The organism is Streptomyces sp. NPDC006372, from assembly GCF_040612515.1.
Lineage (GTDB): Bacteria > Actinomycetota > Actinomycetes > Streptomycetales > Streptomycetaceae > Streptomyces.
Window position 1 is genome coordinate 165,269 of the sequence record NZ_JBEXQJ010000004.1, and the last position, 53,432, is coordinate 218,700.

At 70.2% G+C, this 53,432-nt stretch carries 62 protein-coding genes, 1 tRNA gene and 1 pseudogene (2 of these 64 running past the window's edge); 32 read left to right on the forward strand and 32 right to left on the reverse strand.

Going from position 1 to position 53,432, the window contains the following annotated elements; translation table 11 throughout:
• On the reverse strand, nt 1-328 hold the beginning of the coding sequence (locus ABZ016_RS10175; protein WP_356916098.1) for an amidohydrolase. The gene continues 917 nt to the left of window position 1, outside the view; the window shows 328 of its 1,245 coding nt (coding positions 1-328); the start codon lies at nt 326-328; its stop codon lies off the left edge, out of view.
• A gap of 126 nt (nt 329-454) precedes the next feature.
• On the opposite strand from ABZ016_RS10175, the gene ABZ016_RS10180 reads away from it, so the two are divergent.
• Nucleotides 455-1,585, forward strand: coding sequence for a DUF5937 family protein (locus ABZ016_RS10180; protein ID WP_356916099.1), 1,131 nt, complete (start codon nt 455-457; stop codon nt 1,583-1,585).
• A gap of 164 nt (nt 1,586-1,749) precedes the next feature.
• Nucleotides 1,750-2,247, forward strand: a complete 498-nt coding sequence (locus ABZ016_RS10185) for an ATP-binding protein (protein WP_356916100.1) — start codon at nt 1,750-1,752, stop codon at nt 2,245-2,247.
• Here the strand turns inward: ABZ016_RS10185 and ABZ016_RS10190 are convergent.
• Nucleotides 2,207-2,980 (reverse strand): polysaccharide deacetylase family protein, encoded by a 774-nt coding sequence (locus ABZ016_RS10190; protein WP_356916101.1) that lies wholly within the window; start codon nt 2,978-2,980, stop codon nt 2,207-2,209. The genes ABZ016_RS10185 and ABZ016_RS10190 overlap by 41 nt on opposite strands.
• Before the next feature lie 330 nt (nt 2,981-3,310).
• Here ABZ016_RS10190 and ABZ016_RS10195 point away from each other — a divergent pair, with 330 nt between their 5' ends.
• Both ABZ016_RS10195 and ABZ016_RS10200 read left to right on the forward strand, forming a co-directional pair.
• Entirely contained in the window at nt 3,311-3,628 is a 318-nt protein-coding gene (locus ABZ016_RS10195) for an ArsR family transcriptional regulator (protein ID WP_356916102.1), read from the forward strand.
• A gap of 147 nt (nt 3,629-3,775) precedes the next feature.
• Nucleotides 3,776-5,014, forward strand: a complete 1,239-nt coding sequence (locus ABZ016_RS10200) for a sugar ABC transporter substrate-binding protein (RefSeq protein WP_356916103.1) — start codon at nt 3,776-3,778, stop codon at nt 5,012-5,014.
• A 5-nt stretch (nt 5,015-5,019) separates the two neighbouring features.
• Here the strand turns inward: ABZ016_RS10200 and ABZ016_RS10205 are convergent, their stop codons facing one another.
• A complete protein-coding gene (locus ABZ016_RS10205; RefSeq protein ID WP_356916104.1) occupies nt 5,020-5,628 on the reverse strand; it encodes a TetR/AcrR family transcriptional regulator in 609 nt (202 codons plus the stop codon).
• 46 nt (nt 5,629-5,674) lie between these two features.
• Between ABZ016_RS10205 and ABZ016_RS10210 the strand changes: the two genes are divergently transcribed.
• Nucleotides 5,675-6,133, forward strand: a complete 459-nt coding sequence (locus ABZ016_RS10210) for an SRPBCC family protein (protein WP_356916105.1) — start codon at nt 5,675-5,677, stop codon at nt 6,131-6,133.
• On the opposite strand, the gene ABZ016_RS10215 is transcribed toward ABZ016_RS10210, so the two are convergent.
• The 3 genes from ABZ016_RS10215 to ABZ016_RS10225 form a co-directional block, all read right to left on the reverse strand.
• On the reverse strand, nt 6,130-6,720 hold the full coding sequence (locus tag ABZ016_RS10215; RefSeq protein ID WP_356916106.1) for an SUKH-4 family immunity protein: 591 nt from the start codon (nt 6,718-6,720) through the stop codon (nt 6,130-6,132). The two genes, ABZ016_RS10210 and ABZ016_RS10215, sit on opposite strands and share 4 nt — an antisense overlap.
• A gap of 64 nt (nt 6,721-6,784) precedes the next feature.
• Nucleotides 6,785-8,032, reverse strand: coding sequence for a beta-propeller fold lactonase family protein (locus ABZ016_RS10220; protein WP_356916334.1), 1,248 nt, complete (start codon nt 8,030-8,032; stop codon nt 6,785-6,787).
• Between the two features lie 149 nt (nt 8,033-8,181).
• Nucleotides 8,182-9,354 carry an epoxide hydrolase family protein gene (locus tag ABZ016_RS10225; protein ID WP_356916107.1) on the reverse strand — a complete coding sequence of 391 codons (1,173 nt, stop codon included), beginning with the start codon at nt 9,352-9,354 and terminating at the stop codon, nt 8,182-8,184.
• An 82-nt stretch (nt 9,355-9,436) separates the two neighbouring features.
• Between ABZ016_RS10225 and ABZ016_RS10230 the strand changes: the two genes are divergently transcribed.
• From ABZ016_RS10230 to ABZ016_RS10240, 3 genes are all read left to right on the forward strand, one after another.
• The gene (locus tag ABZ016_RS10230; protein WP_356916108.1) at nt 9,437-10,012 is read left to right on the forward strand and encodes a CGNR zinc finger domain-containing protein; all 576 of its coding nucleotides are present in this window, start codon (nt 9,437-9,439) and stop codon (nt 10,010-10,012) included.
• A gap of 99 nt (nt 10,013-10,111) precedes the next feature.
• The gene (locus tag ABZ016_RS10235; RefSeq protein ID WP_356916109.1) at nt 10,112-10,393 is read left to right on the forward strand and encodes a hypothetical protein; all 282 of its coding nucleotides are present in this window, start codon (nt 10,112-10,114) and stop codon (nt 10,391-10,393) included.
• Nucleotides 10,390-10,788, forward strand: coding sequence for a PIN domain-containing protein (locus tag ABZ016_RS10240; RefSeq protein WP_356916110.1), 399 nt, complete (start codon nt 10,390-10,392; stop codon nt 10,786-10,788). The genes ABZ016_RS10235 and ABZ016_RS10240 overlap by 4 nt, the downstream gene beginning before the upstream one ends.
• Nucleotides 10,789-10,818: 30 nt before the next feature.
• Here the strand turns inward: ABZ016_RS10240 and ABZ016_RS10245 are convergent, their stop codons facing one another.
• Entirely contained in the window at nt 10,819-11,388 is a 570-nt protein-coding gene (locus tag ABZ016_RS10245; protein WP_356916111.1) for a TetR/AcrR family transcriptional regulator, read from the reverse strand.
• Nucleotides 11,389-11,482: 94 nt separating this feature from the next.
• The gene (locus ABZ016_RS10250) at nt 11,483-12,589 is read right to left on the reverse strand and encodes a 4Fe-4S binding protein (protein ID WP_356916112.1); all 1,107 of its coding nucleotides are present in this window, start codon (nt 12,587-12,589) and stop codon (nt 11,483-11,485) included.
• A gap of 180 nt (nt 12,590-12,769) precedes the next feature.
• Between ABZ016_RS10250 and ABZ016_RS10255 the strand changes: the two genes are divergently transcribed.
• The 9 genes from ABZ016_RS10255 to ABZ016_RS10295 all read left to right on the forward strand — a co-directional run bounded on the left by ABZ016_RS10255 (nt 12,770) and on the right by ABZ016_RS10295 (nt 20,724).
• Nucleotides 12,770-13,471: an SDR family oxidoreductase gene (locus tag ABZ016_RS10255; protein WP_356916113.1), complete on the forward strand. Its 702-nt coding sequence runs from the start codon at nt 12,770-12,772 to the stop codon at nt 13,469-13,471.
• Between the two features lie 25 nt (nt 13,472-13,496).
• Nucleotides 13,497-14,375 (forward strand): alpha/beta hydrolase, encoded by an 879-nt coding sequence (locus tag ABZ016_RS10260; protein WP_356916114.1) that lies wholly within the window; start codon nt 13,497-13,499, stop codon nt 14,373-14,375.
• Nucleotides 14,376-14,476: 101 nt separating this feature from the next.
• Nucleotides 14,477-15,337: a class II fructose-bisphosphate aldolase gene (locus tag ABZ016_RS10265; protein WP_356916115.1), complete on the forward strand. Its 861-nt coding sequence runs from the start codon at nt 14,477-14,479 to the stop codon at nt 15,335-15,337.
• Nucleotides 15,338-15,340: 3 nt separating this feature from the next.
• Nucleotides 15,341-16,144, forward strand: coding sequence for an HAD-IA family hydrolase (locus tag ABZ016_RS10270; RefSeq protein ID WP_356916116.1), 804 nt, complete (start codon nt 15,341-15,343; stop codon nt 16,142-16,144).
• A 52-nt stretch (nt 16,145-16,196) separates the two neighbouring features.
• Entirely contained in the window at nt 16,197-16,874 is a 678-nt protein-coding gene (gene dhaL, locus ABZ016_RS10275; protein ID WP_356916117.1) for a dihydroxyacetone kinase subunit DhaL, read from the forward strand.
• On the forward strand, nt 16,871-17,866 hold the full coding sequence (gene dhaK, locus ABZ016_RS10280; RefSeq protein ID WP_356916118.1) for a dihydroxyacetone kinase subunit DhaK: 996 nt from the start codon (nt 16,871-16,873) through the stop codon (nt 17,864-17,866). The genes dhaL and dhaK overlap by 4 nt, the downstream gene beginning before the upstream one ends.
• 61 nt (nt 17,867-17,927) lie before the next feature.
• The gene (locus ABZ016_RS10285; protein ID WP_356916119.1) at nt 17,928-18,512 is read left to right on the forward strand and encodes a TetR/AcrR family transcriptional regulator; all 585 of its coding nucleotides are present in this window, start codon (nt 17,928-17,930) and stop codon (nt 18,510-18,512) included.
• A gap of 80 nt (nt 18,513-18,592) precedes the next feature.
• Nucleotides 18,593-19,963: an MFS transporter gene (locus ABZ016_RS10290; protein ID WP_356916120.1), complete on the forward strand. Its 1,371-nt coding sequence runs from the start codon at nt 18,593-18,595 to the stop codon at nt 19,961-19,963.
• 2 nt (nt 19,964-19,965) lie between these two features.
• On the forward strand, nt 19,966-20,724 hold the full coding sequence (locus tag ABZ016_RS10295; RefSeq protein ID WP_356916121.1) for an SDR family oxidoreductase: 759 nt from the start codon (nt 19,966-19,968) through the stop codon (nt 20,722-20,724).
• Between the two features lie 203 nt (nt 20,725-20,927).
• Here the strand turns inward: ABZ016_RS10295 and ABZ016_RS10300 are convergent, their stop codons facing one another.
• From ABZ016_RS10300 to ABZ016_RS10315, 4 genes are all read right to left on the reverse strand, one after another.
• Entirely contained in the window at nt 20,928-21,281 is a 354-nt protein-coding gene (locus tag ABZ016_RS10300) for a MerR family transcriptional regulator (protein ID WP_356916122.1), read from the reverse strand.
• Nucleotides 21,282-21,858: 577 nt separating this feature from the next.
• Nucleotides 21,859-22,053, reverse strand: a complete 195-nt coding sequence (locus ABZ016_RS10305; protein WP_356916335.1) for a hypothetical protein — start codon at nt 22,051-22,053, stop codon at nt 21,859-21,861.
• Nucleotides 22,054-22,190: 137 nt separating this feature from the next.
• Nucleotides 22,191-23,684: a DEAD/DEAH box helicase gene (locus tag ABZ016_RS10310; RefSeq protein WP_356916123.1), complete on the reverse strand. Its 1,494-nt coding sequence runs from the start codon at nt 23,682-23,684 to the stop codon at nt 22,191-22,193.
• A gap of 244 nt (nt 23,685-23,928) precedes the next feature.
• The gene (locus ABZ016_RS10315) at nt 23,929-24,132 is read right to left on the reverse strand and encodes a cold-shock protein (RefSeq protein WP_028799214.1); all 204 of its coding nucleotides are present in this window, start codon (nt 24,130-24,132) and stop codon (nt 23,929-23,931) included.
• Between the two features lie 189 nt (nt 24,133-24,321).
• On the opposite strand from ABZ016_RS10315, the gene ABZ016_RS10320 reads away from it, so the two are divergent.
• Nucleotides 24,322-24,501, forward strand: coding sequence for a hypothetical protein (locus ABZ016_RS10320; RefSeq protein ID WP_356916124.1), 180 nt, complete (start codon nt 24,322-24,324; stop codon nt 24,499-24,501).
• Between the two features lie 32 nt (nt 24,502-24,533).
• Here the strand turns inward: ABZ016_RS10320 and ABZ016_RS10325 are convergent, their stop codons facing one another.
• A complete protein-coding gene (locus tag ABZ016_RS10325) occupies nt 24,534-25,001 on the reverse strand; it encodes a DUF5990 family protein (RefSeq protein ID WP_356916125.1) in 468 nt (155 codons plus the stop codon).
• 384 nt (nt 25,002-25,385) lie between these two features.
• On the opposite strand from ABZ016_RS10325, the gene ABZ016_RS10330 reads away from it, so the two are divergent.
• Both ABZ016_RS10330 and ABZ016_RS10335 read left to right on the forward strand, forming a co-directional pair.
• Nucleotides 25,386-25,979, forward strand: coding sequence for a hypothetical protein (locus tag ABZ016_RS10330; protein ID WP_356916126.1), 594 nt, complete (start codon nt 25,386-25,388; stop codon nt 25,977-25,979).
• Nucleotides 25,980-26,048: 69 nt separating this feature from the next.
• Complete coding sequence (locus ABZ016_RS10335) at nt 26,049-26,837, forward strand: calcium-binding protein (protein WP_356916127.1); 789 nt, start codon at nt 26,049-26,051, stop codon at nt 26,835-26,837.
• A gap of 118 nt (nt 26,838-26,955) precedes the next feature.
• Here ABZ016_RS10335 and ABZ016_RS10340 read toward each other — a convergent pair whose 3' ends face one another.
• A complete protein-coding gene (locus tag ABZ016_RS10340; RefSeq protein WP_356916128.1) occupies nt 26,956-28,473 on the reverse strand; it encodes an FAD-dependent monooxygenase in 1,518 nt (505 codons plus the stop codon).
• 146 nt (nt 28,474-28,619) lie between these two features.
• Between ABZ016_RS10340 and ABZ016_RS10345 the strand changes: the two genes are divergently transcribed.
• Together ABZ016_RS10345 and ABZ016_RS10350 are read left to right on the forward strand one after the other, a co-directional pair.
• Nucleotides 28,620-29,273: a TetR/AcrR family transcriptional regulator C-terminal domain-containing protein gene (locus ABZ016_RS10345; protein ID WP_356916129.1), complete on the forward strand. Its 654-nt coding sequence runs from the start codon at nt 28,620-28,622 to the stop codon at nt 29,271-29,273.
• Nucleotides 29,274-29,478: 205 nt separating this feature from the next.
• Nucleotides 29,479-30,171 carry a hypothetical protein gene (locus ABZ016_RS10350; RefSeq protein WP_356916130.1) on the forward strand — a complete coding sequence of 231 codons (693 nt, stop codon included), beginning with the start codon at nt 29,479-29,481 and terminating at the stop codon, nt 30,169-30,171.
• A gap of 311 nt (nt 30,172-30,482) precedes the next feature.
• Here the strand turns inward: ABZ016_RS10350 and ABZ016_RS10355 are convergent, their stop codons facing one another.
• Genes ABZ016_RS10355 through ABZ016_RS10375 form a run of 5 tightly spaced genes read right to left on the reverse strand, consistent with a single transcriptional unit; the run spans nt 30,483 to nt 32,877 of the window.
• A complete protein-coding gene (locus ABZ016_RS10355) occupies nt 30,483-30,977 on the reverse strand; it encodes a DUF5994 family protein (RefSeq protein ID WP_356916131.1) in 495 nt (164 codons plus the stop codon).
• Nucleotides 30,978-31,030: 53 nt separating this feature from the next.
• Nucleotides 31,031-31,438, reverse strand: coding sequence for a DUF5994 family protein (locus ABZ016_RS10360; protein ID WP_356916132.1), 408 nt, complete (start codon nt 31,436-31,438; stop codon nt 31,031-31,033).
• A complete protein-coding gene (locus tag ABZ016_RS10365) occupies nt 31,435-32,115 on the reverse strand; it encodes a DUF5994 family protein (RefSeq protein WP_356916133.1) in 681 nt (226 codons plus the stop codon). The genes ABZ016_RS10360 and ABZ016_RS10365 overlap by 4 nt, the downstream gene beginning before the upstream one ends.
• Nucleotides 32,116-32,174: 59 nt before the next feature.
• On the reverse strand, nt 32,175-32,567 hold the full coding sequence (locus ABZ016_RS10370) for a hypothetical protein (RefSeq protein ID WP_356916134.1): 393 nt from the start codon (nt 32,565-32,567) through the stop codon (nt 32,175-32,177).
• A 7-nt stretch (nt 32,568-32,574) separates the two neighbouring features.
• Complete coding sequence (locus ABZ016_RS10375) at nt 32,575-32,877, reverse strand: hypothetical protein (protein ID WP_356916336.1); 303 nt, start codon at nt 32,875-32,877, stop codon at nt 32,575-32,577.
• A 532-nt stretch (nt 32,878-33,409) separates the two neighbouring features.
• Between ABZ016_RS10375 and ABZ016_RS10380 the strand changes: the two genes are divergently transcribed.
• Nucleotides 33,410-34,084 carry a hypothetical protein gene (locus ABZ016_RS10380; RefSeq protein WP_356916135.1) on the forward strand — a complete coding sequence of 225 codons (675 nt, stop codon included), beginning with the start codon at nt 33,410-33,412 and terminating at the stop codon, nt 34,082-34,084.
• A gap of 35 nt (nt 34,085-34,119) precedes the next feature.
• Here the strand turns inward: ABZ016_RS10380 and ABZ016_RS10385 are convergent, their stop codons facing one another.
• Nucleotides 34,120-35,838, reverse strand: a complete 1,719-nt coding sequence (locus ABZ016_RS10385) for a SpoIIE family protein phosphatase (RefSeq protein ID WP_356916136.1) — start codon at nt 35,836-35,838, stop codon at nt 34,120-34,122.
• Nucleotides 35,839-36,331: 493 nt separating this feature from the next.
• Between ABZ016_RS10385 and ABZ016_RS10390 the strand changes: the two genes are divergently transcribed.
• The 4 genes from ABZ016_RS10390 to ABZ016_RS10405 all read left to right on the forward strand — a co-directional run bounded on the left by ABZ016_RS10390 (nt 36,332) and on the right by ABZ016_RS10405 (nt 37,897).
• Nucleotides 36,332-36,544, forward strand: coding sequence for a hypothetical protein (locus ABZ016_RS10390; protein WP_356916137.1), 213 nt, complete (start codon nt 36,332-36,334; stop codon nt 36,542-36,544).
• Between the two features lie 447 nt (nt 36,545-36,991).
• Nucleotides 36,992-37,213 (forward strand): type II toxin-antitoxin system VapB family antitoxin, encoded by a 222-nt coding sequence (locus ABZ016_RS10395; protein ID WP_356916138.1) that lies wholly within the window; start codon nt 36,992-36,994, stop codon nt 37,211-37,213.
• The gene (locus ABZ016_RS10400) at nt 37,210-37,620 is read left to right on the forward strand and encodes a PIN domain-containing protein (RefSeq protein WP_356916139.1); all 411 of its coding nucleotides are present in this window, start codon (nt 37,210-37,212) and stop codon (nt 37,618-37,620) included. Before ABZ016_RS10395 ends, ABZ016_RS10400 begins: the two co-directional genes overlap by 4 nt.
• Before the next feature lie 136 nt (nt 37,621-37,756).
• The gene (locus ABZ016_RS10405) at nt 37,757-37,897 is read left to right on the forward strand and encodes a hypothetical protein (protein WP_356916140.1); all 141 of its coding nucleotides are present in this window, start codon (nt 37,757-37,759) and stop codon (nt 37,895-37,897) included.
• A 200-nt stretch (nt 37,898-38,097) separates the two neighbouring features.
• Here ABZ016_RS10405 and ABZ016_RS10410 read toward each other — a convergent pair whose 3' ends face one another.
• Nucleotides 38,098-38,415 carry a hypothetical protein gene (locus ABZ016_RS10410; protein WP_356916141.1) on the reverse strand — a complete coding sequence of 106 codons (318 nt, stop codon included), beginning with the start codon at nt 38,413-38,415 and terminating at the stop codon, nt 38,098-38,100.
• A 129-nt stretch (nt 38,416-38,544) separates the two neighbouring features.
• Between ABZ016_RS10410 and ABZ016_RS10415 the strand changes: the two are divergent.
• Nucleotides 38,545-38,774 (forward strand): annotated as a pseudogene (locus tag ABZ016_RS10415) (transposase); the annotation flags it as partial.
• 92 nt (nt 38,775-38,866) lie between these two features.
• Here the strand turns inward: ABZ016_RS10415 and ABZ016_RS10420 are convergent.
• Nucleotides 38,867-39,052 (reverse strand): hypothetical protein, encoded by a 186-nt coding sequence (locus ABZ016_RS10420; protein WP_356916142.1) that lies wholly within the window; start codon nt 39,050-39,052, stop codon nt 38,867-38,869.
• 116 nt (nt 39,053-39,168) lie between these two features.
• Nucleotides 39,169-39,242 (reverse strand) — tRNA-Gly (locus ABZ016_RS10425).
• A 518-nt stretch (nt 39,243-39,760) separates the two neighbouring features.
• On the opposite strand from ABZ016_RS10425, the gene dcd reads away from it, so the two are divergent.
• Together dcd and ABZ016_RS10435 are read left to right on the forward strand one after the other, a co-directional pair.
• Nucleotides 39,761-40,336: a dCTP deaminase gene (dcd, locus tag ABZ016_RS10430; protein ID WP_193500959.1), complete on the forward strand. Its 576-nt coding sequence runs from the start codon at nt 39,761-39,763 to the stop codon at nt 40,334-40,336.
• A gap of 10 nt (nt 40,337-40,346) precedes the next feature.
• Nucleotides 40,347-40,844: a phosphoribosyltransferase gene (locus ABZ016_RS10435; protein ID WP_356916143.1), complete on the forward strand. Its 498-nt coding sequence runs from the start codon at nt 40,347-40,349 to the stop codon at nt 40,842-40,844.
• A gap of 82 nt (nt 40,845-40,926) precedes the next feature.
• On the opposite strand, the gene ABZ016_RS10440 is transcribed toward ABZ016_RS10435, so the two are convergent.
• From ABZ016_RS10440 to ABZ016_RS10465, 6 genes are all read right to left on the reverse strand, one after another.
• Nucleotides 40,927-41,937, reverse strand: a complete 1,011-nt coding sequence (locus ABZ016_RS10440) for a Yip1 family protein (RefSeq protein ID WP_356916144.1) — start codon at nt 41,935-41,937, stop codon at nt 40,927-40,929.
• An 83-nt stretch (nt 41,938-42,020) separates the two neighbouring features.
• The gene (locus ABZ016_RS10445; RefSeq protein WP_356916145.1) at nt 42,021-43,454 is read right to left on the reverse strand and encodes an FG-GAP-like repeat-containing protein; all 1,434 of its coding nucleotides are present in this window, start codon (nt 43,452-43,454) and stop codon (nt 42,021-42,023) included.
• A 16-nt stretch (nt 43,455-43,470) separates the two neighbouring features.
• Entirely contained in the window at nt 43,471-44,919 is a 1,449-nt protein-coding gene (locus tag ABZ016_RS10450; protein WP_356916146.1) for an FG-GAP and VCBS repeat-containing protein, read from the reverse strand.
• Nucleotides 44,920-44,951: 32 nt separating this feature from the next.
• A complete protein-coding gene (locus tag ABZ016_RS10455; protein WP_356916147.1) occupies nt 44,952-46,376 on the reverse strand; it encodes an FG-GAP-like repeat-containing protein in 1,425 nt (474 codons plus the stop codon).
• A 35-nt stretch (nt 46,377-46,411) separates the two neighbouring features.
• Nucleotides 46,412-47,818, reverse strand: coding sequence for an FG-GAP-like repeat-containing protein (locus tag ABZ016_RS10460; protein ID WP_356916148.1), 1,407 nt, complete (start codon nt 47,816-47,818; stop codon nt 46,412-46,414).
• Nucleotides 47,819-48,044: 226 nt separating this feature from the next.
• On the reverse strand, nt 48,045-49,586 hold the full coding sequence (locus ABZ016_RS10465) for a VCBS repeat-containing protein (protein WP_356916149.1): 1,542 nt from the start codon (nt 49,584-49,586) through the stop codon (nt 48,045-48,047).
• Nucleotides 49,587-50,034: 448 nt separating this feature from the next.
• Between ABZ016_RS10465 and ABZ016_RS10470 the strand changes: the two genes are divergently transcribed.
• The gene (locus ABZ016_RS10470; RefSeq protein ID WP_356916150.1) at nt 50,035-50,595 is read left to right on the forward strand and encodes a DUF2243 domain-containing protein; all 561 of its coding nucleotides are present in this window, start codon (nt 50,035-50,037) and stop codon (nt 50,593-50,595) included.
• Nucleotides 50,595-51,428, forward strand: coding sequence for a cytochrome c oxidase assembly protein (locus ABZ016_RS10475; RefSeq protein WP_356916151.1), 834 nt, complete (start codon nt 50,595-50,597; stop codon nt 51,426-51,428). Before ABZ016_RS10470 ends, ABZ016_RS10475 begins: the two co-directional genes overlap by 1 nt.
• Nucleotides 51,429-51,476: 48 nt before the next feature.
• Here ABZ016_RS10475 and ABZ016_RS10480 read toward each other — a convergent pair whose 3' ends face one another.
• From ABZ016_RS10480 to ABZ016_RS10490, 3 genes are all read right to left on the reverse strand, one after another.
• On the reverse strand, nt 51,477-52,055 hold the full coding sequence (locus ABZ016_RS10480) for a dihydrofolate reductase family protein (protein WP_356916152.1): 579 nt from the start codon (nt 52,053-52,055) through the stop codon (nt 51,477-51,479).
• Between the two features lie 127 nt (nt 52,056-52,182).
• The gene (locus ABZ016_RS10485) at nt 52,183-52,860 is read right to left on the reverse strand and encodes an HNH endonuclease family protein (protein WP_356916153.1); all 678 of its coding nucleotides are present in this window, start codon (nt 52,858-52,860) and stop codon (nt 52,183-52,185) included.
• A gap of 141 nt (nt 52,861-53,001) precedes the next feature.
• Nucleotides 53,002-53,432, reverse strand: the 3' portion of a protein-coding gene (locus ABZ016_RS10490) for a GntR family transcriptional regulator (RefSeq protein ID WP_356916154.1). The gene runs 352 nt beyond the window's last position; 431 of the gene's 783 nt are visible here — the last part of the coding sequence; its start codon lies off the right edge, out of view; the stop codon is at nt 53,002-53,004.

Consider the following 53,432-nt stretch of genomic DNA (forward strand, 5'->3'; position numbering starts at 1 on the left):
CGACGGCGGCGGTCAGCCCGCCGGCCGCGATGAGGTTGTGCCCGCACGCGTGGCCGATGCCGGGCAGCGCGTCGTACTCCAGCAGCACCGCGACCGTCGGGCCGTCGACCGGCCCCCGGTGGGTGGCCGTGAAGGCCGTCGGCAGTCCGGCCACGCCCTTGCTCACCTCGAAGCCCGCGGCGGCGAGCCGGCCGGCCAACTGCTCGGCGGCGTAGTGCTCCTCGAACCGGGTCTCCGGTGTCGTGTGCAGGTCGAGGCTGAGCTGCTCCAGCAGGGGCCGGAGCTCCTGCACGGCGGCGCGGAGGCCGGCGGGGACGGGCTGTTTCATGGCGACTCCGGGGGGAGGAAGGGGGGCTCGGTCGGGTTGCCGGAACCGTAGAGCTCGCCGGAGGCCGTACCTACAATGGTTGTCGCGGTCGCGGTAAGCGACCTTCCCGGCCTGCCGGAGGTGGCCATGAGCGTCGTCGTCTCGCTCGCCGGAGCCTCCCCCTCCCGGGTGTCAGCGGGTGCCTCGCCGCTCGCCGAGCTGGGTGCGGCGCTGCATGCCTACACGGAGGCCGAACACCATCCGCGCGCACTTCGCTGGGTCCGTGGGCTCGACGCGGACGACCCCGGCGGCGACGGGGCCACGCGGGACGGGGCGCCCGCCTCGGCTCTCACCCCCTCGCTGAGACGGCGCATCAGGGACTGGGCGCCGCTGTGGGCCTCCTACCGGGCCCGGTACCTGTTCCCGCTGGGCGCCTCGGGGGACCGGACCCTCGACGCCGAGCTCGCCGACCTGGCGGAGCTGCCGCTGCCGCTCTTCGCCGAACTCACCGGGTACGCCATCCGGGGCGGCAACTCCGGCGCGCCGCTGGACCGGGTGCTGGACGACCGCGGGCAGCGCGAGGGCCTGCTGACGGCGGCCGAGCAGCGCTCCACCGCCCGCGCCGAACTCGCCCGCAGGCTCCTCGACGCCCCGGAGCCCCTGCGCGCCGATCTCCTCGACCTGCTGACCCGGGCGGCCCGTGCTCTGGAACCCGACCTCGCCCGGGCCGCCCGTGTGATCGCCGGGCAGCTGCCGCGACTGCGTGACTCCCTGGAGCACAGCGGTCCCGGCAGGACACTGGCGGGCCTGGACGCCACGGCGTCGTACCGGGACGATCCGCCGCGCGTGGTCTTCGACAAGTTCCACCACGGGATCGTGACCGTCGCCACCACCCCGCTGCTGGTCGTGCCGTCCGCCTTCGGCCGGCCCCACCTGCTGGTGAAGCACGAACCGGGTCTGCCGGCGGTCGTCCAGTACCCGCTGGTGCCGGAGGGCGACGACCAGCCCGGCTACGCGGTGGTGCACCGTCGCCTCGAAGTCATGCGGGACCCGGGCCGCCAGCGCATCGCCCGCGCCATCGCACGGGAGCCCCTCACTCCCTCCGCCCTGGCCGACCGCAGCGGCATGACCCTGCCGCAGGTCTCCCGCCATCTGGCCCGGCTGCGTGAGGCCGGACTCGTCACGGTCGAGCGCGACGGCCGACGGGCGTACTACCAGCTGCACCTCGAACGGGTACGCAGCATCGGCGAGGACCTGCTCACCGCGCTGTTCCACTGAGCCGCCCGAGACTTACCGGCGTCGCGACAACTGTCGCCGGCGGCGGGCACGGCTCTCCTAGCGTTCTCTCACGCCGCCAGCGCCTGTCGTTCGGATCAGCCCGGCGTCCAAACGACAGGCCCAAGGCGCCTCCCACCCGGAACCGCACGAGGAGCCCGGACACCATGAACGCCGAAACCCGGAGCACCCGGTCCCTGCACATCCCGGCGCGGCCGGAGCACGTCCCGCTCGCCCGCCGAGCCGTCCTGGACGTCCTGCGCGGCTGGGGGGTTCCGGCCGGCGGCGAGGCGGCCCAGGCGATACGGCTGATCGCCTCGGAGCTGCTGACCAACGCGGTGCTTCACGCGTCGGCGGCCACGGAGCGGGTGGGTGTCGTGCTGGAACTGTGCGACGGCACCTGGCTCCGCATGGGCGTCCACGACGGCCACCCCGAGTGCCCCGCCCCGGGCGACAGCGGCACCGAGGCCACTCATGGCCGCGGTCTGAGGATCGTGCACGCCCTGCTGGAGGAACTGAACGGGGTCGTGCTCACCGAGCGGACCGACGACGGGGGCAAGACCGTCTGGGTCGAGCTGCCCTGCGCGGTGGAGAGACGGACCGCGGAAGCCGGGCCCGTGCTCCTCAGCGCACCGGGAAGCCGCAGGAGTAGCCCTGCTCCTTGAACCAGGGGAGGAGCCGGCGCAGGGCCTCGACGGTCTGGGAACGGTCGCCGCCCGCGTCGTGGAAGAGGACCGTCGGCCCGTTCGGCAGCTCCCTCTCGACGGTGGCGACCATGGCGTCCGTGCCCGGCCGCTCGAAGTCCTTGGAGTCGACGTTCCAGCCCAGCGGGCGCATCCCCCGGGAGGCGGCGAGCTTACGGCTGTAGGGGGTGAACGCCCCGCCGGGCGCCCGGTAGTACATCGGCCGGACACCTCCGGACGCCTTGGTGATCATGCGTTCGGCGTCGAGGATCTGCTGCGACTGGTAGGCCTCGGACTTCTTGTCCATGGTGGTGTCGTGCGACACCGAGTGGTCGCACAGCCGGTGCCCGGCCGCGACCACCTTCTTCACGAGGTCCGGGTGGGCCTGCGCCTGCGTCCCCACCATGCAGAACGTGGCCTTCACCCCGTACTCCCGCAGCACGTCGAGCACTTGGGGGGTCCACACGGGGTCGGGGCCGTCGTCGATGGTGAGGTTGACGCCGCGCGCTCCCTTGTCCGAGGCGTGCGCGATGGACACGGCGACCGGCTTGACCTCACTGCCCGGCGCGGCCGAAGCGGCTGCCTTCGGCGACGGGTCGCCCGCGGCACCGGCCTGCGCGGTCCACACCGACGCACCGGTGGCGAGCAGCGTGACCCCGAGCGCCGCCCCGATCACCTTGCCGTACCAGCCCCGCCCGCCGCCGTGCCGTGCCATGTCCGCCCCGCCTTCGCCCGGTTCCTCGCCGCTCCTCGGTCACCTTGTGACCACCTGGCAGGACGAGCGGAGGCGGCCGGAGGATGCGTCCGTTACCGAGCACGGACAATCTCGGGGGCGTCCGCGGACAACTCGGCCGACGTCAGAGGGTCATGAAGGGCGAATGCTCCGTCAGCAGGAGCCTGCGCAGCGACGAGCGGATGCGCGACAGGATGCCGCGATGTGGCGATGCGGGTACGGACATGACTCCCCCGACGGCGGTAAGGTACGCCTTGTTGCGTACCTCCAGGAAGGTACGCAACAAGGCGTACCTTGTCGAGAGGTGGAGTGATGGCGGCGGGCGAGTTGGCGCACCCTCGCGCCGAGGAGATGGAAGTGGGCGCCGTCCTTTCGGCGCTGGCCGATGCGAACCGGCGTCGGGTGGTGGCCGAACTGGCCGCACGGCCGGATGAGGAACGGCTGTGCGCCTCCTTCGAGTTGCCGGTGAGCAAGTCCAGTCGCACCCGTCACTGGCGAGTGCTGCGCGAGGCGGGCCTGGTGTACCAGCGCGACGCCGGGAACGGGCTGTACATGCGCCTGCGCAAGGAGGATCTGGACCGCCGGTTCCCGGGCTTGGTCCAAGCCGTCATCGCGGCGGACCGGGCGTAGACCGCCTATGCCGCCAGAGCGGCACGGCGTCCGGGTTCGGTCGGTGGTCGGCCGCCGGTTCGCCGCTGACCTGCCGTGGAGGTGTCCGCATGTGGCGCATGTCATAATTCGTGCATATTGCCACCAAAGGGATGGTATGGATGTGTCATGACGGGCCCGCGCATCGCCCTGAGGGCGGCCCTCGCCCTGGTGCTGGCCGGGACGCTGGTGACGGCGTGCGGTGCCGGTGGTGACGGCTCGAAGACGCTGACCTGGTCGATGTGGGCCAGCGGGGGCGAGGAACAGCAGGTCTGGCGCGAACTCGCGGACCGTGTGTCCGACGAAGATCCACAGGTCACGGTCAAGATCGAGACCTCGTCCTTCGGCGACTACTTCGCCAAGCTCGGCAGGCGTCTCGACGGCGGCGACGCGCCCTGCATCGTCTCGATGCAGGCCCTGCGCACCACGGGCTACACCCAGGGCATGCTGCCGCTCGACGACCTGATCGCCAAGAACAAGTTCGATGTGTCGGACTTCGACAGGTCCGTCATGGAGGGGCTGAGCGCCGGCGGGAAGCAGTACGCGCTGCCGTACGACGTCGGCCCGGTGATCCTCACGTACAACAAGAACATGTTCCGGAGTGCGGGGGTACCGGAGCCCAGGCCGGGATGGACTCTGGCCGAGTTCGAGTCGGCCGCCCGCAAGCTGACGGGGGACGGGAGGTACGGGTTCGCGGCGTCACCTCAGGACCTGTGGATGTTTCCCATGGTGCTGACCAAGACCGGGGCGCAGCCCACCGACGGGGCGGGCCGGATGCGACTGACCGCCCCCGCCATGACCAAGGGCGTGCAGTGGTACGCCGACCTGGCCGCCAGGAAGAAGGTCGCGCCCCGCGTGCCCGGGCCCGATCCCGAGTTCGCCGAGAGGGCGTTCCTCAGCGGCAAGGTGGCCATGGGGGCCAACGGGCCGTGGGCGTTGCTGAACCTGAGGAACCAGGCCGGCTTCCAGGTGGGCCTGACCACGATTCCCGCCGGCCCGGACGGCAGCAGGACGTACTCGTCCGGTTCCGGGTTCGGCATCTCCAAGTCCTGCCCGTATCCGGAGCAGGCGTTCAAGGCGATCACACTGATGACCGCCAAGAACCAACTGGAGTGGCTCGGGGGAGTGGGACGCGCCTATCCGGCACGTGAGTCGGCACAGCACGCGTGGTACGAGAACGCCCACCTGGCCGGTGCCCGTGAGGTTCTCGACGCCGCCAAGGCCTCGGCGATTCCGCTGCGTACGACGAAACACTGGGAGCGGGTCGACAAACTCCTCAACCAGTACGGCCCCGACCTCTTCAGCGGGGCGAGTTCCGCGAAACACGTACTGGAGCAGGTGCAGGAACAGGCCGGGCAGGATGGATGACCAGGTCACTCCGAGCCGTAGTACAGCCGGAGGAACTCCTCCATCGCCGAGTCGACACCGGCGCGGTCACCGGTGGCGAGCAGGTCGAGCAGCAGGCCGCGGACGGTGGCGAGTCCCAGCCTGGCCCGGTTCCGGGCCGCGGCAGGCTCCGTCCCCGCGCCGACCTCAGCGGCCACGAGCGGCTCCAGCCAGTCCGTCACCAGCCCTTCGAGGACCGGGACGGCCTCGGGGCGGCCGCGCAGCGCGTGCCCGCAGATCTCGAAGAAGAGCCGCTCCTGACCGGCCAGCCGAGGGTCCGTCAGCTGCTGCCACAGCAGCCGCGCGACATCCGCCGGTGAGAGGCCGGGCTCCATGCTGAGCCGGGACAGCACATCGCGCTGGCGCCGCTCCGACGTCCGGACGATCTCGACGAGCAGTTGTTCCTTGGAGCCGAAGTAGTGGATCAGCATGCGGTGGCTGACGCCGATCGCGGCGCCGAGGCCACGCAGGCTCAGGTCCGCGATGCCGTGCGCCGCGACGTGCTCGACGGCCGCGTCCACCAGTTGTGCGCGCCGATCCCCGGGCGCGCCTTGCCCGGCCCCGTCCGCGGGATGTGAGTCGTCCTTCGTCACCACGTCACGACTGTACCAATCGGTACATGCCGCATGTACCGTGTGGTACATGAAGCCTGTCACCGTGTCGATCGATGTACCCGAGACGCCCGAGCAGGTCTACGACTTCCTCGACGTCATGGCTCACCACGAGCGGTTCACCGACCACTACCTGACCGGCTGGCGTTACAGCGGCCCCGCCCGGGGCGTCGGATCGTGCGCCACGGTCACCGTCGCGCTGGGCGGCACGAAGACCGATGTCACCATCGAGGTCGTCGAGGCCGAGGCGCCGCGGCGCATCGTCGAACACAACGTCAGCGCGGCCGGCCGGCGAACGGCCCACGGCACCTACGCCCTCGAACCGCTGCGCACCGGTGGGACCCACATCTCGTTCACCTACGCCTGGGTGCGCGCCCCTCTCGCCGACCGGCTGCTGGCCCCCGTCGTGCGGGCCACGATGCGGCACGCCAACCGCACGGTCATGCGCCGCCTGGCCACCGAACTGACCCGCCACGTCTCCGCCACCTAACCTCTGACGAAGCGCTGACCAGCGGCGATCTCCTCACCGATCACCGACCAGAGGGTCTCGTCGTCCTGGAAGGGGAGCGGGTCAAGACGGCTCGTCTCCTCACGGACGCGCTCGACTTCGCGCTCCAGTCGCTCGAAGTCGGCTTCCTCCTCGTCCTCGTCGCCGCTGAAGCCGAACTCCTCGAGCAATCGCTGGAACCGGAGGGTGACCTGGACGAGGGAGGAGACGTCCGCGTGCAGTTCGACCACGGTCTCCTCGTCGGGGTCGAAGGCGTGCACCTTGCCCGAACCGGGGTCGAGGGCGAGGTGGGCGTTGAGCAGCCAGCCGATGACAGGCCATGCGCCCGCGTTCTCCGAGGCGTCCTCGAAGTGATCGGCGTCGACGACGTCCCGGACGAGGGGCAACCGGCCGGAGTCCTCGTCGTGCGCGCGCAGCAGGAGCGTCCCGGTGGGGACGCCGACGGTCCGCAGGAGCCGGGCGCCCTCGGTGTCCGCGACGGAAGGCGGAAACGCGGCGGCGGGCAGGGTCGCGAGCCGCTCCTCCCCGAAGATGCCGACGAGTTCGCTGCGGGTGACGTCAAAAAGCATGGCCGGAACTCCGAACTCGGTGGGGCAACGTCATCGGGCAGCAGTATCCGTCCGTTCAGTCCTGTCACATGGCGACGATGCCCTCCATGCCGGACTCGGCGAACGCGGGCAGGCCCTCGGCAGTGGTGACCTTGGTGAGGGATCCGTTCTTCCCGACGCGGAACCCGTCGATCGTGCCGGAGGTGGCGTTCTGGACGTAGACGAACTTCGCGTCCTTGGTCACGGCGATGTCGATCACCCCCTGCGATGTCGCGGAGGGCGGGGTGGCGATGCCGACCTCGTTGGTCAGAGCGAGTCGTCCGTGCTTGTCCATGCGGTACCCGCTGACGGTGGAGTTGCCGGTGTTGCCGCCGTAGAAGTGGTCGCCGGCGCGTTCCAGCCAGCACAAGACCTCCTGGCCGTTGGCGAGCGGCTTCTGGAGGATCTTCAGCTTCCCGTTGTGCTGGATCTGGTAGGTGGTCACCGTGGACTTCTCGGCTTCGGCGACGAGCATCCGGTTGCCGGAACGGTCGAAGCTGATCGCGAACGGCACGTTGCCGGCGGACTTGTTGACCACCGGCTCGGCGACGGCCGGCAGTCCGTCGCTCTTCAGCGGGAAGACCTCGACGGTGTTGTTCCCCTTGGTGGTGACCACCAGGTTGCGGCCGTCCGGGGTGATCTCGACCTCGCCGGGCGAGGTGTCGAACCGTGGTACGTCCTCGTTGGCCAACCCGAGGGAGCGGAAGGATCCCCGCATCGGTACGAGTCCCTTCGCGGTGATCCGGAAGCCCTGGACGCTGCCCTCGCCGCCCGCGTTCATGACGTACGCGATCCTGCCCCGCACCGCGATGCTGGAGGGGAACTCGCCGCCGGTGTCGACGATCCGACGGTTCTTCAGTTCCGTTCCCTCGACGCTGAAGGAGGTCAGGGTGCCGCTGCCGGCGTTGACCGCCAGCAGCAGTCCGGAGGCCTCGTCGTAGGCGAGGGAGCCCTGGGAGGCGAGGGAGTCCGTGGGGGCGTCGACCTGGTCGCCGCCCCGGCCGCCCGTGGCGTAGGTGCCTCCGGGTTTCAGCTTGCCCTGGCCGTCCCGTGCGAAGACGTGGATGGTGTTGCCGCCCAGCTCGTTGCCCTGTACGAAGACGGCTCGATCGGCTCCCGCTCCGGAGGCGCCGTACTGACTCGCCGAAGCCAGGGACACGGCCACGGTGGCCGCCGCGACGGTGGCGAGGACACCGCCACCGATCACGATCCGACGCGTCCTGGACGCCGCCCGGTGACCACGTCGTCCCCCGGCCCTCCGGCTCGGACGGTCCTCACTCCGCTCGCCGTACATACTCACGTCCCACTCCTTCAAGCCTCATGGCGTTCTCTTCGTCCGCGGGGGTGTCCGCGGACGGGACAAGAGTGGCTGGTGGTGGGAGTGAGGTGAGGGGGAACGCGGGTCGCGTCAGACTCTCGTAAGCAGTTCATGCCGCAGCGCGTTCACCGGTGAGCGGCCAGTACCGCCGCGAGGCCCTCTTGCACATCCTTGACGTACTGCTCGGGAACCTCCAGCGACGGAAAATGCCCCCCGCTTTCGGGCGACCTCCACCGGACGATCCGCCGGTACCGTTCCTCTGCCCAGGGACGCGGACACTTCTCGATGTCGCGGGGGTACATGGTGATCGCTGACGGGACGTCGACCCGGAGTTCCGGGTCCAGCGAGTTGTGGCTTTCGTAGTAGATGCGGGCCGATGACGCGCCGGTCCGCGTCAGCCAGTACAGAGTGACGTTGTCGAGAACGCGGTCTCTGGAAATCGTCTCGAACGGGCTGTCCTCGGTGTCCGACCACTCGGCGAACTTGTCGAGGGTCCAGGCGAGAAGCCCGACCGGTGAGTCGACGAGCGAGTAGCCGATGGTCTGCGGCCGGGTTGCCTGCTGCTTCGCGTACGCCGCGCGGTGGCGCCAGAAATGGCGGGTGTCCTCGGCCCATGTGCGCTCGACCGCCGTCAGCCCGTCCGTCGTCGATCCGGGCAGCCCCTCCGCGAACGTCGTGTGGATGCCGAGAACGTGCTCCGGGAACCTGCCGCCGAGAACCGTGGTGATATTGCCTCCCCAGTCACCGCCCTGGGCTGCGAACTCGCTGTAGCCGAGCCTGCCCATCAGTTCCACCCATGCGGCCGCGATCTTCTCGGTTCCCCACCCGGTGGTGGCCGGCTTGTCGCTGTACCCGAATCCCGGCAGCGACGGAACCACGACGTGGAAGGCCGGCGCCTCCGCATCTTTCGGGTCTGCCAGTTCGTCGACCACGTCGATGAACTCGGCGACGCTGCCCGGCCAGCCGTGCGTCAGGATCAGAGGAGTGGCGTCCGCACGCGCGGACCGGCGGTGCAGGAAGTGGATTCCCAGGTCGTCGATGGTCGTGCGGAACTGGCCGATGCCGTTGAGGCGCTCTTCGAACGACCGCCAGTCGTATCCGGTGCGCCAATAGTTCACGACTTCTTCGAGGTCGGCGAGAGGAACGCCCTGTTCCCATCGGTCGGGGCCGGGCGCGGCGCGATGGACCGTCTCGGCCTCCGGCAGTCGCGCCGCGGCCAGCCGCGCGCGCAGATCGTCGAGGTCGGCGTCAGCCGCGTGGGCTTCGAATGCTCGTACGTCGCTCGGTAGACGGGGCATGAGACCTCCTGGCCATCGTGGAACCGGCTAAGGAGGTTCTAGCAGCCCTCTGTGTCAGACGGCAACCTGCTAAGGTGGTTCCATGCCTGCTGGGTTCCCTGACTTCCGCCTCGGCAAGGTGCTGGCGACGAGCTTCACGGGGACTCTGTCGGAGCGTCATGGCAACGCCGTGGAGCGCATTCCCACACCGCATCGGCTCGTCGACTGGCTGGCGGTGTACGACCTCGCCGTGGACTCCTGTACCCCTGCCCAGCTCGACCTCGCCCGGGAACTGAGGGAGTCGATCCACGCCGCCGCGACAGCGGCCGCGACCCAGGACGCTCTTCCCGCATCCGCTGTCCAAGTCATCAATGACCGCAGCGCTCAGGGCCGGGCCGCGGCGATCCTGACGCCCGACGGCAAACGGCGATGGCAGCTCGGTTCGGCTTCCCGCGTGGAAGACGCCCTCAGCGTGATCGCCGCCGACGCGATCAGCATCATCGCGGGAGAGCGGGACGGAAAACTGGCCCTGTGCGCATCACCGACCTGCCGAGCCGCCTTCTTCGACACCAGCCAGAGCCGCACCCGCAAATGGTGTGACATGAACACCTGCGGGAATCGTCAGAAGAAGGCGCGCTTCATCGCCAACCACCGCAAGAACTCCAGCTCAGCGGAGTGATCGCCACCTCCTGACGACGGCACACGCCACCCCGTCCACCCGGTCGAGACCTCGTGATGGACCTGCTCGCTATGCCATTTTCAATGGCATACTCGGGGTATGGCTGATGACGATGTGGACTTCCTGCCCGGCGACGGCCCCACCAGCGGTATCTCCGTCACCCTGACCGCCGGAACTCTGCAGGCGATCCGTGAGCGGGTCGGTAAGCGGGGCGTCTCCGCCTACCTGGAGAAGGCGGCCCAGCGGCAGATCGAGCGGGACAACCTGGACGAGCTGATCGCGGACTTCGACAAGATGCACGGCCCGGCCGACCCCGAGGCCGTGGCGGTCAAGCGTGCCCGGCTGGCCGGCGGCGATTCACATGCCGGGGCGGCCGCGTGAGCGGTGCCCTGGTCCTGGACAGCGAGGGCCTGGCGAAGGCCGTACAGCGTGACCGGGAAATCCACGAGTGGTTGACAGCGGCTCGCGACGCGGACCTGCCAGTGATCACCTCAGCCGCCGTGCTGGTCGAGGTGGTCCACCCCAAGATCAACGACGCCGCGCTGAAGTGGACCCTGTCCCGCCTGAGCGTCGAGCCGGTGACCCAGGCCGTCGCGCAGTCTGCTTCCGCCTTGCTGCGCGCGGCGGAGCTACAGGGCCACAAGTACGCCATCGACGCCATGCTGTGTGCGACCGCCCTGCAGCATCCCGGCCGGGTGACGATCCTGACTTCCGATGTAGAAGACATCGGGCTGCTCACTGCCGAGCATGCACGCGTGAACGCGGAGAAGGTCTGAGCCGAGGCGCCTTGCAGAGATGGCCCTGCGTCAGCGCATGTCCGCCGCGTCGAGCAGGGTGGTCACCGTGGGTGCGACGAGCCCGGCCAGTCGGTCCGCTCCGATCCCGGCTCGGGCGCTGGCGCCGTCGAAGACCAGGCTGAGCTGCCGGGCCAGCAGATCGGGATCGCTCGCGCCACCTGCTTCGGCCTCGGTGCGGAAGAAGGCCGTCAGGTCGGCCTTGATCCGGTGGGCGACCCGGCTAGCGGGGTGATTCCGGTCCTTGAGCTCGATCTGCACGGCCAGGTACCGGCAGCCCTGGAACCCGGGTTCCCCCGACTGTGATTCCACCTGCTCGAAGATGTGCAGAATCCGCTCGCGCGGCGAACGGCCGTCGCCGGCCGCCGGCAGGAGCGTCGCCACATAGGCGGATGCGCGTTGCTCCAGGCTTGCCGCCAGCAGTTCGTCCTTGCTCTCGAACAGCTGGTACATGGAGCGCTTCGACACTCCCGCAGCCTTGCACAGCGCCTCGACGCCGATGTTGACACCGTCTCGGTAGGTGAGCGTGGCCGCTGCCTCCAGCAGTCGCTCCCTGGAACTTGGCTTCGCCGCGGTGGTCATGCTGTGAGGTTAGCTCGAATCGGACAAAATGAAAACCGATCGGTTTCCCGGGTGGCGTCGGCTGCTCACGGCGAGTTCGAGCAGACGGGCGAGGTCAGGAGGAGGCCGGGCGTGGTGCCGGGGGCTGCCAGCCGCCGGTGACTTCCTTGACCGGCTTGTGCGGGAAGCGGCGCCGGGCGTACTCCTGCGCGGGGGAGCCCGGCAGGACGTAGAGGGTTTCCGTCTTGTCCTGGAGCGGGCGCAGCACGGTGTCCATGAAGGTCTTGCGGTCGTCCAGGTAGGGGCCCAGGACGTCCTCGCCGGCGGGGCAGACGGCGAGGCAGTAGCCGGACTTGTAGCCGGGGGGTGAGCTCAGGCTCTGCCACAGGGAGGCGTTCTCGGAATCGGTGACCCGGGAGCGGTAGTCGGCGGCGTCCTGGCTGTCGGCCACGGTCTGGGCCCAGTCGGTGAACCCGCTCATGAACTCACGGTAGTTGTGGGTGGTGCAGGCCAGCGCGTCGAACTCACCGTCCTTGTGGATGGCGCCCACCGGGCAGGCGGCGACGCACAGCTTGCAGTCGATGCAGGGGTTGTAGTCGAGCGCCTGTCCGTACTCGCTCACCTCGGCGTCCACCAGGACGGTGACCAGCAGGATGAAGCTGCCGAACTTGGGATGGATGACGTTGCGGTGCAGACCCATCACACCGAGCCCCGCGGCCACCGCGACCGTCTTGTGCGCCACCACCCAGATCCGTTCGCTGGGGAAGTGGTCCATCTCCTGGGGGAAGCCGACCGACGGATTGAGCGCGCGGTAGCCGGCGTCCTGAAGAGCCTGGGTGACGCTGCGGGCGGCGTGGTTGGCCTGTTCGTCGGTCTGGTGGAACTCCTGGTTGGCCACACTGCGGGCGGGGGAGCGGCAGTTGTCGCGGTTCATCCGGACCGCCATCGCGATCAGGGTGCGGGTGCCCGGCAGTGCGGACTGTGCGTGCTCGCGCTCACCGGCCAGGTCGGGGTGGTCCAGGCTGACCGCCGCCGCGTCGTCCGCACCGGCCGCCAGGCACAGCTCGCGCAGCCAGGTCGCGTCGATCACCGGCGCCGGGCCCGAGGCGTCACCGGCCCGGCGCCGAGCGAGTACGGCCTGCACCGACGGGTGGGCGGCCAGCTTCGCCGGAAGCCTGGGTTCCGCCGGCTGTCCCTCTGTGTCGCGCGCGGTGGTCGCCATCCGCCACTCCTCGTAGGTCGCGTTCCCGAGACTCGCCTCGCAGGCGAGAAACCGATCAGTTTCCTCACCGTAAACCGATCGGTTTCCCGCACGCAAGCGGCACCTCCAGGGCTTGCGCGTGGAAACCGATCGGTTTACGGTCGATGGAAACCGATCGGTTTCTTGTCTGTGGAGGCAGCAATGACCGCACTGAAAGGCGCACACGTCTTTGTCACCGGCGGCAGTCGCGGCATCGGCAAGGCCCTGGTGGAAGAGCTCTACGCACGCGGCGCCGGCAAGGTCTATGCCACCGCCCGCGACCCGCGCGGCGTGACGCACCCCGACGCCGTCCCGGTGGCCCTGGAAGTCACCGATCCGGCCTCCGTGGCCGCGGCCGCCGCGCAGGCCCAGGACGTCACCGTGCTGATCAACAACGCGGGCGCCTCGGTCGGCGCGTCCTTCCTCGAGTCCCCGGTCGACGACGTACGCCGGGAGTTCGAGACCAACTTCTACGGCCCGCTCCTGCTCACCCGGGCCTTCGTGCCGATCATCGAGCGCAACGGCGGCGGCCACCTCCTCAACGTGCACTCCGTGCTCTCCTGGATCGCGCTCGGCGGCTCCTACAGCGCCTCCAAGGCCGCCCTGTGGTCGCAGAGCAACTCCTTGCGCCTTGAGCTTCGGCCGCGTGGCATCGCCGTCACCGGACTGCACGTCGGCTACGTTGACACCGACCTGGCGGCGGACGTCGACGCACCCAAAGCCGACCCGCGTGACGTCGCCGCACTCGCCCTCGACGGGGTCGAGACGGGCGCGTACGAGGTGCTCGCCGACGACATCTCGCGGCAGGTCAAGGCGGGCCTGGCCGGCGACCCGGCGGGGCTGTACCCCCAGTTGGTCAAGTAACCACTCTTCACGAGGAGTCGGCGAGATGCCCGCCCACGAGCCACGTCCCACGATCCGCATCCAGGGGACCACCAGCCACACCATCGCCCCGCGCGCGGGATCCGGCGGCCGCGAGGGAACCCTGCGCTACCTCCAGGCGGGCACGGGCGCGCCTCTGGTCCTGCTGCACACCGTGCGCACCCAGGCCGAGCACTTCCGCCACCTCGTCCCGCTGATCGCGGACCGGTACACCGTCTACGCCCTCGACCTGCCGGGGATGGGCTACTCCGAGATCGTGCCCGGAGCGTCGTACGACGAGCCGGCCCTGCGCGTCGGCGTCGAGCGGCTCCTGACCGCACTCGACCTGCACGACGTGACGTTGCTGGGGGAGTCCATGGGGGCGGTGCTCGCCCTGACCACCGCCGCCGATCTCCCGGAGCGGGTACGGCGCGTCGTGGCGGTCAACACCTACGACTTCCGCGGCGGAATCGCCCGGTCCGGCCTCCTCGCCCGCGTCGTGGTCAGCGGCGTCCTCATGCCGGGAGTGGGCCCGGTGATCGCCGGGGTGGAGCCCAGGCCCGCCCTCCGCAAGATCCTTCAGGGCGGCCTCGGCGACAAGAACGCGCTGCGGGAGGACTACGTGGACGAACTCCTCCAGGTGGGCGGCCGCCCCGGCTACCCGGCCGTGGCGCGGGGCGTGTACCAGGCCCTGCCCAGCCTCATCGCGGCCCGCTCGCGCTACCCCGAGGTCAAGGCCCCCGTCCATCTCGTCTACGGCGAGAAGGACTGGTCCCGGCCCTCGGACCGGCAGGCGAACAGGAGCCTGCTTCCGGCCGCCGGCTTCACACAGGTCCCCGGGGCGGGCCACTTCATCGCCCTGGAACGGCCCGATGTGCCGGCCGACCTGTTGAACGCGGTGGCCTGACACCCGGGACCACCGGCCAGTGAGGCCGCCTCTTGGGACAAGTGGCGGGGCTCGGACCGCGGGCGTGAAATGGAGAGGGGGCGCAAAACGTGGAGGCGCCCGTGGGTGTGACACCGCTGACCGAGATTCTCTCCGCGCCCTTCGCCGAGCGCTACGCCGTACCGGCGATCAACGTCTTCAACGACCTGACGCTGGAGGCCGTGCTGGCGGCCGCGGTGGAGAACCGGTCGCCTCTGATCGTGCAGACCTCCGTGAAGACGGTCAGGTCCATAGGCAGCGACGTGCTCTACGCCATGTGGACCGCGATGACCGCCGGCATCGAGGTGCCCGTCACCCTGCACCTGGACCACTGTCCGGAACGCGAGGTCATCACCGAGTGCCTGCGACGCGGATGGAACTCGGTGCTCTTCGACGCCTCCACCCTCCCGGTCGAGGAGAACATGCGGCAGACCGTCGAGGTCGTCGCGGAAGCCCGCGCGCACGGGGCCGCGGTGGAGGGCGAGATCGAGTCGATCACCGGTGTGGAGGACGGCGTCGGTACCGACACGGCCGCCGAGCGGCAGGACCTCGCGGTCGCGCTGGACTTCCTGCGGACCACCCAGGTCGACGTGTTCGCACCGGCGATCGGGAACGCCCACGGATCGTACAAGCGGGCGCCGGTGCTCGACGCCCAGCGCGTGTCCGACATCGTGGCGGCCCATCCGGTGCCGATCGCGCTGCATGGCGGCAGCGGACTGTCCGACGAGCAGTTCCACGACCTGATCTCCCGGGGATGCGCGAAGGTCAACATCTCGACCGCTCTCAAGGAGACGTACATGAAGTCGAATCTGGCCTTCCTCGAAACGGCGGCGGAGCGGCAGAAGTGGGATCCGCCGTCGCTCTTCCGGGCCGTCCGCCAGGACGTCATCGAGTTGGCCGGTTCCCTGATGGGGCTCTTCGGCAGCGCCGGGCGGGCGGGCTGAGACATGCCCGCGCTCATCTTCGACTGCGACGGCGTCCTCGCCGACACCGAACGCGACGGACACCTGCCCGCGTTCAACCAGACCTTCGAGGAATTCGGCCTGCCGGTGCGGTGGAGCGACGCGGAGTACGCGGAGAAGGTGAAGGTCGGCGGCGGCAAGGAGCGGATGCGGACCCTGCTGACCCCCGACTTCATCGCCACGGCCGGACTGCCCTCCGACCAGGACGCACTCGACGAGCAGGTCGCCCGCTGGCACCGGCGCAAGACCGAGATCTACACCGGGATCATCCGCGGCGGGGACATCCCGCCCAGGCCCGGTGTGCGGCGGGTCGCACAGGAGGCCCACGAGGCCGGGTGGACGCTCGCGGTCGCCTCCACCTCCGCGGAGGCGTCCGTCCGCAGCGTGCTCGAGCTCGCCATGGGGCCCGAGCTGGCCGCCGGCTTCAGCGTCTTCGCCGGGGACGTGGTCCCGCGGAAGAAGCCGGCCCCGGACATCTACACCTTCACCGTCGACCGGCTCGGCCTCGATCCGAAGCAGGCTCTCGTGATCGAGGACAGCCGCAACGGCCTGCTGGCCGCCCTGGACGCCGGGCTGACCTGCGCCGTCACGACCAGCGCCTACACCGGGGAGGAGGACTTCACCGGGGCGTCGCTGGTGGTCACGTCGCTCGGCGATCCGGCACCGCAGGAGATTCCCGCCCGGGTGCTGAGCGATCCGCTCGGCGCCCGTCCGGGGCGCTGGGTGGTCCTCGCGGACCTGGCCGCCCTGCTCACCGCGAACGGAGGCCCGGACCCCCTTACGGGCTGATCTCGTCGAAGTCCATGTCGTCGCAGTCCATGTCGTCGAAGTCAGGAGAACCATGACAGCGCCATCGACATCCGCCGGTGACCTCGCCTTCGTCGTCCGGACCATGGCGCGGACCGCGGTGGACAACGAAAAGGCATTCGGTGACCTCGACGCCGTCGCGGGTGACGGCGACTTCGGGTACTCGCTCGCCCGCGGCTTCGAGATCGTGCTCGCCGACTGGGACACCCTCGTGTCCGACTCGCCGTCGGAGTTCCTGAAGAAGGTCGCCATGGTGGTCTCCAAGCGCGTCGGTGGCACGTCGGGGCCGCTCTGGGGCACCGCCCTGCTGCGGGCGTCCGGGGCCGTGAAGGACCGGACGGACTTGGTCGCCACGGACGCGGTCGCGATGCTGCGGGCCGCGGCCGAGGGCATCAAGGCGCGGGGCAGGTCCGACCTCGGAGACAAGACGCTGCTGGACGCGCTGATACCGATGACCGATGCCCTGGAACGGCGGCTGGCCGAGGGCGGACCGGGGCCCGGCGCGGCGGAACTCGCCCGGCTGGCCGCCGTGACGGCCCGTTCCGCGGCCGACGCGACGACACCCATGCAGGCCCGACGCGGCCGCCAGAGCTACACGGGCGAGCGCAGCATCGGTTCGCCGGACCCCGGCGCGGTGGCCGTCGCGGTCATGGCGGAGCGCATCGCCGACGAGTGGGACGCACAGGAGCGACGCGAAGGAGCGACGCCATGAAGAAGTTCGTGAACGACCCTCAGAACTATGTTCCGCAGATGCTCGAGGGACTGGCACTGGCCAACCCGGACACACTGAAGTACGTCCCCGAGCACAACCTGATCATGCGTGCCGACGCCCCGCAGGAGAACAAGGTCTCCATCGTCCAGGGCTCCGGATCCGGTCACGAGCCGGCCCATGTGATGAGCGTCGGCAAGGGAATGCTCGACGCGGCCTGCCCGGGCGATGTGTTCGCCGCGCCGCCGGCCGACTCGGTCTACGAGACGGTCAAGCGGGTCGCCTCCCCCAAGGGGGTTCTGCTCCTGGTCAACAACTACACCGGGGACCGGATGTCCTTCGAGATGGCCGAGGAGCTGTCCGAGGCCGACGGGCTGAACGTCCGTACCCTCTTCATCGATGATGACGTGGCCGTACAGGACTCGACGTTCACCGTCGGCCGACGCGGCGTGGCAGGCAACTTCTTCGTGATGAAGGCGGTCGGCGCGGCCGCGGAGCAGGGCGCGGACCTGGACGAGGTGTACCGGGTCGGCGAGAAGGTCAACTCCGTCGCCCGCTCCATGGGCATGGCACTGACCGCCTGCACACCCCCGGCGAAGGGCTCCCCGCTCTTCGACCTGCCGGACGACGCGGTCGAGATGGGCGTGGGCATCCACGGCGAGCCGGGCCGTAAGCGGGAGAAACTCCAGTCGGCGGACACGATGGTGAGCGAGCTCGTCAGCGCGGTCGTGGACGACCTGCCGTACTCCTCGGGGGACCACGTCGCACTGATGGTCAACGGCCTCGGCGGCACGCCGATCGGCGAGCTGTATCTCGTGTACGGCCGGGCCCACAAACAGCTGGCCGAGCGAGGCATCGAGATCGACCGCAGCTACGTGGGCGAGTACTGCACCTCGCTCGACATGGCCGGTGCCTCCATCACCCTGGTCCGCCTGGACGACGAGATAACCGAACTCCTCACCGCCCCCGCCGAAATCCCCATCCACGTCTTCTGACGGGAGCAGGTGCCACCTCATTATTTGACCGATCGTTCTTGATAGGTCTAGGGTCTTCGGCGTGGCCAGGACCAAGGAATTCGATCCGGACGCCGCGCTGCAGTCGGCTCTTGAGCTGTTCTGGCGGCGCGGCTACGAAGCGACGTCGATGGCGGATCTCGTCGAGTACCTCGGCATCGGCCGTGCCAGCATCTATGCGACCTTCGGCAGCAAGCACGAGCTGTACCTGAAGGCTCTGGAGCGGTATTCCGAGACGCGCGACCCGTTGCTCCTCGCCGAGCTGTCCCAGCCGGGCCCCGCACTGCCTTCGGTGCGGGCGGTGGTGCGTCGCTTCGCCGCGGAGGCCGCCTCCCCGGAGGACCGGCTGAACGGCTGCCTCATCACCAACACCGCGGCCGAGCTGGCGCCGCACGACCCCGCGGCGGCCCGGCGGGTCGAGATCAGCTGGGAGCACGTCGAAACCCTGCTGCACTCCGCGCTGGTGCGGGCACAGGCCCAGGGGGAGCTTCCCGAGGACCGGGATCCGCGCGCGCTGGCCCGCATGCTGCTCGTCCTGCTGCAGGGCGTGCGGATTGTCGGCAAGGCGTCGAACGATCCGGCCCGGGTGCGGGACGCGGCCGAACAGGCGCTGGCCCTGTTGGACTGAATCACGTTCACCGAAGGAGCTGCCGGGTCACTTCCGTATGCCCAAATACTGAACCGATCGGTCAAATATCAGGGGGAGGTATGACCGTTACGGGCCACGCTCGCGTCGCCACCACGCACCATCGACATGCCTTCGTTCTCCTCGGCAGTCTCCAGACGGCGCTGATCTTCACGCTGTCCGCGCTCGCCGTGCCGCTTCCCCGCATCGGACACGAATTCGCCCTGGAGCGCGCCGACTTGATCCTGCTCAGCGCCGCCTACGGATTGACCTTCGCCGGACTGCTGCTCTTCGGCGGACGCCTCGCCGACCGCTACGGCGGCCGACGCGCCCTCACCGCGGGCCTTGTCCTCTTCGCTTCCGCCTCGGCCGCCGCCCCGCTCGCCACAGGCATCGGGGCGTTGCTCGCGGCGCGCTTCGCACAGGGCGCGGGAGCGGCTCTGGTCGCGCCGGCCGCCATGGCCGTACTGCGCGCCGTCTTCCCGTCCCCTGCCGCGTACGGCAGGGCGATGGCCACCTGGGGTGGCCTTTCGGTGCTGGGCGCGACTACGGGCAATCTGGTCTCCGGCGTCATCTCGGCGCTGCTTTCCTGGCGTTGGACTCTCGCTGTACCGCTCGTGGTGGCGGTTGCGGCTCTCGCCCTCACGCCCCGGCTGCTGCCGGACACCGCGCCGAGCCGGGACAGGGCTCTGGACCTGCCGGGTGCTCTGCTCGCCACCGGCGGGATCACTCTGGCCGGCTACGGGCTCGTCGTCACCGACGCCCGCCCCTGGTCGTCGGCCGGCGTGCTCGTGCCGCTGCTCGGCGGGACCGTACTGCTCGCCGCTTTCGGGTACGCCGAGCGCCGCTCCCGCGACCCGCTGCTGCCACCCCGTTTCCTGGCTGACCGGCGGCGGGCCCTCGCCCTCACGGCCACCGCACTGAGCGCCTGCGGGACCGCGATGACCTTCGTCGTCCTCTCGCTCCATTTCCAGCAGGCGCGCGACTGGTCTCTGCTGCAGACCTCGGCCGCCTTCGCGCCGTTCGCCGTCGCGCTCATTGCCTCCGGCCGGGCGGCAGGGCCGCTCATCGGCCGGTACGGGGCCAGAACCGTCACGGCCGTCGGGCTGGGCACAGGCGCGGCCGGGCTCGCCTTCCTCGCGTTCACGGGGCTCGACCCGCATACCTCGTACGCGCTTGGACTGCTGCCGGGCCTCGTGCTGCTGCCGGCCGGCGCCGCGGCCTCCTTCGCGGGAACCGCCGTGCTTGCAATGCACGGCGCGCCACAGCGGCAGACCGGGCTTGCGGGCGGCGTGCTGAACACCGCGATGGAAATCGGCCCGACCGTTGTCTTCGCCGTCCTGCTCACGCTCGGCAGCGACGCCCGGTCCCTGGCTGTGACGGGGGCCGCCCTGGCCGTCGTCGCCCTCCTGTGCCACCGCACCAAGGAATCCATCACTCAAGGGAGTCAGTGAAAATGAACCGCTTCACCGGCAAGACCGTCCTCGTCACCGGAGCCGGCTCCGGCCTCGGCCGTGCGATCGCGGTCGCCTTCGCCGCCGAGGGCGCAGCCGTGGTCGCCGCGGGACGCACCGCGGCCTCCCTGGAAGAGACCGTCCGTCTCATCCAGGCGGCTGACGGCACGGCCGCCGCTGTCACTGCCGATGTCACCGACTCCGGCCGGCTCCAGAACCTCGTCCGCGAGAGCGCCATCCGATTCGGCGGACTGGACATCGCGGTCAACAACGCGGGGATACTCCGCGGCACCGTACCCGTCGGCGAGGTGAGCGAGGAGGACTGGGACGCGGTGCTGCGGACCAATGTCACCGGCGTCTGGCTGGCGATGAAACACCAGATCGCGCACATGAAGGAGAACGGCGGCGGTGCCATCGTGAACATCTCGTCCAACCTGGGCGCACATCTGCGGATCCCGAACACCGCCGCGTACATCACCTCGAAGGCAGCCGTCTCCGCGCTGACCCGTGCCGCCGCCCTCGACCACATCCACCAGGGCATCCGTATCAACGCGGTCAGCCCGGGCGCCTCCGCCGCCCCCATGTCGCTGCGTCCCGGCGAGACCGAGGCCGACCGCGCCGAGCGGGTGAAGACGCAGAACCCGCTGGGCCGGGTCGCGGAGGCCGAAGAGGTGGCGGCCGCCGTGCTCTACCTCGCCTCGCCCGCGGCGGGCGCGGTGGTCGGCACCGACCTGGTCGTCGACAGTGGATCATCGGCGTGACGGGTTCCCAGGGCTCTCAGCTTGGGAAGCGACGGCGCTTGGGTGGTCGTATGGCCGCTGAACTGGGTAGATGCGTTACGCAGCGGCAGGAGTGAGGGCCTTTCGGCGCCGCTGTTGATCATGGTCGTCCGCTCCGAAGGGCACGCGCTCATGGTCGATCGGGCGTAGTACGTGTTCGAGCCGACCGGCTCGCTTTCACGGGATCAGCCGGCACCGGGGACGGAACTGTCGGGCGCTTCATGCCCGGCCCGGCGGCGGTACTCGGCGTTGATGCGCTGAGCTTCTTCGAGCTGGTCCTCAAGGATGACGATGCGGCAAGCGGCCTCGATGGGGGTGCCCCTGTCGACGAGCTCGCGGGCGCGCGCCGCGATCCGGAGTTGGTAGCGGGAGTACCGGCGGTGTCCGCCCTCCGAGCGCAGCGGCGTGATCAGACGAGCCTCACCGATGGCTCGGAGGAAGGCCGGGGTGGTGCCGAGCATCTCGGCGGCCCGCCCCATCGTGTATGCGGGGTAGTCGTCGTCGTCCAGACGATCACTGAGGGGGATATCTGCTGTCATGTCACCTCGTTGTGCAACGCGTCGAGGGGCCCTGGTGCCGTACGGCACCAGGGCCCCGAAGGAAATTCAACACCATCTGTCGGCCCTAATGCTGCGCCGACCTTCTGTTTCCGCTACCAGCCCTGCAGAAAGGGGGGTGCGGGGATCGCGGCTGCGTGACCGGGGACCACCTTCCAATCCGGGGTCTTGCGGTACCCGGGCGAGTGCTTCTCGGACCGGGCGATCCTGATGGCGTCTGCTCCTCCGTTCTTCCTCTGAACCAACTGCTTGCTGTACTGCAACCCGCCAGTTCGTGTCTGCCGGGCTTCGCTTGACCGGTGTCAACGAGAAAAAGACTAACCGTGCCAGAGCTCAATGTCTACTCTGGCAAGAGCAGATTTATGTCCTGCGGGGGAACAGATACCCTGCGACCTGCAGCAAACGGATGGCGCAGCCGTCGTGAGAACAGCCGTGAGGGCCCTGCCGACACATGTCGGCAGGGCCCTCAACGGGATCCTGATGGCGGCTTGCCGCCCGTCCTCATCCGGCGTGGCCTACCTGCTAGACGGGGCAGCAGCGGTGGCCGATGGTCACGGACTCACCTGACTGATCGGGGGAGGTGATCAGCGAGGACGTCCCGTAGTCGGATCTGGTCCGTGTACGTGGAACCGCCGCGGTGGACGGCGAGTTCGGCCAGGGTGATCGAGCCCGTGCACTGGTCGTCTCCGTCGCACAGGAGGAGGTACTCGACACGGGCACCGGCCATGACGGACAGGGCGACCTCGACGGTCATGTCGTCACTGACCCGAGGTCCGGCCGCCTCCTTGCCGTCGAGCGCGCTCACGGGGGAGAGAACCGCCTGTCGTCCCTGCGTCTGAACCGATGTCAAAGCCGCCTCCTCGGAGTTGGGTGAGCTTCTGATCGATGCCCCTAGGCCGCCGGATCGAAGGCGGGCCGCTCTGCCCTGCGCCGCTTCGCCTGTCCGGTGGGGCGCCCCTGAGCGGAGCGGTCGCGGCGGCCTCGGGACGAGGGAGCCGCGGAGGAGACGGCACGGCGGGGACGTGCCACGGCCGGTGCGGTGATGACGACCGGAACACCGGAAGGGGCCTGGGCGCCTGTGATGCGGGTCAGCTCCGCCTCACCGGACCGTACGGCGGTGATCTGCGGGGTGATGCCGGCCGAAGCCATCAGGCGGTTCATGCCGCGGCGCTGGCCGGGGGTCACCAGGGTGACGACGCTGCCGGACTCCCCGGCGCGGGCGGTACGGCCGCCGCGGTGCAGGTAGTCCTTGTGGTCGGTGGGCGGATCGACGTTGACGACGAGGTCGAGGTTGTCGACATGGATGCCGCGGGCCGCGACGTTGGTCGCCACCAGTACCGTCACGTGTCCGGTCTTGAACTGGGCGAGGGTCCGCGTGCGCTGCGGTTGGGACTTGCCACCGTGCAGGGCCGCCGCGCGGACGCCGCTGTTCAGCAGGTGCTTGGTCAGCCGGTCCACGGCGTGCTTGGTGTCCAGGAACATGATCACGCGGCCGTCTCGTGCGGCGATCTCGGTGGTCGCCTGGTGCTTGTCCGCTTCGTGCACGTGGAGCACGTGGTGTTCCATCGTGGTGACCGCTCCCGCGGACGGGTCGACGGAGTGGACCACCGGGTCGGTCAGGTAGCGGCGGACGAGCAGGTCGACGTTGCGGTCCAGCGTGGCGGAGAAGAGCATCCGCTGCCCTCCGGGGCGCACCTGGTCGAGCAGCGCGGTGACCTGGGGCATGAAGCCCATGTCGGCCATCTGGTCTGCCTCGTCGAGGACAGTGATGTCGACGGCGTCCAGCCGGCAGTCGCCCCGGACGATGAGGTCCTTGAGGCGCCCCGGGGTCGCGACGACGACCTCCGCGCCGACACGGAGTGCACCGGCCTGTTTGCCGATCGACATCCCGCCGACCACGGTGGCCAGCCGCAGCTTCACGGCACGGGCGTACGGAGTGAGCGCGTCGGTGACCTGCTGGGCGAGCTCTCGGGTGGGTACGAGGACGAGGGCAAGCGGCTGCCGCGGCTCGGCGCGCCGGCCCGCTGTACGGGCCAGCGCCGCCAGGCCGAAGGCGAGGGTCTTGCCCGATCCGGTGCGGCCACGGCCGAGTACGTCACGACCGGCGAGGGAGTTGGGCAGGGTCGCCCCCTGGATGGGGAACGGCACGGTCACGCCCTCGTGACCGAGTGCGGCCAGCAGGGGTGCCGGCAGGGCGAGGTCGGCGAACGAGTCGACGGCGGGCAGCGCGGGCGTGACCGTCACCGGCAGCGCGAACTCGCCCTGGGGTGCGGTCTGCCGACGATCGTTGCCCCTGGAACGCCGGGGAGCCCCCGAGCGCCCGGCGGCAAAACCCCGGGAGCGGTCGTTGGTACGGGTCGTGCGGGCGGTGCGTGCGCGGTTCAAGCGGAACCTTCCTCAATGTGAGCACGTAGGCACGTAGCAAGGAATTTCCGCAGCAAAATGAACGGCGCAGAGAATCGCGAGAACGAGCCGGGGTTGATGGGCGCCGAGTCGTATCGACGGGGGGAATACATCACCCTTCGGTGATCTGGTGGGGTCTTCCCGTCACGCGCCCTGAAATGCAGCGAGCTGGGGCCCGCACCCCAAGGTGCGGGCCCCAGCTGCGAAGTATGCGTTACTGCCGGTGTCAGGCGGGAACGATGTTCTCCGCCGTCGGGCCCTTCTGGCCCTGCGCGATGTCGAACGACACCTTCTGGCCTTCCAGCAGCTCGCGGAAGCCCTGGGTGGCGATGTTCGAGTAGTGGGCGAAGACGTCGGCGCCGCCGCCGTCCTGCTCGATGAAGCCGAAGCCCTTTTCCGCGTTGAACCACTTCACGGTGCCAGTAGCCATGTCATTTCTCCTTCGGAGACGAGGTCCGGAATTCGCCCTGTGCGGATCCCGCGTCGCCGTGCTGATTAACCCGTCGGAAAATGAACCTTCTGGCAACCACACCTGCAACTGAGATCGACGTTAGCATGACGCGGTCGGCTCTGCGTGGTCAATAATTCCGCTCGGGTTGACGGTCGAGGAATACTCGCCGTGCGCCGTGCCTATTTCTCACTTCACGGATACAGATATTTGATCCGCGCGGATGCGGTGTTCCTGCCGAACGCTTCCGGCCGCAGCGCCATGACCTCCGTCGATGAGCTGTGCGCCGTTGCCCTCGTCGTCAACGGATGGGACAACCGCGAACGCGCCGAGAGCTCACCACCGCGATGAAGGTCACATCGGCGCAGAGGAGACGACCTCTCCTAGTCGGCCCGTTCGGCGGTCCAGGTGATGTGCGGGGGCTCGACTCGTGCGCACAGGGGCCCGCCCTGCGCGTCGGTCAGGCCGAGGCGTCCGACCAGCAGCCCGTCGCGTGCGGCGGCGGCGAGTACGTCGGCGGGTATGACGTCGAGCAGGAGCTTGGCGCGGCGGAACATCGTGAAGGTGCCCGACTCGTCGACCGTGCCCCACGACAGGTAGATGAACCGCCGGCCCAGACGGTCCTGCACGTAGGGGCCTTTGACCTCGATGCCGGTCGGCGAAGCGCTCGTGGAGCACTCCAGGGTCCATGTCGCGGACGGTGCGTCGCCGGGTTGTGGCGCGAGGAGTTCGGCCGGACGGTCGCGGCGTTGCACGGCGACGTGGATGTTGCCGTACGCCGGGACCGTGCCGTCGACGGAGGCTGGGCGGGTGAGGCCGGGCAGGTCGACGGCGTCGATGCGGATGCGCATGAGGGCCATCATCCGCCATCGTCCGTGCAGAGGTAAGCCGACCTCGAACTGGGGTGGGCCACGGCAGCGGTGACCTCATCACTCAGGACCGGCCTCTCTGCGGCGGCCTCCTCGTCCCTGCTCACTCCTGCCGGCCCGCGAACCCGCCCCGGATGCGGCTTGCCGCCCGCACGTCGGCGTCCTCGTGTACCGCCGGCGTCTGGGTGACGTTTGAGTGTGCAGGTGCGCTGGATACTGCGGGCCAGTTGTGTGACTGCTGTGCCTGAGTCATGCCAATGTGAACTGAGGGATCAGAGTGGCCCTGCGTCCAGCACGTCATCGGCGTTCTTTGAAACGTCGTTTCCTCGCCGGGGCTGCTGCCGCTGTGGCGGCCGGGCGACGAAGGTGCTCACCTCGCCGATCGCGTCGTACGGCGGCTTCGGCATGGTCCGTGTCGGAGTCGACCGGGACGGCGACGCGGTCATCAGCTGCCACTCCGGCGGCGGCTCCGTCGCACAGGTCTGGGCCTCGCGCTGGAGCCGCACCGGCACCCTCGCGGCCCCGCTGCGCATCTCGGCCGCCACGGACAACGTGGGCTTCCACCACGCGCTCGCGACGGACCTCGACGGCGACTCGATGATCGTGTGGCCCCGCTACAGCAGTGGCAAGCCCGAGTTGCTCGGCCGTCGGCTGTCCGCGGGCGGCACCCGCGGCACCGTCACCGCCCTCGGCGCCGGCGACCGGCCCGACCTGGCTCTCGATGACGACGGCGACGGCAATCTGGTCTTCCACACGGTCGTGCCCAAGTCGGCGCCTCCGTACAGCTACACGAAGATCAGCGCTCGCCTGATCAGCCGCTCCGGTGGGTTCGGCACCACGAAGACGCTCACGTCGGACGGCCGGGTGCCCCAGGCCGACGCCCGCCCGACATCCCGGTTCACGGTGATCTGGCAGCAGGAGACCTTCCCGTACACGATCAAGTCCGTCACCGGCCCCTGACCGACCGGCATCAACTGCCTCGCCGTACCCCTTCGGCGGTTTCCACTCATCACTTCGTGAAGGAGATCCATGCGCAAGCGCGCTGCCTTTGCTGTCCTCACCGCTGTCACCGCAGTGGCAGGCTTCGCCGTCCCCGGTGCATACGCGGACGACAACGTGGGCGACATCCAGGTCGACAGCGTCGTCGTCAACGGCGGTAAGAACATCGTGGTCGACACGGCCGACAAGACGATCACGGTCTCGGTGACCGCCACCGACCCGTCGGGCATCTGGGACGCGGACTTCAACCTGTGGCGGGGCCCGGACGGCACCGACCCCTACTACAGCGCCGACGGCGTGATCGATCCCAACGAGACCACCACCCCGGCGAACTGCGTCGCCTCCAGCAGTACGACGTCGACCTGCTCGAAGACCTTCACCTTCGAACCGGACTGGTGGCTCACGAACGCCGACGCCGGCACCTGGAAGGTCCAAGTCCAGGTATCGGCCAACGACGGCAGCTACACCGACCGGTGGGCCTACACCACCACCCGCCTCCAGCGGCACTCCAAGCTGACCGCCAACGCGAGTCCTGAGCCGATCGCCAAGGGCAAAACGCTCACCATCACCGGCAAGCTGACCCGGGCCAACTGGGACACGCTCGATTACCGGGGCTACACCAACCAGCCGGTCAGGCTCCAGTTCCGCAAGGCTGGTACTACGACCTACACCACCATCAAGACCGTGTACACCTCCAGCACCGGCAACCTGACGACCACGGCCCCCGCGTCCGAAGACGGCTACTGGCGCTGGGACTTCGCAGGCACCTCCACCACCCCGGCCGTCAAGGCAACCGGCGACTTCGTGGACGTGCAGTAACAAAAGAACCCCCGGGTCTCTGACCTGGGGGTTTCACATGGAGCGGGTCACGAGAATCGAACTCGCGCTCTCAGCTCGGGAAGCGACGGCGCTTGGCAGCGAGCTTCTTGCCCCGGGTTCAGTCGGCCGTGGCCGGGCCGAACCAGGTGGTGAGGGCGGTCTGAAGAGCGGCGGGGTCGAGGGTGGTGCCGGCGGGTGCGGTCCAGGCGACGTGACCGTCGGGGCGGATGAGGAGCGCGGCGGGGGCAGGGGCCTCGTCCACCGGCCAGACGGGCCAGGGGCCGGCCGCGGACCGGGCCTCGACGAGGTCGACGCGATCGGCCCAACTCCGGGCCGCGGCCGCCAGTTCGGTGTCACCGCGCAGGTCGAGCAGCACGGGGCGTGCGGTGCGCAGCAGGTCGAAGACACGACGGTGGCCGTCACGGGTCTTCAGATCGATGTCGGGGACCCGCCGGCCGGTCAGCGGGTGGTCGTCGCTCATGGGGTAGCGGAGATCCAGCGCGGTGATCATGCCGCCCAGATGCCGGTTGACGTCGTCGTATCCGATGAGCGAACGGAGTACGTCGCGTAACGCGTCGGTCTGAGGGCCCGGACGCGTCAGCGCCGTCTGCGCCCGGGTGTTGTGCAGCACCCGTTCCGCGACGGGATACCGCTCGGCGTGGTAGCTGTCCAGCAGGATCTCCGGCGCCCGGCCGTGCACCACCGAGGCGAGTTCCCAGCCGAGGTTGACCGCGTCCTGGACTCCCAGATTCAGTCCCTGGCCGCCTGCCGGGAAGTGGATGTGCGCCGCGTCGCCCGCCAGCAGCACCCGGCCTTCCCGGTACCGCTCGGCCTGCCGGGCCGCGTCGCCGAACCGGGAGACCCAACGGGGACTGTGCATACCGAAGTCGGTGCCCGCGATCCCCAGCAGTGACTCCCGCAGCTCCTCGAACGTCACCGGTTCCCTCTGGTCGGCGACACGGCCGTGCTCCGTGGTGATCACCCGGTACCAGCCCGGCTCGAAGGCGAACACCGAGAAGTCACCGCCTGATCGTCGCTGCATGAAGAGCGATTCGGCGGGCGGATCGGTGAGTTCGACGTCGCCGAGCAGCGCGGTCACGGTCGCCGGGGTACCGGGGAAGCCGATGCCGGCCAGCTTGCGCACCGCGCTGCGCCCGCCGTCGCAGCCCACGAGGTAGCGGGCGCGCAGGGTCGAACGTAAGCCCTCCGGTCCGCCCACTTCGACCTCGACATCACTGTCGTTCTGGCGGATCCCGGTCACCTCGGACGACCAGCGCACCCGTACACCGAGCTCGGTGGCCCACTCCTCCAGGAGCCGCTCGACATGGGACTGCAGGAGCACCAGCGACCGGGCGTGCCTGGTCTCGAACCGGTCGAAGTCCAGCCACAGCCCCGAGAAGTGACCTATCGAGCGCGGTACGCCGGCCGCCAGGAAGCGGTCCAGGACGCCCCGTTGGTCCAGCACTTCCATCGTCCTTGCGTGCATCCCGCCGGCCCGCGACTCACCGGTCCGCGCGGCGAGCCGGTCGGCCACCACCACGTCGACCCCCGCCAGCCGCAGCTCGCAGGCGAGCATCAGGCCCGTCGGCCCGGCGCCCGCGATCACCACATCCGCGTCCGTCTTCCTGTCGGTCATCTGTGTTTTCCCCCTGCTCCGGTTCGGCTGCCGGCCCCGCCCGCCGTCTCTAACGGCGTTAGGGACTCTAACGTCGTTAGAGAGTGCCTCTAACGGTGTTAGGGTGTCAAGCGCCCTGGAAGGGGGAGCGGGAAGAGGGGAGCGGGATGAAGATCAACTCCGAGGTGATCGCCCGGACGGCGTTGCGACTGCTCGACGACGTCGGCCTCGACGGGCTCACCATGCGCCTTGTCGCCGAGGACCTGGGCGTACGAGCCCCCACCCTCTACTGGCACATCAAGAACAAGCAGCAGCTGCTCGACGCCATGGCCACCCTGGTCTACGTCGAGGCGGCCGAGCGGCTGGAGTCACCCCGCGAGGGCACGTCCTGGGAGGACTGGCTCGCCGACTGGGCCCGCCACCTGCGTCAGGCGATGCTGAGCCACCGGGACGGAGCACGCGTCCTCGCCGGCACCTACGTGAACCACCCGGCCGTGCACCGGGCGGTGGAGCTGAACCTGCGAACCCTCCGGGACGCCGGCTTCACCCTCAGCGAGGCGGCACGCGGTTTCCCGGCGGTCCTGCACTACACCATCGGCCACACCATCGAGGAGCAGGCCCACACCAGCACGGCGTACGGCGACGACAACCCCTACGCGCCCGAGCGGCTCGCCGGGTTGATCGATGCCGAACGCTTTCCCCTCGCCGCCCAGGCGTCGAGCGACCTGCTCGGCATGGACGGCGACGTCGGCTTCGAACACGGGCTGCGCATCCTCGTGCTCGGTCTGCGCGCCGCCAAGGAGGAGCGGGAGCGCGGCTGACCCGGGCAGGTCGGCGACCGAATCGGTGGCGACCACTCTCCGCGGTCGAAACTCGTGACCATGCCGTGCCGTGCGGACGCCGTGGGGCACGCGGACGCACTCAGCCTGAAGGACACCCACGTGTGGGCCCGACGGTTCCGGATCATGCCTTCGCACTCCCGATAAACGTTTTTCGCGCACGTCGGCGTCGGTGATGATTCATGGCATGAACACCCCCTCCCGGATCAGCACGCTCGCTCTGCGGCACGCGATTCCGCACCCTCTCGCGATCGATCAGTGGGCAGAGGTGCGTCCGCTGATCGACGGCCGGGACGTGCTGGCAGCTATCCACCCCGGCGGGGTGTCGAGCTGCTCACGCAGGGAGTGGTTCGGACCGGCCGAGGGATGGCCGCTGTCGGCGCTGGAGGAACCTCGCCGCGTCGAGCTGTCCAACAACGACTGCTACACGGGCTGCTGCGGAGGCATCTTTGTCACCATCCACCGCCGGGGTGACAGGGTGGTGTGGTCGTCATGGCAGAACACGAACGACATCCGGGTACCCGTCCCCGCAGATGTCCACTTCGATGCGGCTCAGTACGACGCGGAACTGACGCGTGCCGTCGCGGACACCGGATGGGAAGAGCCCGTGGACACTGTCGCCCGGCTCGTGACCCAGGAGTTCATGCGCAGTGGCTGGTTCGAGCGCTGGGATTGCGTTGTCGACCGGGTGGAGCCGCGGCGCGAGGAGCCCGAAGGGGTAGAGGTGTACTTCAGCCGTCGTCGGGAGGCGTCGCCCCATGGCCCCGGCTTCACCTTCGACTTGCCCGTCGCTCGTGACGTGCCGGCCGAGGACCAGGCCCGGCGCTTCATCGCCCGGATCACGGCCGACGACCCTCGGAAGACCGCCGAACCGCTGTAAACAAGCAATAAACCCCAGGTCACTGACCTGGGGTTTGATCATGGAGCGGGTGACGAGAATCGAACTCGCGCTCTCAGCTTGGGAAGCGACGGCGCTCGCGGGGGTGCGTCGTGTCTGACCTGCGCCTACGCGGTTTGCGTTCCCGTGCCTTCGGCTTGGATAGCACCGCAATTGACCGTGATTCGCCGTCCCTACGGGCACGCCAAGGGCACGGCATCCGACAGACGTGTTTCCGGGCCGCGGGCAACGTTCCTCTCCGCTCGCGCGCCGACAACGCACGAGCCGGCCGTGTGGGCCTTCGCTCATGCGCATCAGGAGAAATCGTCCAGTAGAAGCTGCCGGCGGGTGTTGGTGTCGATCAGGATCTGCTGGGCCTGCTTGGGGTTGCCGGGTCGGACCGCTTCTGTCATCGCGGCTCGCGCCGCCTCGGGGGGCGTGTCGGGTGGGACCACGAGCAGGGAGAAGTGGTCCTGGTCCCCTCGGGTCACGAGCGCGGTGTCGTCGCCCACGGAGAAGACGTCGATGTGCACCACACGGTCGTCGACGGTCATCCGCGTCGGCATTTCGCCCCAGGCCGCGGAGTCCAGGCCGATCCGTGTGATCGGCCCGAGGCGCTCGGTCAGTGCGCTGACCAGGCCAGGCAGTTCGGCGGCGAGATTCCTGGAACGGGGCCACCACGCACCGTCGAGGATGCTCCGGCGTTCGTGAGTGGTGGTGAGCCGCAGGAGCGCCGTTCCGGGACGCATGGATTCATGTGCACCGTCCGCCAGCAAACCTGCCGGAGGCGGGGAATCGGGATCGGGCATCGTGCTCACCTGCCTGTTCGCGGCCTCCTCGCGTCCACGCTACTCCTGGCGTGTCAGGCGTGGTCGCTGAGCGCGGCGGTCATGATGGGTTCGGCCGCCTCCTCTGTGGTGTCGGGCGGCACGACCAGCAGGTCCCAGCGGCCGTGGCCGGGGGAGAGCAGGACGACGGTGTCCGGGGCGTGCGCCGCGACCGTCTTCCGCAGTCGCACGACCTGGTTGGCGACGAGCATCCGGCCAGGTGCCGCGGACCAGGCCGCTCCGTTCACCGTGACGCCGGCGATGTGTCCCCAGGCTCTTGGCAGGGCGGCGAGCAGCTGCGGAAGCTCCGCCAGCAGGTCGTAGGAACGCGGCCACCACACGCCGTCGAGACGACGCGGCAGCGCGCTGTGGGGCGCGAGGCGCAGGCGGAGGAGAGGGCGGGTGGGCGGTGCGGGTGGTGAGGGTGGCGCTGTGGTGATCATGGCGTTTCCTTCGACGGGTCGTGGAGCGGTCGGATCGGGTCAGGCCCGGCGGGCGGCAAGCCGGTCCGACGTGGGCGGTCACGGACCGCAACGGTTGCGGAGGCGGAGAGCGGGGCCCAGGGGCGTCTAGGTGCTCCGCCCTCGTCTTCCCACTGCTCCATCCGCCCCTGCTCGCGTACGGTTTCGTCGTCGACCCGGCGGCGTCGCTCGGCCGCCAGGAGCTCGCTCGCGGTGAGGTGGAGTGCGGGGTCGGCCGCCGCGGCCATGAGCCGCGCGGCCGTGGCGGTCTCGGTCCGGGGCGGGACGACGAGCAGGTCCCAGCGTCCGACGCCGTACGAGAAGAGCCGGATCATGTGCGGGTCGAAACCGGAAGCGAACCACGCGGCCTTCACTGTGTGCCCGGGCACGGGCAGGTCGCAGGGCGCCGCCGGCCAGGTGTCGCGGTGGGACGCCATGCGCGATACGCGTCCTCGCGTGGCGTCGAACGCCTCGGTGAGTGCGGGCAGTTCGGCCATCAGGTCATCGGTGCGGGGCCACCAGGCGCCGCAGAGGGGGCCGGGCGGGAAGGTCGGCGGGCGCAGGGCGAGCCGGGCAGGGCGCGGTGACGTGCGTACCGGGCGGCTGGGGGCGCGGTCGCCGGTCCTCGGCGGTGGGCCCGTGCCGGTGTGGGGGTTCATGGTCTCGGTTCCTGTCCTCGGGCGGCCGTCGTACGACTGCCGGTGCCGCTGGTCCGGCGTCAGCCAGGCTCGTCGGTGTGGGCGCGTCGTGCCTGGGTGCGGCTGGTGGCCAGCCAGGGCGACTGGGCAAAGGTCTCTTCGCCGACATGCCCGGTGTCGACGGTGAGATGGAGCAGAGTGCCCTGCCCGTCGGGGCCCGCGGGGTAGCTGCGGGGCTCGTCGCAGCGGAGGTTCCGGCGCAGCAGTTGCGCCACTCGTTGGGCGATGTCGGGGCTGGCGGCGATGATGCGGACCTCCGCGAGGTCGCCCAAGGAGAGATCACCATCGGCGGTCTCGTACGCCGGCGGATCTTCGCTTGTGTCGTGGGTGCTGCCGGTGCCGGTGCCGGTGCCTTGGCTGCGGCCGCGGCGGAGCGGCGCGGGCATGGACGTGACCTCTGTTCTGTCGGCCATTTCGGCCTCAACGTCCTGCGGTGTTCCGCTGGTTGTGCGTCGTCCGCTCCCTGTGGCGGCGCGGTCGGAAGCGTCCCCGTCCGCCGTCGCGATGGTCGCGACGCTCGTGCCCGGCGGACGGGGTGGAGTGCGGTGGTGGCGGCGGGCTGGTGCCGGCGGCTCGGTCGGCGGCGGCTGGTGGGCCGGGCAGGAAGCGGCTGTAGGAACGCAAGGCGATCCTTTCGCTGTGTGCGGAGTTGAGCCGGTGGATCACGTACGCTCCGGCGGCGATGAGCACGAGGAGCGCGGCGATGGTGAGGGCGATGTCCATGGCGGTCACGGCCTGACGGTCGGTCGAACGCGAGAAGAGCTCGGGAGAAGCGGGCCCGCCGTCCCTCGGGCGCGTGGTGGCGCATGGGTGCCGGTGGTGCCGTTCGGCGTGGCGCCGGTGGTGAAGAGCTGCAGTACAACCCTGCGCGGGTCGGGCACCGGCCAGGCTTGGGCGGCGGAGAAGGAATCGAAGGCCGGGGCCATCGTGCTGACCTGTCTCCGGAAGCTCCTGCGCTGCGCGAGGCTTCCGGCGAAGTGTCTCGCCGAGGACGAGACCAGCGCGGAAGCCGGTGTGCGACATGCCCTCGGTACCTCCACCGTACTCCCGTGCGCCCCCGACTGTCGGGAAGCGGACGGAACCGCCGTACCCGCTTCGGCGTTCTCGTCCACCGTCGGTACCGAAGGGGAGCGCGGCCGTGGGAGTACGGTTGAAGACACCGAGGGCGTCGCGCGCCGACTCCGACACCGGCGCCGCTCTCGGCGACCGACGACGCCGGGCCGGGCCCGCCCCGTGCCCGAGCAGGGCGTGCCTCATGACCGTGAACGTGCCGGCTGCGCCGACGACCACAGAACTGCTCGGGCGCCCCGTCGGTTCGCACCCGCCCGCGACGCGGAAGCCCGGCCCGAGGCCGGAACGGGGCTCCTCGCCGCGGGAAGGGCAACGTGTCCGTCCGCTGACCAGGCGTCAGATCGAGGACCATCTGCAGGAACTGGGCGATCTGTACGCGGAGACGTCCGGCGGCGGCCCCTGGGTGTGGAACCAAGCCCGCAGCGCCTTCCTGCGGCGGCTTGCGGCCGACGCACGGCGACCGGGATTCGAGCTGCTGATCGCGGAGACCACCGAGCTGACCGGATGCGCCTACGGCTTCCCCGTACGCGGCGACGGCCCCTGGTGGGAGGGCTTCGACGGATACCTTCCGGGGCGGCTGCTCCGGCTTGCCGCGTCCGGACGCCTCTTCGTGATCTCCGGGATCCACGTCCCCTCCCGGGTACGCCGACAGAACCAGGACCGTGCCTGGAACCTCGCCCGGCGCCTGCAGAAACGGCTGCTCACCGACCACGGTGCCGCCGTCGCCGTCACGCTGGTGAAGCGCTCCGACCACAGGACCGTCGAGGCGCTGCGGTCCTGGGGATGGCGGTACATCGAAGGCGACACACCTCGGACGGCCCCGCTCGGCCCGTTCCGCGTCCTGGTCCTCGAGACCTGAGCACCACGTGCCGCCCGCGCCGCGGGGCACGGCTCTCACGGCGACGGCAGGCGCAGGGCGAGGAGGGCCACGTCGTCGGTGCTGCCGGGCGGCATGCGGGCGGGCAGCTGGTCGCACAGCGTGTCCAGCGGTTCGTGGGCGAGCGCGAGGGCGTGGTGGCGCAGACGGGCGAGGCCGGTGTCCAGGTCGCTGCCGGGGATCTCGATCAGGCCGTCGGTGTAGAGCAGGAGAGTGGAACCCGGTGGAAGGGACTGCGCGGCGCTCGGCCGGCTGCCGCCGGGGCCCGGAGGGACACCGAGGAGGAGTCCCTGTCCCGCTTCGAGGTACTCCGCCTGTCCGTCCCGGGTCAGCAGGAGGGGCGGCGGGTGCCCCGCGCTGGTCCACCGCAGCGTCCACGGACCGGTGTGCGGGTCGCCTTCGAGCAGGGCGAGGACGAGGGTGGCCATGGGGACGGTGGTGATGGCGGGCATGGCGTCGTCGAGGCGGTCGACGACGGCGCCGGGCGGGCCGCTGTGGTCCCAGGCCAGCGAGCGCAGGATGCCGTGCAGTTGCGCCATTCCGGCCGCCGCGGTCAGGTCGTGACCCACGACGTCGCCGATGACCAGCGCGAGCGTGCCGTCCTTCCGCTCGAACGCGTCATACCAGTCGCCACCGACCTGGGAGCCGGCCGGAGCGGGCTGGTAGCGGGCGGCCAGCCGCAGGTGGCCGGGCTGGGGCAGCGGGGCGAGCAGGTTGCGCTGCATGGCCTCGGCGACGGCGCGCTGTCGGCCGAAGCGGCGGGCGTTGTCGATGACCAGCCCGACCCGGCGGCCGATGTCGCTCACCACTGTCAGATCGTCGGTGTCGAAGGGGTGTGCCGGGTCCGTGCGCACCAGTGTCAGGGCGCCGGTGACCTGCCGCCCGGAGCCCAGCGGCACCGTGAGGGCGGACCTCGCGCCTGCGGTCCGCAGGAAGCCGTTGTGGACGGTGGCCAGGGCGGAGGCGACCGGTACGGCCATGTCCGCCTCGCGCTGCACGACGGGATCACCGCCGTTCAGCACCTGCACCAGAGGCGAGCGGCCCTCCTCCCCTTCCTCGGGAAGGTGCTCCTGCCAGTCCTCCTGCGCGGCGTCCCGGCCCTCGGGGCCCGTCACCGCCACACGGTGGACCTGGCCGGAACCGACCCTGAGGTCCACCGCCGCCCAGTCGGCGAGGCGGGGAACCAGCAGGCGGCCCAGCCGGGCGAGGGCCTCATCGGTCTCCAGAGTCTGACCGAGCACGTCGGTGATCTCCGCGACCAGCGTCAGCCGCTCGGTGAGGTCTTCCAGAGCACGTGTATAGGCCGCACGCTCCCGACGGGCGCTGCGGTCGCCGGCGGCGTCGGTCAACAGCACGGCCATGCCCATGAAGGCGCCGTCGTCCCTCAGGGGAGAAGCGGACCAGGAGATCGCGATCAGGCGACCGTCCCCGCGCAGACAGATGTGGCCCTCCTCGCGTGCCTCGGCCCTCTGGGCCAGGGCCCGCAGCAGCGAGCACCGCTCCCGGGGGACCCTGCCGCCGTCCGCCTCCCGGTGCAGCAGGTCGTGTGCGTCCTCCCCGAGCATCGCCGCAGCGGAGCGGCCCAGTAGCCGCTCGGCGGCCGGGTTGACCGCCAGAAACCGTCCAGCGGGGTCCACCACGGTCAGGGCAGTGCCCAGCTGCCCGACGACCTGCCGCCAGAAACCCGGCTCGGCCGCCGACCACCGCCGCCCCTCGTCTCCGACACCCTCCACCACGCCGCCTCTCCAGTCATGGAAACCCTCCGCGGGCGCATCGGCAGACCGAGACACCGGTCGATCGATGGTTCCCCGACTTGGCTCGATCAACGCCGCGACCTTGCCTCAGGCCCATGGTGTACGACGCGTACGGATAGTGGTCGTCGCCGAGCCGGTCGACGGCGTACGGCTGTCTTCGGCGTACTACCCGCTCCGGAGTGGCCGGTGCCGGTCCGCGCGGCACCCGCGGCAGTGTGGGGCCGGGCGCGGCGGCGCCCGGCCCTGTCACAGGAAGGCCATGCGTTCCCTCGGGGGCGGCCTGCCCCGCAAGCTCTTGGCGGTGCGGTTCCTGGCCGGTCACCAGTAGTAAGGGGGAACCGTGGTGGTCGGCCTTCCGAGCCCCTCCCCCTCTGCCCAAGGCAAGTCCGGCGGCAAGCTTCTGCCGCCACCGCGCAGAAGGGGCAGCCGCACGGCGGTGCGCACAACCGGCGGCAGGTGTCTGTGGACCGCTGACATGTCGTCCGACGAGATCGAGGACCGGATCCGCGGCCTGCTCGTCGATCTTGGCGTGGGCCCAGCACATGACATCCGCTACGGCCTCCCTGCGCCGCAGCCTGGCGACGGGCGGTATCGGGGGGAGCCGCCTGCGAAGGGCCGTGTGCGCCTGATCCGCGAACTGTTGCTTTGCATAAGCGACTTCGCAGCCATGTCCTGCACCCCGAAGTGATCGCTTCATCTCGACCTAGGGCACGCGGAGGGCACGGAGCCACAAAGCGGTCTAGACAACAAGTAAACCCCAGGCCGCTGACCTGGGGTTTCGCTATGGAGCGGGTGACGAGAATCGAACTCGCGCTCTCAGCTTGGGAAGCGATGGCGCTTGGATGGGCGGATGGCCTCTGACCTGCGTGGATTCGTCGTTCTCGCACCGCTGCGCGGGCCTGGTGGCACCGCTGTTGGCCGTAGTTGTCCGCTCTTACGGGCATGCTCAGGGCACGGGCGCCACCAGCGGCCGAGCCAGACGTGCGCGCTCACTTCGCACGGACCAGCGGGCACCGTGCGCCTGGCTGATCTCGATGGTCGGTTGCGACCGCAGATCCGATGCTTGGACGTGGCCTCGCGAATGTTGGTGACGTATTCTTCTATGTACATCACCAACATCGCATGGAGGTGCCGTATGTCTGTGACCCAGATCGACATCGATGACGACGCTCTAGAACGCGCCATGGCTCTGTCTAAGGTCAGGACCAAGAAGGAGGCGGTGAATCTGGCCCTGCACTTCTATGCCGAGCAGCAGGAGCGGGCGGCGCGCATCAGCCGTCACTTCGAGCGTGCGCGTGAGTGGGGTGCCGTCGATGACGCAGAGCGCCTGCACCGGGCGGAGAAGCGCAGCAGGTGATCTACTTGCTCGACACATCCGGTCTGGTCCGGCTGCTCCGCGAACCGCAACTGCAATCGACCTGGTACGACGCGATTGACGCCGGGGCCATCGCATCCTGCTACGTGCAACGCGCCGAGTTTCTCCACAGCGCTCGGAACGGCCGCGAGTACGACGAGATCTCGGAGATGTTCACTGATCTGTACCCCGACGTGTCGGTACCGAAGAACGCGGGGCGCTGGATTGGCGCGGTGCAACACCGTATGGCTCAGGCTGGAGAGCATCGCAGCGCCTCCGCTGTGGACCTCGTCATCGCCGCCACCGCGGCCCATCACGGTCTGGCTGTCCTCCATGATGACGCCGACTACCGGGCCATTGCCCGGCACGCATCCGACCTGACCGAGCACAACATCCATGACGTGGCTTGAGGCGCTTTGACCTGGGAATACGTAGCCTCCCAGCCTGTCGGGAGTGGCGGTACGGGGATCTGATCGGTCCGTTGCGGCGCCGCTGTCCGCATCCATGCGCCCGCCGCCCTGTTCGTCCCTGTCCGCTACGGCGCGCGTGGACCTCGCCGACGCCTTGAATGTGGCCCTCGCCGCTGACTATGACACCGACGCGGTCCTCACCCTGGACCAGGCCGCCGGTCAGTCAGGCTCCGCGCCCGCTCCGCCGCAGTTCAGCCAAACGGCCTCTTACCTGTGACAGCACGCCGTCAAGGACCACACACCAAGGGGCCCTTGCACGATGAGCGCCCGATCCGGTCGGGCATTGCGCAAGGACCCCTCAGTGCCTCAACTGAGGAAGAAGCCCACCAGAGCCACAACAGCTCGATCACCAACCCCCGTCATCGCCAGAGCAACGGGGACTGACAGTGACTCCGGTCAACTGCTGGGGCGACTCGGTCAGTTGCAGACTGCTGCGGCGTCGCCGCCCGCGCCCCCGTCGCCCCCCGCCGCGACGAAGTTGACCTCGTTCGTCTGCGTGACGGTCGACAGCTGGCCGTCGACGACGGCTATGTTCGACTGGTTGATCTCGTTGTCGTTGATGGTGGCCGATCCTCCCGCGCCGCCGCCGCCACCGCTGGCCGTGGCGGTGCAAGTGGGCGGAACCTTGGCGTTGTTGACATCGGTCGTGTCGTCAGCCTGAGCGGTGCCGGCGCCGAGGAGGCCGACCGACCCGAGCATGGTGACCACGGCGAACGCCTTCTGAAGCTTGCGCATTGGGTCTCCTACTTGTGCGATGAGGATCAGGGCGATCCCCATACGGGTTGCAAAGACGACAATATGGGCGATCTATGCGGAAATTAGTTTTAACTACTCCATTCGTGCTCAGGGTCTTTGCACTAGGCGGTGATCGAGCCGCTGCTGCCGAGGCGCGAGCGGCGGTTCCGGCACCCGGGACGGGACGCAAGCGGATCGATGACCGCAAGACGCTGCAGGGCGTGCTGTTCGTTCTCTACACCGGCATCCAGTGGGAGTACTTGCCGCAAGGGTCGGGGTCCGGTTCCGGGCCTCCCTGCTGGCGGCGGCTGGCCGAATGGCAGGAGGCCGGGGTGTGGGAGGAGCTTCGCGGACTGCTTTCGTTGACGACGACCGTTCCCGTCTTCACGAGCGGGCAGCGCCGGCCGTGCCTGCAGGAGCGGCGCTGCGCGTGATCACGGCCCCCTGACGCTCATGGCGCACGCCCGTTGCGCTCGGTGTAGATCCACAGGAGCCGCCGTGCGAGGAGGGCAACGTCCCGGAGGCAGACGAACGCGCCGAAGGCGGGAGTTCTCTCGGTCGGCCGGTTGCTGGGGTCGATCAGCATGCAGCCCTTGCGCGTGAGCGTCCGCACTTCCGTGCCCTCGTCCGCTCCCAAGTCTTCGCAGACCAGGGTGTTGCCGCTTCACCTCGACTTGGGGCACGCGGAGGGCACGCAACCCCCCAATTGGACCAGACAGACAAACCCCAGGCCGCTGACCTGGGGTTTCATCATGGAGCGGGTGACGAGAATCGAACTCGCGCTCTCAGCTTGGGAAGCTGATGTTCTACCATTAAACTACACCCGCGTAAGACGCCGACGGAGTCGGTGTCCGGACGGTGGTCACTTTACCTCATGTCAGGCTCCCGGTGTTCATGCCGTGGAGCCTGTCGGTTTTCCAGGCATGGATTCCGACTGCGGGGTACCGGAGTTGGGGCGTACGGTGGGGTGCCGGCGAGGGTCCGGGCGGGACCGGAGTGCCGCCTGCAGGGCCATCCCTTTGATCCCGTACTGTGGCTTTTGTCGTCAGGCAGGCAGTAGCCCGACGCGGCTCTTGGGGAAGGGACTCTTGGACTTGATGGAGCGCACCGTCGTCCGCTGTGCGGATGGGCACGTGTTCACCACCGCTTCGTTCCCGATGCAGCAGGCTGAGCGCCTCGGCCCGGGCCGGCTCCTCCGCTGTCCGCGATGTGCGCGGCTTCGGAGTGTCGTGCCCGTCAGCTATCAGAAGCGGTAGCAGCCCAGCGGTAGCAGCACAAACGCGTACCAAGGCGCGCGGAGTCGTCCGGTTGCGGGCGCTCCGCGCGCCTTGCGTATCCTCGGGGCGTGCTTCTCTCAGACAAGGACATCCGGGCCGAGATCGACGCCGGACGGGTGCGGATCGATCCGTATGACGACGCGATGGTGCAGCCGTCGAGCATCGATGTGCGGCTGGACCGCTACTTCCGGGTGTTCGAGAACCACCGGTACCCCCACATCGACCCCTCCATCGAGCAGGCCGATCTGACCCGGCTCGTCGAGCCGGAGGGGGACGAGCCGTTCATCCTGCACCCCGGGGAGTTCGTCCTCGCCAGCACGTACGAGGTCATCTCGCTGCCCGACGATCTCGCCTCCCGGCTGGAGGGGAAGAGTTCGCTGGGGCGGCTGGGGCTCGTCACGCACTCCACCGCCGGTTTCATCGACCCGGGCTTCAGCGGGCACGTGACCCTGGAGCTGTCCAACCTCGCCACCCTGCCCATCAAGCTCTGGCCGGGGATGAAGATCGGGCAGCTGTGCATGTTCAAGCTCAGCTCGCCCGCCGACTTCCCGTACGGGAGTGAGCGGTACGGGTCGCGGTACCAGGGGCAGCGGGGGCCGACCGCCTCCCGGTCCTTCCTCAACTTCCATCGGACCCAGGTGTGAGCGACCGGATATGAGTGACGTGCGGGAGAACCTCTCCTACGAGCAGTTCGGCATCGCCGTGCGCGAGCTCGCGCAGGTCATCGCCGACGACGGCTACGAGCCCGACATCGTGCTGAGCATCGCCCGCGGCGGTGTCTTCGTGGCCGGTGGGCTCGCCTACGCCCTCGACTGCAAGAACATCCACCTCGTGAACGTCGAGTTCTACACAGGGGTGGGGACGACCCTCGAGATGCCCGTCATGCTCGCCCCCGTCCCCAACGTGATCGACTTCTCCGAGAAGAAGGTGCTGATCACCGACGACGTCGCCGACACCGGCAAGACGCTGAAGCTGGTGCGCGACTTCTGCCTCGACACCGTCGCCGAGGTGCGCAGCGCCGTGATCTACGAGAAGTCCCAGTCGCTCGTGAAATGCGAGTACGTCTGGAAGCGGACCGATCAGTGGATCAACTTCCCGTGGTCCGTCGACGAGCCCGTGGTGCGGCGCTCCGGGCAGGTGCTCGACGCCTGATCACAGGCAGCAAACTCGACGACTGATCGCAGGCAGCAGAAAGGGGCTCCCCAGGGAGCCCCTTTTCCGTGCGCGCGGAGAATCAGACCGTGCCCAGCTTCACGATCGACAGCAGCGCGATCAGCTGGATCGCCGACGCGCCCAGCGCCTTCGGCCAGGGCAGGTCGTGGGAGCGGCCGACCATGAGGGTCAGCAGTGCGCCGCCCGCGACCCAGGTGGCCCAGCCCAGCAGCTGCACGAACGTCGCGTCGCCGCCGGCGAACATCGCGAAGACCAGGCGGGGTGCGTCCGTCAGGGACATGATCAGCATGGAGAGGCCGACCGTGGGCTGCCAGGCGCCGTCGCCGCCGAGCTGCCGGGCCAGGGTGTGGGTGACCACGCCCAGGATGAACGCGCTCAGCACCATCGCGACGGCCGTCGTCAGGACGATGGGGATCGCGTTGGAGAGTGTGGCGTTTATCGCATCCGCGCGGGCGCCGTCGAAGCCGAAGACGGCGAGCAGGCCGTAGAGGAACGTGACGATCAGGGCCGGGCCCCACATCGTGTAGTCCCGCATCTGGAGGAACGTCTGGTTGGGGGCGAGGACGATGCCCCTCAGCAGGGCCTTCCAGTGCAGGCGCGGGCCGACCGGGCCGGGCGGCGGGGCCGCCGCGCCGGCGCGGTAGGTGTCGCCCTGGCTGTAGGGGTCCTCGCCGACCGAGAAGGCCTGGGTGTGGCCCGGGTTGTTCGCCGCGTACGGGTCGTGCGGGCCCTGCGGGCCGGGCGGGTACGCACCGTCGCCGAAGTACTCCGGCTCGCCCTGGTCGCCGTAGCCGCCGCCGGGTCCGGCGTTCGGCTGCGGCCAGGTGGGGCCGCCGCCGTTGCCGTACGGCTGCTGCTGCGGGTACGGTCGCGGCGCCTGCGGGGAGCCGTACGACGGTCCCTGCGGCGTCTGCTGCCCGTACCGGGGGTCTTGCGGTCGCGTCTGAGGAGCGCCGTTGTTCCGGCCGCGTCCGATCCTGAATCCAGCCACGTCTTCGAACGTACCTGGTCCCCGGCGGTGGTGTGCCGGGCCCGGCCATCCGGGCCCGGCTTTGCGGCCGAGCTGTGACATCCCTTAAGGGGCAGGCCCCTTGAGTATCCGTGAGGGATCAGGGTTCGGCCGTACGGGCACCGCCGTGACCCGCCACGGGGGCGTCAGTTCAGCATGTCCTGGCCCAGCCTCAGGTACCCGGTCGTCGACATGCCCAGGGAACCGGGGCCGAAGCTGATCGCGTTCTTCCCCGTCACCCCGGAGGCCGTGCCGCGCAGGCTGTAGATCGCGCCGGAGGGGTGGTTCTCGCCGTCGGCGCCGACGGACAGGTCCGCCTTGCCGTCGCGGTTGAGGTCGGACAGCCGGACGGACGCGCCGAAGCGGTCGGCGCTCTCGGCGGTGCCGGGGACGCCCGCCGTGTTCTGGGTGAACGACTGGGCGCCGGTGCCCGTCATACCGGCGGCCGAGCCGCGCAGCACGATGACGCTGCCCGCGATCTTGGCGGTGCCGATGGTCTCGTGGAGCACGCCGACGGCCACTTCCGCGTAGCCGTCGCCGTCGACGTCGGCGACCGAGAGGTCGTTGCCGAACGCGTCCGTCTCCTCGTCGGCGCCGGGGACTCCCGGGGTGTCCTGGTGGATCGTGGCCTGCGGCTGGGTGCGGACTCCGTTGGCGCCGCCGAGGTAGGAGACGACCGAGCCGCCGAGGCTCTTGCCGTTCGTCCCCGGGGCCGCGGTGACCACGTCGTCGTAGCCGTCGCCGTTGAGGTCGCCGACGGCGGCCAGCTCCCAGGCGTCGCTCTTCAGGAACGTCTGGAAGGTGAGACCACCGGAGGCGGAACCCAGGTAGATCATGTTGCCGTCGGCGTAGGTCTCCGCGTCGCTGCCTGTGATCACCAGGTCGTCGGTGCCGTCGCCGTTGAGGTCGCCGGCGGAGAGGTCGCGGGCGCCGCTCAGGCCGCTGTTGGCCCGCAGGCCGGTGGTGAGCCCGTAGCGGGTCGCCGCGCCGGAGGTCTTGGTGAAGCCCTGGTGGATCCAGACGTCGCTGCCGGTGCTGCCGACGGCGAGGTCGGGGCGGCCGTCCCCGCTGAAGTCGGCGACCGCGAGGGACATGCCGTACTCGTCGTGGGCGGACACGGCGGGGTCGGAGACGCCCTTGCCGCCGGACAGGCCGCTCTTGCCGCCCCAGACGACCGTGACGGAGCCGCCGTCGGCGTCGGAGCCGACGTCCTCGCCGGTGCTGCCGATCACGAGGTCGGCGTACCCGTCGGCGTTGAGGTCGCCGGAGGCGAGGGCCTTGCCGAACCGGTCGCCCTCCTCGGCGGCGCCGGGGATGCCGGCCGTGTCCTGGGTGAGGACGGTGCGGCGGGCGGCGCTGATGCCGTTCGCGGAGCCGTAGGTGACGACGACGGCGCCCGCGTCCGTCTTGCCGCCGACGGGGGCGTAGGGCGCGGCGAAGGCGAGGTCGCGGTAGCCGTCGCCGTTGAAGTCGTCGGCGTACTTCGCCGGCGCGGCGGAGGCGGGGGTGGTGAGGAGGACGGGGGTGGCGCCGGTCGCCAGCAGGGCGGCGACCAGGGCGGTCGTGGTGGATCTGCGCATGGTGTCTCCCTGGTCGTCAGCCGGTGAGGCCGGTGCCGAAGGCACCGTAGGAGCGGATCTGGCCGAGGCTGCCCGGGCCGAAGGAACGGGCGCCGTCGGTGACGGGGCCGGTGGCCGAGCCGCGCAGGGCCGTGATCGCGCCGATGCCCTCGTCCTCGAAGCCGGCGGTGATGGTGAACTCGGCGCGGCCGTCCTTGGTGACGTCGGCCAGCAGGACGTCGGAGCCGAAGTAGTCCATGGCCTCGGCGGCGCCCGGGACACCGGCGGTGGCCTGGGTGAAGGTGCGGGCGCCGGTGCGCGAGACGCCGTCGGCGGAGCCGTTCATCAGGATCGTGGCGCCGGTGTCCTCGGTGGTGCCGACGTCCTCGAAGACGACGCCGATGGCGAGGTCGCCGTAGCCGTCGCCGTTGGTGTCGCCGATGGAGACGGAGCTGCCGAAGCCGTCGTTCGCCTCGTCGGAGCCGGGGACGCCCTCGGAGTCCTGGGTGAGCTCGGCCATGGGCGCGTCGCCGTTGACCGGGCCGCCTTCCGAGCCGCGGATGACGACGACCTGGCCGCCGAGGCTGCCGCTGTGGTCGTCCTCCCTCGAGAAGACGTTGCCGAGGGCGATCTCGTCGTAGCCGTCGCCGTCGATGTCCCCGAGCGCGAGGGAGGTGCCGCCGTTCAGGGGGCGGGGGACGGAGGTGTCCGGGCCGGTGGGGGAGCCGAGGTAGGCGACGCCCTTGGACCAGCTGCCCGACTCGTCCTCGTTCAGCCGGACGCGGTAGGTGAGGACGAGGTCCGAGCGGTTGTCACCGTTGGTGTCGCCGGCCTTCATCGCGTCGACGCTGTACGCCGTCTCGGGCGTGCTGATCTTCTGGGCGGCGCCGGTGGTGCCGGTGGTGGTGAAGGGGCCGCGGACCACGTAGACGTGGGACGAGCCGGTGCCTACGGCCAGGTCCGCCTTGCCGTCGCCGTCGAAGTCGCCCGCGGTCAGCAGCCGGCCCCAGTTGTCGTGCGCGGAGACCGCCGGGTCCTTGACCGTGGTGCCGTTCTTCAGGCCGCTCGCCGAGCCCCACAGCACGGTGACGGAGCCGCCGTCGCCGTCGGTGCCGACGTCCTCGCCGGAGGAGCCGACCGCGAGATCGGTGTAGCCGTCGCCGTTGAGGTCGGCCACGGCGAGCGCGTCGCCGAAGGTGTCCTCGGCCTCCGCCTCGCCGGGCACGCCCGCGGTGTTCTGGCTGACCACGGTGTGCTTGGCCGGGTCGAGGCCGGTGGCGCCGCCGTAGACCACGGCGACGTAGCCGGCCATGCCCTTGCCGTCGACCTTGGCGTACGGCGCGGCGAAGGCGACGTCCCCGTAGCCGTCGCCGTTGAAGTCGGCGGTGGGGCCGGTGGCGGGGGCGGCGGTGGCCGTCGTGGTGGGCAGGGTGGTGAGCAGGCCGGTGGTGAGGGCCGTGGCCAGGAGGAGGGTGCGTCTGCGCATCGAGTTCCCCGTCGGGTCGGAAGTGGTGTGAGTCAGGAGTTGAGTGCCGTGCCGTAGCCCGGTGCGCCGGCCGTCGAGATGCCCGTCGTGCCCGGGCCGAAGCTCGTCGAGCCGGTGGCCGCCGGGCCGGTCGCCGTGGCGCGCAGCGACCAGACCGCGCCGTCGCCCGCGTTCTCGCCCGGCGCGGTGACGGACAGGTCGGCGCGGCGGTCGCCGGTGTGGTCGGTGAGCAGGACGCGCTCGCCGAACCGGTCGCCCTTCTCCGAGGCGCCCGGCACACCCGCCGTGTTCTGCGAGTACGACGTCGCGCCCTTGGTGGTCAGGCCGGACGCCGAGCCGTACAGCACGGTGACGGCACCGGCGGCGGAGTTCTCGCCCGCCGCGCCGATCGCCAGGTCGGCGTAACCGTCGCCGTTGACATCGCCGAGCGAGACGCCGCTGCCGAAGCGGTCGCCCTTCTCGGAGGCGCCGGGCACCCCGGCGGTGTCCTGGGTGAGGACGAGCGGAGCGCGGCCCGTGTCCCGGCCGCCCGGTCCGCCGTAGACGACCGTGACCTTGCCGCCGAGCGCGCCCGCCGGGTCGGCGGAGGTCTCGCGGTCGTTGCCGACGGCGATGTCGGCGTAGCCGTCCTTGTCGATGTCGCCGACGGACGAGACGTACCCGCCGGGCAGGTCCTGGAGCCAGTCGTTGTAGTTGCCGATCTGCAGGTCGGCCAGGGCGGTTGCCGCGTCGTCGGTGCCCGCGGTGCGGCCGTGCAGGACCACCCAGGGGTGGCCGCCACTGCCGGTGACGCGGCCGGAGGAGAGGTGGGTGATGCCGTGCGACGTGGACCACCAGTCGTTGCGCGACCCGGAAGCCCCGTTGTTCGCACCGGTCTTGGTGACGGGGCCGTTGATGAGCGTGAGGGTGATCGGGCCTGTGGAGCCGACCGCCACGTCGAGTTTGCCGTCGTTGTCGAAGTCGCCGGCGGCGAGCGACTGTCCGTAGCGGTCGTAGTCGCGGTCGAACGGGCTGTACAGCGAACGGGCGCCGCTCAGACCGGACTTGGCGCCCCAGACGACGGTGACGGTGCCGTTGTTCGTGTCGTACGCGTCCTCGCCGGGCACGCCGATCAGCAGGTCGGCGTAGCCGTCGGTGTTCAGGTCGGCGGAGGCCAGGGCGGAGCCGAAGGCGTCGTCGGCCTCGGCGGCGCCGGGCATGCCGGCCGTGTCCTGGGTGAGGAGGGTGCGCGTCGAGGTCTTCGGCCCGCCGGCGCTGCCGTAGACGACGGACACGGCGCCCGCCTTGGCCTTCCCGGAGACCGTGGCGCCCGGCGCGCCGATCGCGAGGTCGGTACGGCCGTCGCCGTTGAAGTCGTACGGGGCGGCGGCCGTGGCGGCCTGGGCGGGGGGTGCGGTGAGGGCCGGGGCGAGCGGGGTGAGGGCCGCGACGAGGAGGGCGGCGCTGCGCAGACGCATGGGTTTCCTTGCTACGAGGTGGGCCTGACGGGACGTCACTGGGCGATCGCCCAGGCGAAGTCCGCGCCGCCCTTGAGGGAGACGTCGCGGGCCGAGAGGAACTTTGAGCCGGAGGTGGTCAGGCCGGAGGCGCTGCCGCGCAGGACGGTGACCGCGCCATAGCCGTTCTCGTAGCCGGCGCCGCTGACCAGGTCGGCCTTGCCGTTCTTGTCGAGGTCGACGAGGCGCACGGTCATGCCGAAGGCGTCCATCGTCTCGTTGCTGCCGGGGACGCCCGCGGTGTCCTGCGAGTAGGACTTGGCGCCCTTGCCGCTCAGACCGGAGGCCGAGCCGAACAGGATGGTCACCGAGCCGGCGTCCTCGACCGTGCCGATGTCCTCGGCCCAGGCCCCGACGGCGATGTCGGCGTAGCCGTCGCCGTTGACGTCGCCGGCGCTGATCGCCGAGCCGAAGAGGTCGCCCGACTCGCCGGAACCGGGCACGCCCGTGGTGTCCTGGTGGATCACGGTCGGCGTCTGCGCCGGGTCGGGGCCGGTGGGGCCGCCGTACCAGACGGTGATCTGGCCGCCCTTGTGGCCGCCGGGCTTGGTGGCGCTCGGGTCCTGGTAGTCACCGAGGACGAGGTCGCCGTAACCGTCGCCGTTGACGTCGGCGACGGTGCCCTCCTCGCCGTCGGCCTGCGGCAGGTAGGTGCGGGCGTACTTGGTGCCGGTCCAGCGGTGGTAGCTGATCTCGCCGCCCTCGTCGCCGTCGACGAGGAACGGGTAGACGCGCTCGGCCGCGCCGTCGCCGCTCATGTCACCCGCGAACACCTCGTACGTCGAGCCGAACTGGCTGAGGCCGGTGTGACTGGTGGGACCGGTCGTACGGCTGAAGGGGCCCTTGTAGAGACGGGTGTGGCTCTGGCCGGTGATCGTCACGTCCGTCGCGCCGTCGCCGTCGAAGTCGCCGGTCGCGACGCCGGAGGAGAAGCCGCCCCACTCGGAGAGGGTGGACGGCTGAGGCAGGCCCTTGCCGCCGGACAGGCCGTTCTTGCCGCCCCAGATGACGGTGGCCGAGCCGACGCCGTCCCGGTCGCCGATGGCCTCGTACTGGGCTCCGACGACCAGGTCGGAGTAGCCGTCCTTGTCCAGGTCGGCGGCGGCGAGGCTGCTGCCGAAGCGGTCGCCGGACTCGGCGGCGCCCGGGACTCCGGCGGAGTTCTGCGTGATCACGGTCTTCCTGGCCGCCGAGACGCCGGACGACGACCCGTACAGCACGACGACCGCACCGGCGCTCTGCACCGAGCCGACGTCGGCGCTCATCGCGCCGATGGCGACGTCCCGGTAGCCGTCGCCGTTGAAGTCGCCGGCCAGGCCGGAGGGGGCGGCGGTCGCCGGGGAGGAGACGGTGAGGAGGCCGGTGGTGAGGGTGGCGGCCAGGAGGAGGGTGCGCTTGCGCAAGGAAGGGCTCCGGGTGGGGAGGGGGCCGGACCGGTGGGAGTCCGGCCCCGGGGGATGCGGGTGGCTCGGGCGGCGCGAGGACGGTTTGGCCGGCGCCGGTGTGGTCGGTGCGGTCGGCTCGATGGGCTCGGCCGACACAAGGGGCTCGGCCGGTGTGGTCGGTTCGAGGGGCTCGGTCGGCGTGAGAGGGGCTCGACCCGTGTGGCGGACGGGCCCGACGGGCGCCTCAGTCGCCGAAGTTCGCGCCGAAGTTGGGGTAGCCCGTCGTCGCGACGCCCGAGGCACTGGGGGAGACGGTGCGGGAACCCGTGGCGGTGATCTTCGTGCCGCTGGACGGCAGGTAGAGGACCGCGCCGTTGCCGTCGTTCTCGAACGAGCCGGCCATCAGGTCGGCCCGGCCGTCGCCGGTGACGTCGTCGAGCTTCACGTCGGTACCGAGGAAGTCGCCCTTCTCGTCCGAGCCGGGGACGCCCGCGGTGCTCTGCGCGAAGGACTGGGTGCCGGTGGAGGTGTTGATGCCGGAGGCCGACCCGTACAGCACGACGAGCTGGCCGGCGTCGGCGACCGAGCCGAGGTCCTCGCCCGCGACACCCACGACCAGGTCCTGGTAGCCGTCGCCGTTGACGTCGCCCAGGTCCAGTTCGTAACCGAAGAGGTCGTTCTTCTCCGAGCTGCCGGGGACGTTTCCGGTGTTCTGGGTGATGCCGGTGGTGGAGCCGGCGCCGTCCGCGGCGCCGTAGGTGATCCACACCTTGCCGCCGTCGGAGGCCCCCGGGAAGGTCACCCCGCCGTCGGCCTTGTTCCAGCTCATGCCGGTGACGATGTCGCCGTAGCCGTCGCCGTTGATGTCGCCGATGCCGGTGATGACACCGGCCTTCAGCGGCTGGGCAGCGGCGGCGGACAGGCCGGAACTCGTGCCGGGGAGCAGGTAGTTCTGGTTCCAGTACTGGCCGGTGGCGGTCTCGAAGCCGTCGACGACCAGGTCGGTGCGGCGGTCGCCGTTGACGTCGCCCGCGGTGATGTTGAGCGGCCCGGAGCCCTCACCCGACGCCTGGACGGGTGCCTTGACGCTGTACCGCCCCTGGACCGCCGTACCGGAAGCGCTGATACCGCCCTTCAGCACGTACACGACGTTGGAGGTGTTGCCGACGGCCAGGTCCGCCTTGCCGTCGCCGTCGAAGTCACCGGCGGCGAGGTTCCTGCCCCACCGGTCGTGCTTGGTGGGGGCCGCGTCGGCGATCGAGACGCCCTTGCCGGTGATGCCCTGGGCCGAGCCCCACAGGACCGCGACACCGCCGCCGTCCTTGTCGCTGCCGACGTCCTCCATGGGGGAGGAGACGGCGAGGTCGTCGTAGCCGTCGCCGTTGAAGTCGGCGTAGGCGCTGTCGGCGCCGAACACGTCACCGCTCTCGGCGGTGCCCGGGGTGCCGGTGGTGTTCTGGCTGATCGTGGACCGCTTCGCGGAGGACACACCGGTCTTCGTGCCGTACAGGACGACCAGCTGGCCGGCGTCCTTCTTGCCGCTCACGTACGCGCCGGAGGCGGAGAACGCCACGTCACCGATGCCGTCGCCGTTGAAGTCGGCCTTCGCGGCGTGCGTCGAGTCCGCGGCCGTCGCCGTACCGGCCGTGGCGGTGAGCAGCGTGCCCGTGAGCGTGCCGGTCAGGGCGGCCGCGGCGGCGGTCGCCAGGGCGAGCCGCAGGCGGGGGCGCCGGACGGGGCGGGCGTGCGCGTGCGGGCGCCGGGTCGGGCGCTCGTGCTGGGGCATGCGGGGTCTCCTGCTGCATGCGGGGGATGCCTGGCGGACATCCACAGTCGATGGAGGGCCGGACCGTCCGTGTTCGCCGGGGGTTGTCCGGGCGTTCACGGGGTCGGCGATCAGGAGACCTGTGTGGGGACGTAAGGGTTGTACGTGAGTTCGGTTAATTTTCGGGGCTGTTGGGAGGCTGTCGGGACAGTGCCGGTTCAGCCGGCGGGCGCCGGGCGGTACCGCACGCCCCGAGGCCGAGTCGCCCGGGACGGCGCCGATCGTCCTCTCCGGTGGGTCCACTGGTGAAGAGGCGTTGCCCGCGGTGTGCGCTACTCCCTTGCCCGGGGGAGGCGTTCCAGCCGAAGTGTGCCCGGGAGGGACCGGATGGAGGCACATGGGCAGACATGGGCGCTGGGCAGGGGGGAACCTCGTCCTGAGCCCTACTCGACCGGAGCGGAGACGAGCGATGGCCACCACGATGGGCGAGGCCGAGGCCGGCGGGGCGCAGCCGGCGAGTATCCAGTTGCCGGGCGTCGTGCTCGGGGTGGGGATGGGCGGCTTCTTCGACGGCATCCTGCTCCACCAGCTCCTGCAGTGGCACCACATGCTCTCCAGCACCAACGAGGACCACATCGGGGTGAAGTACTACAACCCCCACACCGTCTCGGGCCTGGAGATGAACACTCTCTGGGACGGCATCTTCCACACCGTGTGCTGGCTCGCGGTCCTCCTCGGCCTCGCCATCCTGTACGCGCGGGTCACCCACGACCGGCTGCGCGTGTGGACCTCCCGGGTGCTGTGGGGCTGGATGCTCGTCGGCTGGGGCTTGTTCAACCTCGTCGAAGGCGTCCTGGACCATCACGTCCTGGGCATCCACCACGTCTACGCCGGGGACGGACAGCTCTGGTGGGACATCGGTTTCCTCGTCCTGGGCGCCCTGCTGGTGGCCGGCGGCTATCTGCTCCAGCGCAGCGGTAGGCCCTTCGACCCCGACGCCCCCACCCTGCGTGAGGGCCGGAGCGCCTGATGGACCACGACATGCCCGCACACGGGCACGCCGCGGGCAGCAGCCTCCTGGAGTGGCTGCTGCCCGCGCTCGTCCTGCCGGCCGTCGCCGGTGCCTATCTGCTGCTCGTTCGCCGGGCCCGCCGTCGCAATCCGGCCCTGGGCTGGAGCCGGTGGCGGACCGGGTGGTTCCTGGGCGGGCTCTTCCTGCTCGGCGTGGCGCTGCTGCCGCCCGTCGCCCCTTTCGCCCACGAGGACTTCCGGGGGCACATGGTCCAGCACATGCTGATCGGTATGTACGCACCGCTCGCGCTGGTTCTGGCCGCCCCGGTCACGCTCCTGCTGCGCGTCCTGCCGGCGGCCCGTGGACGGCGGCTGACCTCGGTGCTGCACAGTCCGCCCGCCCGGGTGGCCGCCCATCCGGCGGTCGCGCTGGCCCTGTCGACGGGCAGCCTCGCGCTCCTCTACTTCACCCCGCTGTACAACGTGACCATGGGCCATACGTCCGCGCACTGGCTGCTGCACGCGCACTTCCTGCTGTCCGGGTGCCTGTTCGCCTACGTCATCGCCGGACCCGACCCGGCCCCCGCCCGGCCGGGTGTGCGGGCGCGGCTGGTCTACCTCGGCGTCGCGATCGCCGCGCACGCGGTGATCTCCCAGCTGATGTACGGAGGGTTCTGGGTCGACGTCCATGCGCCGATCGTCCAGGTGCAGGGTGGTGCGGAGATCATGTACTACGGCGGTGACATCGCCGAGTTGCTGCTGGCCGCCGCTCTGGTGGCCACCTGGCGCCCGGAGCCCCGGCGCGCGGGCCGGGGGCCCGCCGCGGCCCGCGGGGCGTCCGTGACCGCCTGACCTGCCGCGCGGTGTGGTGGCCGGTGCCGGGGCCGGCAGCCTCCGGGGTCACTGCCGGCGGACCCGGTAGCGCAGGTGCAGCACCCGGTCGCCCTGGATCACGGTGTGCGGGTCCTCCAGCAGGTGCTGGGCGTCGACCGGCCCGAAGTACCGCTTGCCCGAGCCGAAGACCACGGGCACCACGTCCATCGCCACCTCGTCGACCAGGCCGAGGGCGAAGGCCTGCCCGCCGACGTCACCCGCCGCCACACCGACGTCCCGGTCCTCCCCGGTCAGCTCCCTGGCCTTGGCGATTGCCTCCTCCACCCCCTCGACGAAATGGAACGGCGCGTCCGGGTGCCACCCCTCGGGCCTCGGCCGGTGCGACACCACCACGATCTGCTCACCCGCCGGCGGGGCGCCCTCCCACCCGTTGGTCAGGTCGAACACATGCCGCCCGACCACCAGCGTGCCGATCTTCGCCAGCGTCGGCTTCACGTAGTCGGCCGACACCTTCGAGACCTTGGCGTACTCGTTGAGCCGGACGTCGCCGTTGCCGTACCACTCGAAGAGGGGGCCGACCTCGTCGTTCGCGTCGGCGATGAAGCCGTCCACGGACACGACGTTGTGCATCACCACGGTGCTCATCGGATCTCCTGTGCGGTCCGGGGGCCGGGGTGGCCCTTCCTCATGCGTAGACCGGGAGGGCGCCGGAAACTCATCGCGGGCGGCCGGTGGTGCCGCCCAGGTGTCGGGACGGCACCACGGTTCGGTTCTACGGCGCCGGATCGAACGTCACGGTGGTGTCGGGGCAGGATTGCGCGAGCCGGGCGAGTGCCTCGAACTCGACGTAGTCGACGGAGAGGCCCCAGCGGAGCTTGGTAGCGACCCACTCCGAGGTGTACCGGCACGTGACGCCGGTGGCCGGCGGCAGCCACTCGGCCGGATCCTTGTCGGCTTTGCTGCGGTTCGAGGCCGCGGTGACCGCGATGAGGGAGCTCTGGGCGTCGAGGTCGTTGGCGTACGCCTCACGCCGGAGGGCGGTCCATTGCGACGCCCCGGAATCCCACGCCTCGGCGAGCGGCACCATGTGGTCGATGTCGAGTGCGGAGGCCTCGGTCACCCACCGGGCGTCGTAGTACGACCACCACCGCCCGCCGGAGAGCCTGCAGCCGGCCAGGACCTCGGGCGGCTCGACCGCCTCGGAGATGAGCACCTCCGCCCGCGTGTTGCAGCCGTCGGTGGGGTTCTGGCCCGCGTTCCAGTGCCGGAAGCTCGTGCGCTGGTAGCCGTCCCGCACCTCCTGGGCGAGGGGGAGGACGGCGACCGCGGCCGCCATCGGAAGAGTGCTCGGCTCGGCGGTCCGGCCGTGCGCCTGGGCCGGGGTGGGTGCCAGTAGGGGGAGGACAACGAGTGCGGCCGCGAGCGCGGTCCGTCTGAGGTGTTTGATCACGCAGCGCAGAATCGTTTGCGCATACGTCGTTCGAGGGGCGCGACTCGAACTGGTGAGCCGTATGGGTGTGTGAGTTCACCGGGCAGGTGTTCTAGGGGTCACCCTGGGGAGTGGCGCCCATGCCGACTAGCCGGGACGGCGTCACTCCGGCGTGAACTCGTACTGCAGTTCGTAGAGGTGTCCCGCCTTCACCATCGACGTGGCCTCGATCGGACGCCCGTCGGCCGTGTGGACGACTCGCAGGGTGCGCAGGACGGGCAGGCTGCCGGGGAGACGTAGTGCCTCGAACTGCTCCTGTGTCGGGACCCGGGCCGAGACCTGGTCCACGCAGTGGTGGGGTGAGTGGCCCAGCTGCCTGAGAAGGGTGGGTGTTCCACCTTTGATCCGGCGATGGTCCATCAACGGCGTCCCTCGGGCGACGTCCGACGGGTAGTACGAATGCACGAGTTCAGCCGGTTCGTCGTCGATGACCACGAGCTGGCTGCGGAGGACCGCAGTGCCCTCCTCCGGGAGACCCAGGGCGGCGCGGATATCCGCCGGCGGGCGGGTTTCCGTCACGTCGAGGAGCTCGA

Coding starts and splice junctions, on each gene's coding strand:
- ABZ016_RS10180 (WP_356916099.1), top strand. CDS start 455: ATGAGCGTCGTCGTCTCGCTCGCCGGAGCCTCCCCCTCCCGGGTGTCA.
- ABZ016_RS10185 (WP_356916100.1), top strand. CDS start 1,750: ATGAACGCCGAAACCCGGAGCACCCGGTCCCTGCACATCCCGGCGCGG.
- ABZ016_RS10190 (WP_356916101.1), bottom strand. CDS start 2,980: ATGGCACGGCACGGCGGCGGGCGGGGCTGGTACGGCAAGGTGATCGGG.
- ABZ016_RS10195 (WP_356916102.1), top strand. CDS start 3,311: ATGGCGGCGGGCGAGTTGGCGCACCCTCGCGCCGAGGAGATGGAAGTG.
- ABZ016_RS10200 (WP_356916103.1), top strand. CDS start 3,776: ATGACGGGCCCGCGCATCGCCCTGAGGGCGGCCCTCGCCCTGGTGCTG.
- ABZ016_RS10210 (WP_356916105.1), top strand. CDS start 5,675: ATGAAGCCTGTCACCGTGTCGATCGATGTACCCGAGACGCCCGAGCAG.
- ABZ016_RS10215 (WP_356916106.1), bottom strand. CDS start 6,720: ATGCTTTTTGACGTCACCCGCAGCGAACTCGTCGGCATCTTCGGGGAG.
- ABZ016_RS10220 (WP_356916334.1), bottom strand. CDS start 8,032: ATGTACGGCGAGCGGAGTGAGGACCGTCCGAGCCGGAGGGCCGGGGGA.
- ABZ016_RS10225 (WP_356916107.1), bottom strand. CDS start 9,354: ATGCCCCGTCTACCGAGCGACGTACGAGCATTCGAAGCCCACGCGGCT.
- ABZ016_RS10230 (WP_356916108.1), top strand. CDS start 9,437: ATGCCTGCTGGGTTCCCTGACTTCCGCCTCGGCAAGGTGCTGGCGACG.
- ABZ016_RS10235 (WP_356916109.1), top strand. CDS start 10,112: ATGGCTGATGACGATGTGGACTTCCTGCCCGGCGACGGCCCCACCAGC.
- ABZ016_RS10245 (WP_356916111.1), bottom strand. CDS start 11,388: ATGACCACCGCGGCGAAGCCAAGTTCCAGGGAGCGACTGCTGGAGGCA.
- ABZ016_RS10250 (WP_356916112.1), bottom strand. CDS start 12,589: ATGGCGACCACCGCGCGCGACACAGAGGGACAGCCGGCGGAACCCAGG.
- ABZ016_RS10255 (WP_356916113.1), top strand. CDS start 12,770: ATGACCGCACTGAAAGGCGCACACGTCTTTGTCACCGGCGGCAGTCGC.
- ABZ016_RS10260 (WP_356916114.1), top strand. CDS start 13,497: ATGCCCGCCCACGAGCCACGTCCCACGATCCGCATCCAGGGGACCACC.
- ABZ016_RS10270 (WP_356916116.1), top strand. CDS start 15,341: ATGCCCGCGCTCATCTTCGACTGCGACGGCGTCCTCGCCGACACCGAA.
- dhaL (WP_356916117.1), top strand. CDS start 16,197: ATGACAGCGCCATCGACATCCGCCGGTGACCTCGCCTTCGTCGTCCGG.
- dhaK (WP_356916118.1), top strand. CDS start 16,871: ATGAAGAAGTTCGTGAACGACCCTCAGAACTATGTTCCGCAGATGCTC.
- ABZ016_RS10290 (WP_356916120.1), top strand. CDS start 18,593: ATGACCGTTACGGGCCACGCTCGCGTCGCCACCACGCACCATCGACAT.
- ABZ016_RS10295 (WP_356916121.1), top strand. CDS start 19,966: ATGAACCGCTTCACCGGCAAGACCGTCCTCGTCACCGGAGCCGGCTCC.
- ABZ016_RS10300 (WP_356916122.1), bottom strand. CDS start 21,281: ATGACAGCAGATATCCCCCTCAGTGATCGTCTGGACGACGACGACTAC.
- ABZ016_RS10305 (WP_356916335.1), bottom strand. CDS start 22,053: ATGACCGTCGAGGTCGCCCTGTCCGTCATGGCCGGTGCCCGTGTCGAG.
- ABZ016_RS10315 (WP_028799214.1), bottom strand. CDS start 24,132: ATGGCTACTGGCACCGTGAAGTGGTTCAACGCGGAAAAGGGCTTCGGC.
- ABZ016_RS10325 (WP_356916125.1), bottom strand. CDS start 25,001: ATGCGCATCCGCATCGACGCCGTCGACCTGCCCGGCCTCACCCGCCCA.
- ABZ016_RS10335 (WP_356916127.1), top strand. CDS start 26,049: ATGCGCAAGCGCGCTGCCTTTGCTGTCCTCACCGCTGTCACCGCAGTG.
- ABZ016_RS10340 (WP_356916128.1), bottom strand. CDS start 28,473: ATGACCGACAGGAAGACGGACGCGGATGTGGTGATCGCGGGCGCCGGG.
- ABZ016_RS10345 (WP_356916129.1), top strand. CDS start 28,620: ATGAAGATCAACTCCGAGGTGATCGCCCGGACGGCGTTGCGACTGCTC.
- ABZ016_RS10350 (WP_356916130.1), top strand. CDS start 29,479: ATGAACACCCCCTCCCGGATCAGCACGCTCGCTCTGCGGCACGCGATT.
- ABZ016_RS10355 (WP_356916131.1), bottom strand. CDS start 30,977: ATGCCCGATCCCGATTCCCCGCCTCCGGCAGGTTTGCTGGCGGACGGT.
- ABZ016_RS10360 (WP_356916132.1), bottom strand. CDS start 31,438: ATGATCACCACAGCGCCACCCTCACCACCCGCACCGCCCACCCGCCCT.
- ABZ016_RS10365 (WP_356916133.1), bottom strand. CDS start 32,115: ATGAACCCCCACACCGGCACGGGCCCACCGCCGAGGACCGGCGACCGC.
- ABZ016_RS10370 (WP_356916134.1), bottom strand. CDS start 32,567: ATGGCCGACAGAACAGAGGTCACGTCCATGCCCGCGCCGCTCCGCCGC.
- ABZ016_RS10375 (WP_356916336.1), bottom strand. CDS start 32,877: ATGGACATCGCCCTCACCATCGCCGCGCTCCTCGTGCTCATCGCCGCC.
- ABZ016_RS10380 (WP_356916135.1), top strand. CDS start 33,410: ATGACCGTGAACGTGCCGGCTGCGCCGACGACCACAGAACTGCTCGGG.
- ABZ016_RS10390 (WP_356916137.1), top strand. CDS start 36,332: ATGTCGTCCGACGAGATCGAGGACCGGATCCGCGGCCTGCTCGTCGAT.
- ABZ016_RS10395 (WP_356916138.1), top strand. CDS start 36,992: ATGTCTGTGACCCAGATCGACATCGATGACGACGCTCTAGAACGCGCC.
- ABZ016_RS10410 (WP_356916141.1), bottom strand. CDS start 38,415: ATGCGCAAGCTTCAGAAGGCGTTCGCCGTGGTCACCATGCTCGGGTCG.
- ABZ016_RS10435 (WP_356916143.1), top strand. CDS start 40,347: ATGAGTGACGTGCGGGAGAACCTCTCCTACGAGCAGTTCGGCATCGCC.
- ABZ016_RS10440 (WP_356916144.1), bottom strand. CDS start 41,937: ATGTCACAGCTCGGCCGCAAAGCCGGGCCCGGATGGCCGGGCCCGGCA.
- ABZ016_RS10445 (WP_356916145.1), bottom strand. CDS start 43,454: ATGCGCAGATCCACCACGACCGCCCTGGTCGCCGCCCTGCTGGCGACC.
- ABZ016_RS10450 (WP_356916146.1), bottom strand. CDS start 44,919: ATGCGCAGACGCACCCTCCTCCTGGCCACGGCCCTCACCACCGGCCTG.
- ABZ016_RS10455 (WP_356916147.1), bottom strand. CDS start 46,376: ATGCGTCTGCGCAGCGCCGCCCTCCTCGTCGCGGCCCTCACCCCGCTC.
- ABZ016_RS10465 (WP_356916149.1), bottom strand. CDS start 49,586: ATGCCCCAGCACGAGCGCCCGACCCGGCGCCCGCACGCGCACGCCCGC.
- ABZ016_RS10470 (WP_356916150.1), top strand. CDS start 50,035: ATGGCCACCACGATGGGCGAGGCCGAGGCCGGCGGGGCGCAGCCGGCG.
- ABZ016_RS10475 (WP_356916151.1), top strand. CDS start 50,595: ATGGACCACGACATGCCCGCACACGGGCACGCCGCGGGCAGCAGCCTC.
- ABZ016_RS10480 (WP_356916152.1), bottom strand. CDS start 52,055: ATGAGCACCGTGGTGATGCACAACGTCGTGTCCGTGGACGGCTTCATC.